Below are 55,209 nucleotides of genomic sequence, written 5' to 3'. Positions count from 1 at the left end.
TTCAGCCGGATCTTTGAATACCTGGACCTGGTGCCGGCCATCCAGGCGCCGGAACATCCCGTCCGGTTGGACCCGGCCACAGTGCGCGGCGACGTGCGGTTCGAGGGTGTGCGGTTTGCGTACGACGGCGGTACCGGCACCGGCGGCGGGCACGACGTCACCGGCGGCACTGAGGTGCTGCGCGGCATCGACCTGGAGCTGCGCCCGGGCACAACCACCGCCGTCGTCGGGCCCACCGGCTCCGGCAAGAGCACACTGGCGTCCCTGCTGCCGCGGCTGAACGAGGCCAGCGCCGGCAAGGTCACCATCGACGGCGTGGACGTGCGGGACATTGCCCCGGAGGACCTGGCCCGGATTGTCGGCGTGGTTTCCCAGGAGACCTACCTGATCCACGCCTCGGTGCGGGAAAACCTGCTGCTCGCAGCTCCGGATGCCACCGATGAGCAGCTCTGGCAGGCGCTGGCCGCCGCGCAGATTGCGGACTCCATCGGGGCCCTGCCGGAGGGGTTGGACACCTTGGTCGGCGCCCGTGGGCACCGCTTCTCCGGCGGTGAGCAGCAGCGCCTGGCCATCGCCCGGACCATTCTGCGCAACCCGCCGGTGCTGGTCCTGGATGAGGCCACCAGCGCCCTGGACAACACCACCGAGGCGCAGGTGCAGCAGGCACTGGAGCGGCTGGCCGCAGGACGGACCACGCTGACCATTGCCCACCGGCTCTCCACCGTGGAGAACGCCGAGCAGGTCGCCGTTCTGGCGGCGGGCCGGATTGTGGAACGTGGCACCGCGGCAGAACTGCGGGCCGGCGACGGACCGTTTGCGCGGCTCGCCGCGCGGATGGGAACCGCGGGAGCCGGCCGGCTCTGAGAGGATGGAGGGCATGAAGACAAACCGTGCCGACACCGCGACCGAAGACGGCTTCTTCCCCTGGCCCCGGGAAGTGCCGGAGGAGTGGCTGCTGAAGGCCCATCCGGTCATCCTGGCGGTCTCCGCGCTGGTGCTTTATCACCAGTTCGCTCCCCTGCCCGACAGCCCCCTGGGCTATGTCAGTGAGATCTTTGTACTCACTACCGCCTATTCGATGCTGGCCGGCAAGGGCCGCAAGAAGCCGAAGGACAACAGTCCGCAGACCGACCCGCAGAACAGCGCGGAGTAGACCAACGGCAAAAAACAAGCCGGACCCAAAGAAGGGTCCGGCTTGTTTGCTGTGTGGTGCTATTCAGGTTTGTCCGCAGGCGGACCGCTACGCGATCCGGTACGCGATCCGGTACGCGGACCGAGCCGGGAGAGATACCCGGCGAACTGCCGGAGTTCCCGGGCCGTCCAGGCATGCAGGACGTCATGGTCGAGCATGATTCCGGTCTGGACCGCCCGCACCCGCTCGGCCGCATCCGGAGTCAGAGCCAGCACCCTGGCCCGGCCGTCCGACGGATCGGGCTTCACCTCGATGAGCCCCAGCTCCTCCAACTGCCGGGACACCCGGCTGACAACACTCTTGTCCACCATGAGGAGCTCGGCCACGGCACCGGACTGGGTGGGGCCCACCCGTTTGAGCAACTGCAGGACCTTCAGCCCGAACAGCGACAGTGCCGGGTCGATGCCCTTGGCCGCATCGCGCATGCTCGCCCGGACTGCTTCGGTGAGCAGCCTCAGCGATTCCTCAACCTCGCTGATCGCCTCGGCCCTGCCGTCTTCAGCTTCGGCCGGGCCACGGTCCGCAGGGGTCAAATCCGGAAGTTCCACAGCCACTACGGGCGCCCGGGATCCGAATCCGCGGTCTGAACCGGAGACAGCGGATCCACCAGGCCGACTGCCCCGGTCGCCACATCGGCCAGGATCCGGAGCTCTGAATCGGAGATTTCCTCGTCACGGGTCTGCGCAGAGTCATCTCCCTCGCCGGGGGCCGGCGCTGCCGGCGCCACGGACACCGGAGCACCGGCAGCAGGTGCCGCGGCGCCTACGGAAGCCGCCGCCGTCGTGCCCGCTGCCGCGTTCTTGAGCTGCACGGCGTTCTGCCGCCCCAAGGATGCATTGGGCAGGAAGATCACGGCCAGCAGCGTGATGACGGCCAGCGGCACGCTGTAGAGGAAGACGGAGCCCACGCCCACGCCGTAGGCGCTCTCCACCAGGACGGCAATAGTGTCCGGCAGTTCGGAAATCTTCGGAATGGAGCCGCTGCCCAGGGCGACGGCGGCGGCGGCCTGGTCGGCCGGAGCCAGGGCAGTGATGCCCTCCTTGATTTCGGAGGCCACGATGGTGCCCAGCACGGAACCGAGCACCGACACGCCCACGGTTCCACCGAGGCTGCGGAAGAAGGTCACCGCGCTGGTGGCCACGCCGAGGTTCTTGACCTCAATGGAGTTCTGGACCACGAGAACCAGGTTCTGCATGAGCATGCCCAGGCCGGCGCCAAGGAGGGCCATGTAGATGCCCACCAGCACCAGGTTGGTGTCATAGGCCAGGGTGCCCAGCAGGACGGAGCCGACGACGGTCAGTGCGGCGCCTGAGATCATCACGGCCTTCCACTTGCCGGTGCGGCTGATGACCCGGCCGAAGTAGGTCGAGGAGATCAGCAGGCCGGCCATCATCGGGATGGTGAGCAGGCCGGACTCGGTGGGCGTGGCACCGCGGGCCAGCTGCATGTACTGGGCCAGGAAGACCGAGGTGCCGAACATGGAAACGCCCACGGAAATGCTCGCCACGACGGCGAGGGTGAAGGTGCGGTTCTTGAACATGGACAGCGGGATGATCGGCTCGGGAGACTTGAACTCGACCAGCACGGCGGCGATCAGCAGCACGGCAGCGCCTGCGACCATCAGGACCGAGGCCAGGGAGGCCCATCCGAACTGGTTGCCGGCCAGGGTGACCCAGACCATCAGCAGGGAGACGCCGCCGGCGATCAGTACGGCGCCCAGGTAATCGATATGGACCTTGCGCTTGGGGTGCCTGGGCAGGTGCAGGGTGCGCTGCAGCAGGATGATCGCGGCAATCGCGACGGGCAGGGCGATGAAGAAGTTCCAGCGCCAGCCGAAGGCATCGGTGACCACGCCGCCCAGCAGCGGGCCGCCGACGGTTCCGACCGCCATCACGGCGCCGAACAGGCCGGCATACTTGCCGCGGTCGCGCGGGCTGATGATGTCGGCCATGATGATCTGGCTCAGTGCGGCCAGGCCGCCGGCGCCCAGACCCTGCAGGACGCGGAAGATAATCAGCGTGCTGGTGTCCTGGGAGAAGCCGGCCAGGGCGGATCCCAGCACAAAGATGCCCAGGGCAAGCTGGATGAGGAGCTTGCGGTTGAACAGGTCTGCGAACTTACCCCAGAGCGGGGTGGAAACGGTGGTTGCCAGCAGCGTGCCGGTCACCACCCAGGTGTACGCGGACTGGTCGCCGTCGAGGTCCGAGACGATCAGCGGCAGGGAGGTTGACACCACGGTTCCGGCCAGGATCGAGACGAACATGCCCAGCAGCAGGCCGGAGAGGGACTCCAGCACCTGCTTGTGCGTCATGGTGCCATCAGGGGAAGCGGTCCGCTTTGGGGCTTTTCCCTTCTTGATGGTCTTCTTCGGATCGGGACGTGCTTCGGGGGACATCGGGCTCCTGCTAATAGTTGATTTGTATCAACTATATAAGTAGTTGCTGTCTATCAACTATTTCGTGAGTCGGAACACATCCCCGGGTCCGGCGCTGTACCGTGGCAATCAATGACACTTTCACAGCACCTCACCGCGTATGAGAACCAGCTCCGCACCGATGCGGAGATCACCGGAGCAAGCGCCCTCGTCCGCCTCGGGCCTTTGTGGCTCGCAACCTTCGACGGCGGCATGGGGTTCATTACCCACGGCGCGTTCGAGGACGCTGACGAGTCCGCGATCCGGGCATGGGTGGTGGAAGCGCTTGCCCACTACCGCCGGGACCCCGCCGTCACCCGGGTGGAATGGAAGACCCGGGGCCACGATCACGCACCGGGCCTGCACGACGCGTTGGTGCGCAACGGGTTCGAGCCGGGCGCGCCGGAAGCGATCATGATCGGCGAAGCGGCCGCCCTGGCCGTGGACGTTCAGCTTCCGCCCGGAGTGCACCTGCGCAAAGTCACGGAGGAAGCCGACATCCGCGCCATGAGCGCGATGCAGGACGAGGTATTCGGCGATCCGGCCTCCAACAACAACGCCGAATCCCTCCTCAGCCGGGTCGGGAAGAGCCCGGACATGGAGCTGTGGATCGCCGAGCACGGGGACACGATCGTCAGTGCCGGCCGGCTGGAACCGGTGGCGGGCACAGATTTTGCCGGGATCTGGGGCGGCTCGACCCTTCCGCAGTGGCGCGGGCAGGGGATCTACCGCGCCCTCACCGCTGCCCGCGCACGCTCCGCACTGAAGCTGGGAAAGACCCTGATCCACAGCGATTCCACCGAATACTCCCGGCCGATCCTGGAACGCTACGGACTGGTCCGGGTCTCCAGCACCACGCCGTACCACTGGCGGCGCTGACCCGCCCGGCGCGCCGCCGTCGGGCCAGGGGCGTACCAACCCGCCCAGCGCCGCCGTCGTACCCGCTGGTTAGACCGTTGCCGTGACGAAGTCGTAGTCCAGGCGCGGCAGGCGGGGGTGCCAGGCATTTTCGCCGGGCTTGCCGATGTTGACCACCATGAAGCTGCGCTGGTTCCGGCCGGTGAAGAACTCGGCGTCAATGCCGGCGGGGTCGAAGCCGCCCATGGGTCCGGCAGCCAGGCCGGCGGCACGGACGGCCATGATGAAGTAGGCGGCCTGCAGGTGCCCGTTGTTGTTGCCCATGACCGCACGCAGTTCATCGTTGCCGTCAAACATGGCCTTGCGCTCGGGAGCAATGGGGAAGAACACCGGGAACTGCTCGTGCCACTCGGTGTCGAAGCTGAGGATGGCAACCATCGGTGCCGACGCCGTCTTGGCCTTGTTGCCGTCGGCCATGTGCGCCACCAGCTTTTCGCGCGCCTCGGCGGAGCGGACCCAGGTGATGCGCAGTGGCTGGATGTTCATGGCGGTAGGCCCGAACTTGGTCAGTTCGTAAATGGTGCGCAGCTGTTCGTCGGTCACCGGCTCATCGGTAAAGGTGTTGGCCGTGCGTGCCTCGCGGAAAATCGCATCCAAGCTCTCGCCGTCCAGGATGTACTCGGTGGTGGTGTTTTCAGTGCTGATGTCTGTACTCATGGCCGGACCTTTGTGCTGGGAGACTGGGTGTCAATCCATACAAACGCATAAACCCTGCCGCTCCCCCATCGGTGTCCGCATGTTGCGGCCGCCGCGCGTGATGGAAATGACGACGACGGCGGCACATTCCTGCCGCCGTCGTCGCCCCTCCCCGGGCCGGCTACTGCTTGCGGAGGCTTTCGAGAGGCCCTGGCCCAGCGCCTCCAGCGCCAGCGACTGCGCGGCGAATCCCGGAGCTTCCGGCGGCAGGCTGTTCAGGGCAATCGGACTGCCGGCCTCAAAGATGCCGTTGATGGCTCCGGCCTGGTCTGCCGGGAAGGTGGCGGACTCTCGGACCGGTCCTGGTGGGCGCCGTCGCGCTGAGCGCCGCAGGCAGCAAACTCGGCGCATCGGTGCTGAGTTGACGGCGTGCCATGAAGCTTTACTTCACGTCAAGGCTTTGTTGAAGTGGTCAGTCGGGTCGCCGGGTGGCCAGCTCCACTGCCACTGAGTGCAGTTCCCTCAACAACTTATTGAGGCGGCCGTTTGCCTCGTAGGCAACCACTCCGTTATGCATTATTACCTGATCATTCAGGCTGCCCATTCCGCGGTAGGCGGACAGGATGTCCCTGGCAACATCCTTACAAACAGCGGGGCGGCCCTCGGCCTCGATGACCATGGCCAGCACGGATTTGAAGTATCGTGCCATGTCGTCATAGGAATACTCTTCATAAAGCGCGACCAGCTCCGCGGTGATTTGCCGGAGTCTTTCGGGGCTGGCCATGACGCTTTCAGGGGCGGCGATACCCTCTTCCAGGATGTCCACCGCGGCAGCGGGGATGGTTTCGGCCAGCCAGACTCCCGAAGCGGACCGGTGGAAGCCAACCCCCTGCGAGACGGCGAGGCTGGTATCAACGGCCAGGATCACCGGGTCCGTGTCCTTGCGCCTCCCCACCTGCCGTGCCTGGTCCACGGTTTCCGAGAGATGGACGTACTGCCGCTGCATGGGCAGGATTCCTGCTTCACGGATCGCGGCGACGGCGTCGCGTGCGGTCCCGTGGAAGAGCACCGCAGGGGGCTGGCTCGGTTGATTCGATGGCTGTACGGGGACGGAGTGTCCATGGACGGCCCGGATCCGGCCGTCCTTTATCTGGTGCCGCTTTTTCTCTGCCGCAGCCAGCACGTCCTGGAGCACTGCTTCGTCAACGGATTCCCACTCCGGGCCAAGCCGGTGGAAGGCGCCCAGCACCTCGCTGACCGGCACCCATCCTTCGGGGTCCAGCACCAGCCCGTACTCACCGGGCACATGGCGAAGTGCATGGGACAACAGCCTGCTGATATCTGTCCGGCTGGGGATGCTGCTCATGTATGTGCTGCCTTTACTATCTAGTGCCGGAGCTACTATCTGGTGCCGGAGCCTTGGACACGGGTCAGCTCCAGTCGAACTCGATGAAGTCCTGCGCGGCAGCAAGGAACCATTCCTCCATGGAGGCGTACTCGCGTGCCACATGGCGTTTTGGCGCCCCGTTCTCGTCCGCCCAAACATCCCAGTCGTCGATCACTACAACCTTGCTGCCGGTCCAGCACGCCACATCATCGTTATCAGTCCTCTGCGCAAAAGGAATGATTCCCCAGCCTGGGAGTACTTTCTCAATATGTTGTGCGCGGCGGCATTGCTTGTCTCCCCGTAACAGGGCCCAAGGATCCAGATCGACAATCCCGCACTCGATCATGTGGTCATAAAGTGCCGGCAGAGCCGGGTTGTCCGACATTGGGTATGGGTCTCCTTCAGGCTATGAACGCCGAACGGCGTGTCCGAATGCAGTGAGTCTATGGCAGCCTACGGCGAGTGTATTGCAGCCATGGAAGCCGGTAAGGCCGCCTTTCCCCAAGCATGCCCGTTCTTCACATTGCGGGGTGTACCCGGGCTGGGCGGCAACAATACTGTGGCCGTGGAGAAAGAGGCCCAGGCGCCACGGGCTCCACTGGAGGGACTGTATGACGACCGAGGGCAGCGCCGAGACGAGGAGCAACCATGGGCAAAGTAGTCATGTATGCATCGGTTTCAGTGGACGGCTTCATTGCGGACAGGGACGACCAGCCCGGACCGCTGTTTGACTGGCTGCTCAGCGGCGACGTGGCGTTGGATGAAAGCGGTGAGTTGAAGGTGTCACAAACGTCCTACGACTACATCCGGCCGTACTGGGACCAGATCGGGGCCACCGTCGCCGGCCGCCATGTCTTTGACCTGACGGACGGTTGGGATGGGAAGCCCCCCGGCGGAATCGATCACGTGGTCGTCGTGACGCACCGGCCCAAGCCCGAAGGCTGGGACCCCGAGGCGCCGTTTCACTTCGTCGACGGCGTCGAAGCTGGCGTGGCCAGGGCGCAGGAGCTTGCCGGTGACCGTCTGGTCGAGGTCGCAGCCGGCGACGTCGGCGGCCAGGCGCTTGCCGCGGGGCTGGTGGACGAGGTGCGCATGGACATCGCACCCGTCGTCTTCGGGTCCGGTAAGCGCTACTTCGGGTCGGTCGACGCGCAGCACCTGTTGGAGGAACCTGACGCGGTGATTCAGGGCAACCGGGTGCTTCACCTGCGCTACCAGGTACGCCGCTGAGCGATCCAAGCGGCCGGGCGGCTCACCTGCCCCAGAACCTTTTGCGTGCCGGCTTGGCGCTCTTGTCGGCTCCGGGTGCCGACGGGCGCAGGATCTCACCGCCGTCGCTGACCAAAGCGACGGCAACACCATGTTTTGAAGCCAAGGCAGTAAAAAGAGACCGCACCTGGGCCTCCTGACTCCACGCAAACGCCCCATAGACCAATCTCGTCCCGATCGTGTAGTCGGCGACCCGGCTTTCCACATCCGAATCCTCGTCGATTTCCGCACACGTCGGAGAATCAGGTCCGTTCATTGGAGGGAAAGTCTGAATGAGCTCGTTGTAAAACTCCCTCAACCGTGGACTCTGGCTGACATTCAGGCATCCGAGGGTGCGATCTCCCGAGCACCGGTCGTGGGGGTAGGCACGACGCGCAGAAAAGCTCCGGGCTTATCTCAGGACAAACCGTAGAACCTGACTCTCCAGACCCCCCCCGTCCCGGAATGACCCGGGGCGGGACCCTCTTAATGTGCCGAGCGGAGAGATCAGCTGCGCGGGCTCGCGTTCAGGTGCAGACGTGCCACATCGGGTCGTGCCGGTGACTGGGGACGTTCTTGCATGGCATCTCTGGACTTTTCTTAAACTTCTGCCTTCGGACACGCCAGCCGGCGGTCTCCCTCTCCCACTGATCCGCCGACATAATCGGACTAATCCGCATCAATGGGATTCCGGGTCCCAAAGAAAATTATCGCGCAACTCCATGCCCCTCAGAGCAGTTGCCCCCGTCAGCTGGCCTCCTCAGGCGTCGAAAAGGTCAGCGCTCTTGACACTATCCCCGACGCGGAGCTCATCGAAGAACTCTTTCCAAGGTTCCAAACCAACGTGCGCTCGGACAGCATCTTCAAAGATCGCAGCAGATAATGTAGTCCTGTTGGGCAGTATCTCCTTCTCCAATTCAGTGGCAGGGCGCATTCTCTCACCAGAAAAGTCCACCACCATGTACTCTCCTGGAACCTGCCACCCGACTTTGTATGCCGGGAGGTATTTTCGACTGTCTACTGTCCTGTTTTCGAGCACCTGCCATCGCCCTGGTCGGAACAGGGCATCCCTCGACAATCCAGCAAAGAGTGGCTCAGACTGGAGCGCCTCCGTGACCAGCGAAGGCACTTCTTCCTCCGATGCCACGAAATCGAAAATAACCACGTAATACGCGGACAAGTATGAAGAAACAACTTGGCCAACAGCCGCCCTGCCATCGCCTAGAGGAATCTTGAAGACGTCACCGTCTTTCAAAGAAGCCCATTTTTGAGCCCTTACCATAGATCTCCTCCAGCATCTGTATATCGCATATCATTCATCTGGTGTCGCTTGTTCGAAAGCAGACCATCCGGATTCCCCTTGTTTGTTGGCCCGCCATGCTGGCGGATGTAGAACTCTTCCAGCCTATCCAACTTGACTCCCGGATCGGCGAAGCCCAATTCTTCGAACCGGAACCGTGCTTCAGGGAAAGCGCGGTCGTGTTCAGTTTGCCGCAAATCGTACCTTTCCCAGCTCTTTGACTGCCCCACGTAAGGTTTCACGCCGCCGAGGTCGTCAATGCGCAGGTAGACCACCCCTTCTGGTCTAGTGGGGAGGTCTCCCAGCCTTGGCGTAGCCGAGGGGGTCAGATGGGCTTTACCCGCGCCAGGTAACGGCACCGCACTCGTGGCGCCGCCTGTCGCGGCGGCTTTTAGTGCGCCCGCGGCTGTATGGTCCTGGACCGTTGTAATAGCCGCCGGCTCCGCTTACTGCCCCCTCGACACCGTTCGTCACGGCCGCACGCGCGGCGGGGTTCGTGAGGAGCTTGCCAGCCATCGCGCCCGCACCGAAACCAAGCCGACCCTCGGGATCTGCGATGCAGGAATTGGACGGTCCGTCCTCATCAGAGATGTTCGTAAACTGTCAGGGCTCAGTCGACGTACCCAGCGAAAGGGGCGCAGACTTCAATAAATCCGCCGGTTTCAGCAAGCACGCCACACCGGGATCGCACCTCAAATTAGACGAGCTCCGCTTTTAGCCAAGGATCGATTGCGCCATAACCAACTGACCAGCAACACACCCCACAACTATTGCCGGCCCTAGGATATAAAGTACGATACGGCCACCTTTCCCCATATGGTGGGCATCGGGCTTCTTGCCGCCGCGCCAGAAGAGAAAAAGAACAACCAAAACAACAAGCATCGCCACGGGCACCGGAATCCCGTTCCTACCGAACTGTCCACTGTAAGACATCCGAGCACCAAGGGGGACACTCATAAATATGTAAACCGCAATTCCCGTGCAGGCAATCAAACCAACAAGGCAGAGGATATCGATGATTCGAGATGCCTTCTTCCCTAGCAGCAGATCTTGCTCAGTGAGTTCTCGTAACCGATGTTGATTCTGAGCACTTGGATTATCCTTCACCGCGATAGGATACCTGCTGCGTCCGGGCCTAGGACAAATTTTGCGCCACCCACGATAGCTGAAGCATGGGCGGCACCATTAGCAGCGAAGGAATGATCCATCCATCCAGGCTTGGAGTTCCCGGGGTTCAACGCAGAAGCACCAGGGAAATGGGAAAGAGCTCCGCCCCCGGCAGCATCGAATACCACCTCTTGCCACGCGTAGCTCTTACCAGCGATCGCTTTGTCCACGGCGCCACCAGCCACAGCTCCTCCTGCCCCGATGCCCAATTGGATTGCTTGTCCACCACGTCCGCCAACTAGCGGTGCCAGGTATCCACCCTGAGGACTTACGGCACCGGTAACGGCGCCACCTGCGAACGCGCCGGCAACGCCTCGGAAAGACCGGTCCTCAGCCGTTATGAGATACATTCCTGTATTGCTTACGCCACCACCTAGCGCGTTGGTGACTGCGGACTTGCCCATCTGTCCTACTGGGAGCCGGGCCAAAGTCGCGCGGCCGGCCCGTGCCACCGCCGGGGCTGCCCGTGCCACGGTGGGGGCAATCTTCGATATAACCGCCGCGGCTCCACCACCAGCCAATCCCGCAGCGCCACCGATCAGCGTATCGACACCAACCTGACCCCAATCTACATTGCCATTAGCAGCCTTCTGCGAAGCAATCGAGACGCCGCCACTGATCAGTGCGCCCGAGGCGGCACCAATCAAAGCCACACCGACAGGACCGCCAACACCAGTGCACATAAGAGCTACGCCCGCCACGACAGCAATACCGGCCACAAGGTAAGCGTGATCGTCCATCCAGTCACCGACGGCAGCAAAAGCACCACGGCTGGACGCGTCATAGGCTTTCAGCTCCTCGTCCGTCAGCGGACGCAGACCCGTAGGGTCACTGGCGTTCAGCGGGTTATTGCCCGCATACGCGTAGGGGTTACCGTCCCAGCCCGCCCCGAGCACCGGGGCCAGCGGATCGGTGGAAAGGAAACCACGGGCGGTAGGGTCATAGGCCCGGGCGCCGAGCCATTCCAGACCGGCAACATCCAGGCCGCCGTTGCCGGTGAGGCTGATTCCTGCCGGCAAACTACCGGAGGAAACCCCGGAACCGGATCCGGCACCCATGCCGGACACAACACCAGGTTCCGGAATGACCGAGGCGCCCAGCACCGCCCACGGATCGGTTTCATCCGTCGGCCGGGCAGCCCGCCAACCCGGGGCTATCCAGGCCTCGCCAATGCCGGTGACACAGCCGGGCAGGTTCAACACCTGCTCGTCGCCGATGCCGGTCAGGGAAGGGATTGCGCTGGCACTGTCCCACCACACCGGGCAACCGTCCACGGTCGCAAGTTCACCGAGGGCATCCACCCGTGGATAAATTAGGGCTTCCCGTAACGCGGGCTATAGTCAGGATCTACAGGCGTCTTGGAATCTGGGTGAATGACATGTATAAGGAAAAGTTCTTCAAGGTGGTCCAACACTCAAGGGCGGGCATCTTCGGCTTGAAACATCATTGGACCTTTGTCCATTGTGAGTTCATCCCCATTGGGGCTTCAATGTCAACAAGAGATTTTCCCTGCATTTCCGGACATGCCCGACACCATGTCCAGCCTTAATCTGGACATGGAGGGCTCTGATCCGTGATCTGTCGAGAATGACACACAGCTCGTCAGTATGCGGTTAGAGATTCGCCGGGCACCACGATGGCTGTTGAGTATTCGACCCAGTCCTCGTGCTTGCCCTCCCTAAAGAGACGCTGTGCGGTCCGCCGACATTCCTGCAAGTCATTCCTCGGTTCACGTGGAGCCAACCCCAATGCTTCACCCAACTGTTTGGCCGGCACGGTTTTGACCACGCCTGGACTGGTCATCACTTCGTACACGTTGTCCCCCCTGACGAATATGCCATGGCGCTCGGGAACACGAACCAGACGCAGATATGAATTGTTTTTAATGAACACTGCTTCTCCTATTGGTAGCCCGCCACGCCCAAGTCGTGACCCCTCCACAACCTGGTCTGCAAGCTGCGCCCAGTTTCTAAGCGTCATTCGCGAAATCAGTAAGCTTCTGAAGGAGACTTTCATATTCGGCGTTTAGCACCTCATCTACCGATCCGTCCTTCTTCTGTACGTATATGTCGGTGAGGCCGCCCATGCCTCCCCTAAAGGAATCCAAGATGAACTCACGTGCTTCACTTACAGTCTGAGGCGATGGGTCAGCTCGGAGTTCCACGGCCAAAGACTCGTAATTTTGAGCTAGACCGGACCTACTCATGAGTCTCAGTAACCCAGCGAACCGCAGCATCTCTATCGTTACAGTATTTATATCTGCACCCATGACTAACTTAATCCCCACTTGTTGGTTATCTCTGCACTGGTCCTCGCGTCTGGAATAAAGACTTGGGGTGTCCCGCCCGGATAGATTGTTCCATCCATGGCTGTCTGCGGCGCGGTCATTCCCTCATACACCGCAGTACCGGGGGGACCTGGCCTCGAACGCGCTATCGATTCGACTTTCAGCGCCAGTTTGCCACACGTCACATAACGCTTTGTCATTTCTAACCTGCGCAATACTGACGGGGGCATCCCAGACCACCTGCGACCCGGCTGCTCGCCGGACAATCCGGCCCGGTAGAAAGTAGTATCTTCCGTGAGGTATCTCGAAGTGTAGACGCCGTCTGTGAAGTTAGCTGCCGGGTTACCAGGCAATCCCTCCAGACTTGGTGGCAGGTCACCCAGATTTCGGGTCGTGGCTTTAGCAGGCAGCCCGCCCATGGGCACAGCGCTCGTGGCCCCACCGACAGCAGCAGCCTTCAGGACCCCGGAAGTAGTATGCGGACCGGCCCAGTGAAATAGCCGCCGGCGCCGCTTACTGCCCCATCGACACCGTTCGTCACGGCCGCACGGGCCGCTGGGTTCGTGAGGAGCTTGCCAGCCATCGCGCCAGCTCCGAAACCTAGCATGCCCAGACCGCCGGAGACCCCGGCCTGCGTCCAGTTCACCTCCCCGGTGGTTGCTTTCTGGATCACGACGTCGGCACCGAAACTTATCAATCCCGCGCCGACGAGCTGTCCGCCGGGAACGAACATCAACGCCGCTCCGCCAACTATCGCGACCCCGCCGACCACGTACTCCCAGTTGTCCTTGACCCAGTCCCCAGCGGCCGCCAACATGCCCCGCCTGGCGCCGTCGTACGCCTTCAGCTCCTCGTCCGTCAACGGACGCAGACCCGTAGGGTCACTGGCGTTCAACGGGTTATTGCCCGCATACGCGTAGGGGTTACCGTCCCAGCCCGCCCCGAGCACCGGGGCCAGCGGATCGGTGGAAAGGAAACCACGGGCGGTAGGGTCATAGGCCCGGGCGCCGAGCCATTCCAGACCGGCAACATCCAGGCCGCCGTTGCCGGTGAGGCTGATTCGTGCCGGCAAACTACCGGAGGAAACCCCGGAACCGGATCCGGCACCCATGCCGGACACAACACCAGGTTCCGGAATGACCGAGGCGCCCAGCGCCGGCCACGGATCGGTTTCATCCGTCGGCCGGGCAGCCCGCCAACCCGGGGCTATCCAGGCCTCGCCGATCCCGGTGACACAGCCGGGCAGGTTCAACACCTGCTCGTTCCCGATGCCGGTCAGGGAAGGGATTCCGCTGGCACTGTCCCACCACAACGGGCACCCGTCCACTGACGCCAGCTCGCCCAGGAAATCCACCCACAGCTCATGCCGGGCGGTCTCGGCCCCGTCCGGGGTGCGGTCCACAGTCCCCTGCAGATACCCGGTCTCACCCCAGGCGTATTCGGTCCAGGCCCCGTCCGCACCGATCAGCCGGGACCGCCGGCCCAGCCCGTCATAGACGTACTCCGTCCGGGACCCATCCGCATCGGCCGCCGACAGCAGCTGCCCCGCCGCGTCGTAGGCATACGTCCGCGGCCCGGCCGGAGTGTATTCGCGGACCAGACGGCCGCCGGCGTCGTACTCCCACTCCGAGACCTGCGCCCGGTCGGTGGCCGCAGCGCCGGTTTTCCCCAGGGGCGTGGTGGCACCGGCAACGAGCTGACCCGCGCCGTCGTACCCATACCGGGTCACCGCGCCGGCGCGGGTCAGGCCGATGATCCGGCCGTCCTCAGCCCGGCCAATCAGGGTGATATCCGCGGAGGCCTCCGGGTCTGCACGGTCGATGCGGGTGTGCTCGGACAGATACCCGTAGCGGTACGCCCACTCCTGCACCAGCTCCCCTGCCGTGACAGCGGTCAGCCGTCCGACCGCGTCATGGGTGAACCTTGCCTCCCCGAGCCGTGGATTGCGAACGGTCTTCACCCGGCCGACGGCGTCCCGGCTGTAGGTGGTGGTGGTTCCGGTGGCATCTGTGAAGCCGGTGCGGTGCCCGTCGGAGTCTTCTTACCGGGCCAAACGACTTCTTCGTAGCCTACTCAGGACCTCCATTGATCTTTTGGTACGCCCATACTGCCGGCGTCATGCCGATGGGATCAGTGAGCCAGCGCAAAGACTGAGTGGCCGCCCCAATCTCAAAGGAAAACTCTCCCCCCACGGCCAACTCAGCCGCAATAGCGTCCCGGTTCGATTGGTTGATCCCCGACGACAACACCAGCGTCCCACAGTCTGACGTGCTGATACTCACCTGTGACCAGGTCGCGGAGCCGCGAGCACTTGCAGAAGATAGTCCCCCTTCAGCGCCAGTCACGTTGCATTCAATCGATACATGGTGTTCCTTGTCGTAACTGGTAACCATCCAAGGCCCGGCCACCACGACCAAGCCCAAAACCAAAATTGCAAGAAAGAACGTCCAGGCAAATACCCGATTTTTCCGCGATTGCTGGGGAGACTTATGCGAAGAACGATCCAAGGCCTCTGCGCCCTCCATATCGTTCCTACCTTTTATCCTTCGTCCCAATTCAGTTCCCGTCCCTTTTGCATTGTGGCTCAGCGCGCGCGGCGCAAACCGACTGTGGGTCCGTCTGCACCGTTGAAGAACCCCAGACCAGCTGAAGCTCCGACATTTTGTATCGACAAGTCCCCACCGGGCCGAATCACCTGGTTAACCGCACCCTCAATGCATGCGCTGGTCGGCGTCGTACACCAGTTCCGTGACCGCGCCGAGGGCGTCGATGGTTTTCCAGGGCCGGCCGCAGAGGTCGTATTCATACCGGGTGACCGCTCCCGAGGGCGAGGTCACGGAGGTGACCTTCCCTGATCCGCCCTCCACTAGAATTGCATGGGCCATAGCCGATTGGGCTCCGACCAAGGCCAGGATCAATGCGGTTCCGAGGATATAAGAAGTTAGACGGGAACCTTTCCCCATCTCGTGCGCATCCGGCTTCTTAGTCGCCTTCCACAGACCCACGAGGGGCACAAAAGCGACAAGCATCGCTATCGGCATCGGTATCCCGTTCCTGCCGAACTGCCCGCTGTAGGGCAACCTCGTGGACGACGGAACACTTGAAAAGACGAATACCGCAAGACCCGCGCAGACCAACATTGCAGCCACACAGAGGATTTTCATAATCCTGACGGCTTTGACCCCCAGTAGGAGATCTTGCTCGGTCAGCTTTTTGGTTGGTCGTTCATTCCAGGGTTGCTCCTCGTTTTTCACTTTTGATTCTCAACTCGATTCATGACGACTCCCATGCCTTCAAGAATAATCAACTATTTCCGGTGCACAGTACTCTCCTCTCATGCGCCGCAGTCCCTCACCGTCCCAGAACGACTTTGCCGAAGACGAACTCCAAGCCGCCGTCAAAGATTGCGGCGTGCCCCCCTCCATAAGCGGCTAGGGAATGATCCACCCATCCCGGCAGAGCGCGGGGCTTTAAGGCAGATGCACCGGGTGCGTGAACACAGCCTCCCCAAACCGGGGATTGCGCACCGCCTTGACCCGCCCGACGGCGTCGCGGGCGTAAGTGGTGGTGGTTCCTTGGGCATCGGTGAAGCCGGTGCGGTTCCCATCGGCGTCATAGGACCAGGACAGTCCCTGGTTGCCCCGGGAGCGGGAGACCAGCTGGTCGCGCCGGTTGAAACCGAGTTCGTGCTCGACCGTCAGTCCGTCGTCCCCGGTGTGGCCGGTGATGACCATACGGCGGGTGGCCGGATCACGATCAACGGCGGACAGGTGATCAGTTCCGTGGAGCCACCGACGGCTTCGGCCCGAACGGGGCGGCCGTATTCGTCGATGCTGTAGGTCGCGGAAGTGAGCGCGTCCGCGACGGTGGCGGTGCCGGTCCTGCTGTGGTGGTGTCGGTGCGGACGCCCGTGGGGTCGACGACGGCGGACAGGTTGCCGATCTGTTGTTCGCGGGTCCAGTCGTGGCCGGCGGGGTCGGTGTTCTCGGCATGCCGGGAGAGTGGGTCGGGGAGAAACTCAACTGCTAGGAAACGAGTTTGCCGTGCGAGTCATAGCGCTGGTCGTGGGAATCCAACACACCGACGAGCCGACCCTCGGGATCTGCGATGCAGGAATTGGACGGTCCGTCCTCATCAGAGATGTTCGTAAACTGTCAGGGCTCAGTCGACGTACCCAGCGAAAGGGGCGCAGACTCAATAAATCCGCCGGTTTCAGCAAGCACGCCACACCGGGATCGCACCTCAAATTAGACGAGCTCCGCTTTTAGCCAAGGATCGATTGCGCCATAACCAACTGACCAACAACACAACCAACCGTAATTGCTGATCCGAGGGCATACAGTCCGACGCGTTCGACTTTCCCCATATGGTGAGCATCGGACTGCTTGCCTGTGCGCCAGAAAAGGAAAAGGGCAACCAGCGTGACGAGCATCGCAATGGGCATTGGGATCCCGTTCCTGCCGAACTGTCCGCTGTAATCCATGCGAGTTCCGAAGGGAACACTCAAAAACACAAATATCGCTATCCCGGCACAAGCCACGAAAGCAAGAACGCACAGGATATCGATGATTCGGGTCGCTCTTTTTCCCAGCAGTTTGTCCTGCTCAGTGAGCTCACCCAACCAGTGTTCCTTCTCAGCACCGCCTTCATCTTTCACCACCCTAGGATACCTGTTGCGTCCGGGCCAAGAACACATTTTTCGCGCCCCCTAGGATAGCTGAAGCATGGGCCGCGCCATTAGCAGCAATGGAATGACCCATCCAACCGGGGTTGGGGGTCCATGGGCTCAACTTGGTAGCACCAGGGAAATATGAAAGCGCTCCCCCACAGACGGCGTCGAATACCATCTCTTGCCATCCATAACTGTCACCAATGATCGCGTTGTCCACGGCGCCACCGGCCACGGCTCCTCCTGCCCCGACTCCAAATTGAACCGCTGGCCCAAATCGTCCGCGAAATAGGGGTGCCAGGTATCCGCACTGAGGACTTATGGCACGCCGGTAACCGCACCACCTGCGAATGCTCCGCAGGGAGTTTACTCGTACCACTCAGTCGGAGCGGCGAGTATCTAGATCGAGTGCCAGCGAACCGTAAGTCCTTTAACAGCCGATCAAGATGTCCACTAGCCTCATTGAGTTTCGATCAGGGCTTCATTGAAATCTCTTACTTGCGTGTACGAATTCCAAGATCCGCGCACCAGTACTCGACTTAAACGACCAAGTATCCGACACCTGGCGGCCGACGACATTGAGTGTTACCTTCGCCCTTTCGGTACCCCTTTACCTTTTTCGTAGCCCCTTCCTGATGCAGGATATGGGTGTGTTGGCCGGTCGGTTCCGGCATGGTTTTTGCCCCCAGTCACCCATGATCCGGGGGGGGTGTTGCCACCGGAACCGACTTGGCGGCCGGTGGATCGCTAATAGAGGCACGACCAACGAAGCCATTCGTAACGTGGATGCGACTCCTGCCGCCCCAGACCAGCCAACGCGTCAGTCTCGACACGAGCTACCGGGGGGGTAATCATGATCTTGGAGCAAGAGAGCATCGACGTTTTCCTTGGCCTGGACGTCGGTAAGACCGGTCACCACGCCGTGGCCCTGAACCGGGCCGGGAAGAAGCTCTACGACAAGGCCCTGCCGCAAGACGAAACCAAAATCCGGGACGTCCTCACCAACCTCGGTGGCCACGGGAAAGTCCTGGTCGTCGTGGACCAGCCCGCGACCATCGGCGCGTTGCCCGTCGCGGTCGCCCAGGCCGCCGGAGCAGCCGTAGGCTACCTGCCCGGGCTGGCGATGCGCAGGATCGCGGACCTTCACCCAGGGCAGGCGAAAACCGATGCCCGGGACGCTGCGATCATCGCCGAAGCCGCCCGGTCCATGCCGCATACGCTGCGGTCGGTGGAACTGGACGATGAAACCCTGGCCGAGCTTGGAGTGCTCTGCGGTTTCGATGATGACCTCGCCGGGCAGATCACCGCGACCTCCAACCGGATCCGCGGGCTGCTCACTCAAATCCATCCCGCCCTGGAACGGGCGGTGGGCCCGCATCTGGGCCATCCGGCCGCGGCTGACCTGCTCACCCGCTATCCAACCCCCGTTGCGTTGAAGACCGCCGGCCGCGGACACGTGAAAGCACGGCTGAAGAAGCATGCACCAAGGGCTGCCGAACGCCTCACCGAAGCCATCTTCACCGCCCTCAGTGAGCAGACGGTCGTGGTCGTAGGCACCGGCGCAGCCGCGGTCGTGCTGCCCAAGCTGGCCGAGCAACTCCTGGCCCTGCGCCGGCAGCGCGATGAGATCGCCTCCCAGGTCCAAGCCCTCGTGGAGGCCCACCCTCTTTACGAGGTCCTGACCTCGATGCCCGGCATCGGAGTCAGGACCTGCGCACGGATCCTCACCGAAGTCACCGGCAAGCACTTCGCGTCCGCCGCCCATCTGGCGTCCTACGCTGGAATCGCCCCGGTTACCCGCCGCTCGGGAACCTCGATCCGGGGTGAGCATCCGAGCCGGCGGGGCAACAAGAAACTCAAACGAGCCCTGTTCCTCTCAGCCTTCGCCGCACTGCATCATCCACCGTCCAGGGCGTACTACGACCGCAAACGCGCCGAAGGCAAACGCCACAACCAAGCAATCATTGCCCTCGCCCGGCGCCGCTCCGATGTCCTCTTCGCCATGCTCCGCGACGGCACACTCTATGAAGACCCGGCACCGAAGAACCTGCCTTCAGCTGCTTGACGAAAACCATAGAGGCACCCCCCAGTTCCAGAGCCCTCGAAGCGTCCTGAAGAGACTGAATGACCATCCGCAGAGACGTATCTGATGCGCCTGTTTCCCGCTTCCCTTCCTGTAAATCCAGCTCGGATAATAACAGGCTTACAAGACCTTCAATTTGCATTTCTACTCAATTCTGTTCAACACACTGGGGTCGGGTACCTAGTACTGAAATCCGCCGCCAGGATATCCAAAGTTGGGACCGACGCGTCCGGAAAGGTACTGGGTACCCTCAGGAATCTGGAATTGTGCCAGGTTTTCCATGGTGTTCGCTGAAGGCAAGGCCAACTCACTTCTGGTCGACTGTTGATGTGCGTCAATCTTTACCATTTAAGGCGTAACCCACTGGGAATGGCCGGGGCTTTCATCCAAGGATCCCGATACCTGGCATCGGCTGCGCTGCCTACCACCGCAGTATTTTCTTCACTTATGAATCCACAACAACTAGCCAAGCACTCCACGAAGAACGGGACGACTGGTGGTGACCGAACTGACCAAACTAGTCTTCCGCGCTTATGCGTATTTCTCCAGAAAACGGTCTGCGTATGCCACGTAGTCCCGAGAGGCAGGATCCGGTCTATTTGCCGCTTCACGCTGGTGTTCCCTCACAAAGTCCACCGCTTCCGCCTGCCGGCCGGTCAGCACCAGGGCAATCGGATAGGTCTCCAATGGAAGACCTGGGTTGGGGTTGAAATGTGAGGGCGGCCGCAGCTTCTCGACAACTCCTTCTGGGTCACACAGGGACTCCATAAACGGGATACCCCAACGGACCACATCGTCCAAGACCTCTTCCAGGTGAAAAGGTTCACCCGTGGCATCCCTTACACGCCATTGGGCGCCGTTATGAGGCCCCTTGACCAGCTCGTAACTCAACGGCTGGGACAGCGTCGGCGACACGCTTTTAGGGAGTTGAGGATTCAGCTCCCTAAATACCTGTTCGAGAGGCTTCCAGCGCACCCCCACCACAGGCAGCACGTCGACCGGCCCGGCACCCTGATAGCTCGCAGAGTTCAATCCCAGCCATCCCTGCCAGTCTTTTCCCAGAGGCAGCGTATGAATGGAACGCGACTTACGGAATCCGTGTTGCGTGACGAGTCCATCCCACGCAATGAACAATTCATCCTTCGCTGACATGCAACTCTCCTGTTTGACTATATAGCGGGGTCGTATTTATCGATTTGAACCCGAATTGGCCCAATCCGCCTCCCTGGAATTAGGCCCGCGTCCTCGGCATTTTTCCCCACCGGGATACCGCCTTGTTCCTCAAGTATCGGATACCCAATCCTTTGATTGCCTGTCAGCCTTGCCTCAGGCCCATTCTTGGAATCAATAATGTACATAGTACCGTCGGGCGTCTCCGCCAAGATGTCCGGTCGTACAGGCATGAGTCTGTCGCCCACTTCAACCTTTATCGTTATCTCAGTACCAAGCAGTTTGTCACCGCGCTCAAGCAGGGCAGCGATTGATGCGTTCACTCCCCTTTGCCCTTTGGCTACCAGCTCCGCGCCCCCTCTTTTCGGCGTGGACGTCAGTTGGTCCAAGCGATTCACACCCCCGGACGGACCCGGGACCGGCACCAACCCAGAAACACCACCAGTTCCCGCTGCACGCGCGAGGCCGGCGAGGCTCGGATCTTTCGTTTGAGCCAAATACTCTCCACCCCCGCTGATGGTCCCGTCCACGCCGGCTTCTACAGCACCACGCACCACGGGGTTGTTGAACGCCCTGCCCACCGCTGCGCCCGCACCGAAACCGACCATGCCCAGACCGCCGGAGACCCCGGCCTGGGCCCAGTTCACCTCACCCGTGGTCGCTTTCTGGATCACGACGTCGTCACCGAAACTGATTAGGCCCGCACCGACGAGCTGGCCGCCGGGGACAAACAGCAACGCCGCCCCGCCCACAATCGCGGCCCCGCCGACAACGTACTCCCAGTTGTCCGACATCCAGTCACCGACGGCAGCGAAAGCACCACGGCTGGACGCGTCATAGGCTTTCAGATCCTCATCCGTGAGCGGACGCAGACCGGTAGGATCAGTCGCGTTCAGCGGGTTATTCCCCGCATACGCGTAGGGGTTGCCGTCCCAGCCCGCACCCAGGACCGGGGGAAGCGGGTCCGTGGAGAGGAATCCCCGGGCGGCAGGGTCATACGCCCGCGCACCGAGCCATTCCAGACCGGCAACATCAAGGCCACCGCTACCGGTCAGGCTGATCCCGGCCGGCAAACCGGTGGAAACCCCGGAACCGGATCCGGCACCCATGCCGGACACGGTTCCGGGTTCAGGGATAACCGACGCCCCGAGCACCGCCCACGGATCGGTTTCATCCGTCGGCCGGGCAGCACGCCACCCGGGGGCGATCCAGGCATCCGCAACCCCGGTGACACCACCGGGTAGGTTCAACACCTGCTCGTCGCCGACGCCGGCCGGGGAAGGGATTCCGCTGGCACTGTCCCACCACACCTCGCATCCATCCACAGACGCCAGCTCACCCAGGGCATCCACCCACAACTCGTGCCGGGCGGTCTCGGCCCCGTCCGGGGTGCGGTCCACAGTCCCCTGCAGATACCCGGTCTCACCCCAGGCGTATTCGGTCCAGGCCCCGTCCGGGCCGATCAGTCGTGACCGCCGGCCCAGTCCGTCATAGACGTACTCCGTCCGGGACCCATCCGCATCGGTCACCGACAGCAACTGCCCCGCCGTGTCGCAGGTATAGGTGCGGGGCCCGGCCGGGGTGTATTCGCGGACCAGCCGGCCGCCGTCGTCGTACTCCCACTCCGAGACCTGCGCGGGCGGTGGCCGCAGCGCCGGTTTTCCCCAGGGGCGTGGTGGCTGCAGCAACGAGCTGACCCGCCCCGTCATACCCGTACCGGGTCACCGTGCCAGCCCGGGTCAGCCCGGTGATCCGGCCGTCCTCATCCCGGCCAATCAAGGTCATATCGGCGGAGGCATCCGGGGCTGAACGGTCGGTGCGGCTGTGCTCGGACAGATACCCGTAGCGGTACACCCATTCCTGCACCAGCTCCCCTGCCGTTGCCGACGTCAAACGCCCGGCCGCGTCATGCGTGAACACAGCCTCCCCGAGCCGCGGATTGCGAACGGCCTTCACCCGGCCGACGGCGTCGCGAACGTAGATCGTGGTGGTTCCGGTGGCGTCGGTGAACCCGGTGCGGTGCCCGTCAGCGTCATAGGACCACGACATACCCTGCCCGCCGCGGACAGTTCTGCGCGCAGGAGAAGTACCGGCGAGGGCGCCAATGTGACGCCGACAGGACTACCCGGAAAGGCGCCGCCTACCGAACACTCATTCGCTAATTCCTCCCTTAGCGATCTCGACGATAGGACCGGATTCGGTAGCGAAAAGTCCATCGCCGGCATTCTGCAAGTCATTACTCGGTTCACTTGGGATTCAATCCTAAGGCTTCACATAACTGTTCGGCAGGCAGGGTTCTGAATACGCCGGGACTGGTCATCTACATTAGCGGTCCGCGACAAAAGCACCGAGAGCATGCATTAATTCGTGATATTCGGTGGTCAGGGGAAGGTCCGCTGAACCATCCTTTTTTGCGACATATCGATCCGGAATGCTGCCACTGCCTTGGTACGTGAAGGTTTCTCTAATCCAATCTCGGGTTGCGGCAACGGCTGGCTCCGACTTGTCGCAATCCAGCTTTTTCGCTTCTTCCTTATAGCCTTGACCCAACTCGGGGAGGCCTACTAGCGAAAGTAATTCAGCGAATCTGGACATGTTACGCACCACACTGTCCAAGTTGTCTGCCATGTTTACTCCAATCTCCATGTATCGATGACTTCACCCTTTTTCCACGACTCCTTGATATGAACCTGAGGAGTACCGCCTGGATAGATCCTTCCATCAGCCGCTGTCTGCGGGGCAACGGCTCCTTCATAAACAGCGGTTCCCGCGGGGAAACGGACCTTAAAAGCACTGTCGATGGGACCGTTGCCCCCAGCGCCGGGCTGGGTCTGCCGGGGGCCGGAGGCAGCTGTAGCTTGGGGAAAGCTCGGTGCCGGTTCGCGCTGGTCGGTCGGCCGTGGTTCCTCTCCCCCGAACCAATCACCGATCTCCTCCAGCCAAGTGCGGTTGTTATGCCGCCAGACCCATTCATTGTTCTGCCGACGGCGCTCGTCTTCCTTACGTCCGGCCTCGATCATTGTTCCTACAAAACCGGCGACGTCCCGCAACGCGTCTGCCAGCGCCTTGGCGTCGTAGGCCGCAGTCGTAGCGTTGTCTTGGAATATCTCCGAGAAACGTCCCGTGAAGTCCTCTTTGGCTGCGGATACGATTGACGTCCGGGAACCGCCCTGCTCGTCCAGCTGTGCCGCCGCCGACTCAAACCCGGCTTTCATTGCCCCCGCAACGCCGTATTCAAACCGGCCCCTGGAATCATGCGACAACAACGGCACTTCAACGTAATCGGTCACAACAAATGCCCCCCACTGGACAAGAAAAGAACTAAGACAAGATAGTGCAACAGCCGGGCAGCCGTCCGCTCAGGAGCGGAGCGGCTACCCGGCTGTCACACGAGAAATCAGTCAGGAATGAACCCGACTACGCGCCGCCGCCGGCGGAGAAAATGTTCTGCGAGATCTTGTCCAACTGCGTGCGCAGCTGTTCCAGTTCTTCCCGGGCCTTGTCCAGGGCAGCCTTCGTTTCAGGCCATGTTGAACCACGGAACTGAGCTGCCAGCGGGCCATCCCAGACGTTCGGATCCGACAAGAGCTTGCCCTGCGCATCAAGCGCCGAGATCTGATCGGTGAAACCACCATTAACGATGGACTGGACCTGCTGGATGGCTGACTTGGCCTGCTCAGTAGACAACACGCGTGACATATAGATTCCCCCATTTGTGAAAGCTGTTTCTTCGCCGAAGTAATAGTCGGCAACCGGACGAGGGTGACGCTATCAACACCACTGCCATAAATCCACAGTAAAACCAAGACAATGTGCCGCTGTTAGCCTCCGTGGGACGGTGCTATTAGCCAACAGCCACAGCGTGCTTATGCGCCGGGTATTACTGGCTGAAGGCGGAAATGCCAGTAATGGCCCGTCCAATCAGCAACGTTTGCACGGAATCGGTGCCCTCATAGGTGGACGTCCTCACGGACCGCGAAGTCCTCCAGCGCAGCCCGGATTTCCCGCAGTACGGTTTTGCTCAGCGCGTTGCGGGCTTCCGGCCGGTTGATGTTGATGGTGCCGAGAAGACCCCGACCTCGGCCGGGATGGTTTCGCATCCCATGCCCGCCCCCTACCGGAACGCCGGTGAGCCTGTGATGTGCTGGCCCAGGATCAGGGTGTGCACCTCATCGGTGCCTTCGTAGGTGCGCACCGATTCCAGGTTGTTCGCGTGCCGCAGCGGCGAGTAGTCCAGTGTGATGCCGTTGCCGCCCAGGATGGTGCGGGCCTCCCGGCAGATGGTTATCGCCTCGCGGCAGTTGTTCAGCTTGCCCACGGAGATCTGCACCGGCTGCAGGGTGCCGGCGTCCTTCATCCGCCCGGTGTGGATGGCCAGCAGGGTGCCCTTCTGGATTTCCAGCAGCATGTTGACCAGTTTTTCCTGGGTCAGCTGGTAGGCCGCCAGCGGCTTGTCGAACTGCATCCGCTGCAGCGAGTACTTCAGGGCTTCCTCATAGCTGTCGCGGGCCGCGCCCATGGAACCCCAGATGATGCCGTACCGGGCTTCATTCAGGCAGGAGAACGGTCCACGCAGGCCCTTGGCCCCGGGCAGCCGGGCGGTATCGGGCAGCCGGATGTCCTCGAAGGTGAGGTCGCACTGGATAGAGGCGCGCATCGAGAGCTTCGGCTCGATCGGGACCGCAGTGAAGCCGGGGCTGTCGGTCGGAACCAGGAAGCCGCGCACCCCCTCGTCGGTGGCCGCCCAGATCACCGCGATCTGCGCGATGGACGCCAGCCCGATCCAGCGCTTGACACCGTTGAGGACCCAGCCGTCGCCGTCGCGCACTGCCGTGGTCTGCATACTGGACGGATCCGAACCGGCCGTGGGCTCGGTCAACCCGAAGCAGCCGATGATTTCGCCCTTCGCCATGCCCGGCAGGTACGTGTTTTTCTGCTCCTCCGAGCCCCATTTGTGAACGGCGCTCATCGCCAGGGAACCCTGGACGGACACGAAGGTGCGCAGCCCCGAGTCACCGGCTTCCAGTTCCATCGCGGCGATGCCGTACTCCACCGCGGAGCGGCCGGGGCAGCCGTAGCCCTGCAGGTGCATGCCCAGCAGGCCCAGCTCCCCCAATTCGCGGGCGATCTCCACCGGGAAGTGCGCGTCCTCGTACCAGGCCTTGATGTTGGGCTTGATCCTGTCGCGGACAAAACCGCGGACGACGTCGCGCAGCTCAAGTTCCTGGGCGCTCAGCAGCCCGTCCAGATTCAACACGTCCGAGGTGGCCAGCGGATCAGTGTCGGGCTCGACGGTTGCGGCCGCAAGGTTTTCGGCATTCACGGGGGTGGTGCTGTTCACAGGGTTCCTCCTCGGGCGGCGCCGGACTCAACGCTCTGGATCCTATCCCTGGCCTGCGTCACTTCCGCATTCCGTGGCAGCAGCTCCACCAACAGCCGGCCGACTTCCAGGGGCCGGGCATACGTGCCCACCAGAATCCGGTCCACCCCCTCTGCCGTGGTACCCCAGGTGCGGATGCCGCGGCGCATCGATTCCACCAGGCGGTTGCCGTCGACATCGATGCACACCTGGTTCGGCTCAATGATGAAGTCCGGCGGCCGGTCCGGGTCCGAGGCGACGGAATAGGCGCCGGGACCGCGCACTACGACGACGTCGCCCGCCGAGGCATGCGCCGCGGCCCATTCCGTGGTGACGGTGCAGCTGCCGGCTTGGACCGGCATCACCGTCAGCAGGGATTCATCGGCCACCCGGATGGACCAGTCACTGTCCAGTTCCAGGCGCAGCACAAACGCGCCCCGGGCCCGCGGGCCCTCAACCAGCGCCTCCAAAGCATCCATGCTCATCGCTCCTGCCGAAATCCCTGCGGTGGTGATGCTGGCGCCGCCACCCGCCGCTACCAGCGCTGATCCGCCGCCGATCCGCCGCCGATCCGCCGCCGATCCGCCAGCGAGAGTACAGGTACGGCGAGTATCCGCACATTTACCACCCGACCAGCCAGCGAGAGTTCAGGTACGGCGGCCTCGAGCACTTTTATGTCGCCAGATCTGCACTGTGGATAGGCCGAAACCGCCAGATCTGCTCTCTCAACGTTCGAACCCGCTTCGCCGGAATAAACCTCGACTCCGAAGATGCTGGACGAAACATCGGCCCCGCCCCAGGTTAGGCCGCCGGACAGGGTGCCTCGCGGTGACCTGCATGCCAGGCGCAGTCAGCGCCCTGTGGCCGGCGGATCTGCTGACCGCTGCCACTGGCACCGGGGCCCTGCTCACGGGCGCGTAGGCTCGCGACGGCGTCGATGGTCAAAGTCACAGCGAGCTCCCCTGGTTCCCCATTCACTTTGCGGCTGGAAGGACTAAAATTAAATGATCCGGTTGTGTGAGTGTCCGGCCATCCGGTCCCTATCCGCTCCGTCTCTGTTCCACTCTGGTGATGTAAGTGACTGCCGTGCGTACTGATTCCGCTTTCTCAAGGTCCGTAGCAACCGTTCGCCAACCTTCGCCCGTGCCCTCCCGTGGCCTGCTCATTGACTGGGATCCCGCGACCTACCGGCAGACGCTGGAGCGGTTTGCTAGCGACCGAGCGGTGGCACTCCCCCATCCAGAATCCGAAACGGGCTCTCCGTTTCCCTTCCGCCTCAGAGTCTTGGACGCCGATGTTCCGCCGCCCATCATGCTGCACCCGCACTGGGAGCAGGCGCTGGCGGGTTTCATACGGGAACAGGCCCGGGGCCTGCCGCTGGGCGCCGAAAACCGTAACTACAAGGACCGCCACCCGAAGTGCGAGGTCGCCATAGCCCTCACACCCCTGCGCGTGCTGGCCGGAGAACGGACCACGGAAGAACTTCAGGCCGTCGCTGCCGGGCTGGAACTGCCGTGGCTGCGTTCCTACCTTTCCTTCCGCCATGAGACCGCCATCCACTCCGTACTGCGCATGACGGCTGACGAAACCGCAGCTGCACTGCGGGAGACAGCCGAGGCCGTGGACCGGATCGGGCACGTTGAAGGGCCGGCCGCCGAGGTGGTCGCCGTCGTACGCCAGCTGCAGCAGCAGTTTCCACATGACCGGGGCATCTTGCTGGCAGTCTGCATGAAGCTGATCCAGCTTGACCCTGGGCATGCGGCAGTTATTCCTCCCGGCTGCCTGCATACCTACCTGTCCGGCCAGGCAGTGCTCATTATGGGCATCTCCGATAATGCGCTGCAGGCCGGCTTGACCAAGGAGTACGTCGATCTCTGCGAACTGCAGGATCTGACGGGCCACGGACAGCCGCAGCCTTCTCCCCTGCCCCTGCTCGACGTCGGCGACGGCGAGCAGCGCATTCCGCTCTGGAGCGACGATCTGGACCTGCGGCGGGTGGTCGTAGGCGATGGCCCAAAGGCCGTCCGCGTGGGACCGTTGAGCGTAGCGCTGGCCGCGATAGAACCCGCTTGCATCACCGTGGATGAGTTCACGGTGGATATGAAGCCCGAAGCGAAGATCCTGTACGCCGGGGAGCCGGCAACGGCCACATTCACGGGACCGTCCCAGATCTTCGTGGCCTCAACGCTCTAGGTGCCCTTGAACCTTTGCCCGGCTGAACACGGCTGAAACACGGAAAGACGCCTTTGAGTCAAAGGCGTCTTTCCGTGTTTCGTGCCGTGCGTGGACTAGCCCCTAGGCCTGGCTGAGCTTCTTACCTTTGCGGTACTGCCGCATCGACTTGAAGTAGGCCCCAGACGGGGTCAGGAACAGCAGGACCGCCGCGGCCAAGGTCAAGAGGACAGACACCAGGGTCACCCAGGCCGTCTCGTAGACCGTGATGATGCTGGCGAAGAACTGCACCCGTGTATTCAACGCTGTAAAGACCGTGACAACAATGAGCACTATCCGGGGCCAGCCGTATCCCACTCGGGACAATAGGGCGATCGCCACGAGAATGACGGCGGTAATGATGCCCGGCCACACGTAGCCGGAGATTTGCTCCTCGACCCAGAAGGGTATGTTGGCCTCCCCCAGGGCCTCCCCGATGGTTTCCTTGTGCCCCGCGGAGTTCACCACCGCGATCCCCACCGCAATCCTGACCAGGACCAAAACCGCTGCGGCGACCAGCAGCCAGAAGGCGGTCTCCACGCTCTTGGGTCGGGCCGGAGCCGCCTTGGTGGCTGTCGGCTGGACACCTGTTGAACTATGACTGGCGTCCTGCGCCAATTTCTCGGACATGCTTCCCCCATAAAGCTGAAAGGTTCCGCGGCGGATTCGCCGCGACGGTAAGTAGCCTATCCCGGACGGCACATGCCCTAAGCGCCGGCTCCGGGGGCGGCATCGGGGGGGTCGGAGGCGGTTAGAGTCCGAACCCGCCGTCAGCGGTGAGTACTTGCCCAACAACCTGTGGGCGTGCCCCGCGAGTTAGCTGGCACTCAAGCGTTCCCCGCGTTTGCGTCCGGCCCGGGCAGCTAGGAACAGTAAGGATCCGACCACAATGTAGGCAGCGGCACCGAGCCAGACGGTCGCGCTTTGTTGTGTGAGGAGCGCGATGCTCGCAATGATCGCGAGGACCGGCAGGATTCTGGGGGCGCTGAAGTGGTCGTGGTCGACTTTGTCCTTCTTGAGGACGAGGACGCTGACGTTGGCCGAAAGGAACACCAGGAGCAGGAGCAGCACGGTGGTTTCGGCCAGTGTGGCGACATTTCCGGTGAGGGTAAGGACGATCGTCAATCCGGCAACAACAACAATGGAGACCCAGGGAGTGCGTCGGCCTGGCAGCACGCGCGCGAAGGCCCGAGGGAGCAGTTCTGCTTCCGCCAACCCGTAGCCGACACGGCTGGCCATCACCATGAACAGCAGTGCTCCGTTCGCGATGGCGATCAGGGCAATGATGCTGAATAGTCCGGGCGGGATTCCCACACCGCTGGCGGCGACGACGTCGAGCAGGGGTCCGGTGGAGTCAGCCAGTTCGGCCGGGGGCATGACGATGACCGCACCGAGAGCGATGAGGAGATAGACCAGCCCGGCACTGCAGATAGCGCCGAAGAGTGCGCGGGGGTAGGCCTTGGATGGGTTACGTACTTCCTCGGCCATGTTTGCTGCGGCCTCGAAGCCCAGGAAAGAGAAGAACGCGACGATCGATGCCGCGAAGGCGCCTTGGAACGGCGGTACATCCGGTGCGAACTCAAGGAGCCGGGACGGTTCCCCGTTGCCGGAGGCGAAGACGATGGCGGCGACGACGATGACGATGACGAGACCGGTGACCTCGATTACAGAAGCTACGAGGTTCGCGGCGAGGGACTCCTTGACGCCGCGAAGGTTGATCAGGGTCAGCAGGATGATGAACGCGACCGCCGCGGGGGCGGCTGGCACATCAATGAGCGCGGTGAGGTAATCGCCCGCGAAGGCGTTGGCGAGAGCGGCGGCTGTGGTGATTCCTGAGGCCATCATCAGGAAGCCGACGAGGAATGACACGTAGGGGATGCCAAAAGCCCGGTCCGCATAACGCGCTGCTCCCCCGGCGTGCGGGTATTTGGTGATCAGTTCCGCGTAGGTTGCCGCAGTGAGCAGCGCGACCACCAGTGCGATCAGCAGGGGTATCCAGATGGCGCCACCGACATCGGCTGCCATGGTCCCCACGAGGGTGTAGATGCCGGCGCCGAGGGTGTCGCCCACGATAAACCCGAACAGCAGCGGCGCACCGATTGCCCGCTTGAGCCCGGTTTGTGGTTTTGATGTAGTCGGGCCGGAATCTTTTGTCATTGGGCTATTGGAATTCGTTTGCCGTCCCTGCGCAACCACTTGGGCGAAATACAGTGCACAAAAAGCGTTCAGGCCCGGAGGCGGGCACAAATTACCGTGTCGCGATGTGCGTACAGGGAGCCCGAGCGTGTATATAGGGTGAGGCTGTGAGTGCGGGTACGCCAGCCGACGGCCGTGCGCGGCAAGCCGCCTCGAATCCCCACGACGAAGGACGCCAGTGCCAGACCCCCAGCCGCCCGCCCGCGGACCGTATTCCGCCGTCGCACCGGATCCGCTGGGCCTGGTGCAGCGGCGCACCATGCACGTGCTTGTGTTTATGCAGATCATCGGCACCGTCGGCGTCGGCGTTGCCCCCTCGATCGGTGTGCTGCTGGCCGGCGAAGTCACCGACAGCGAAGCCTGGGCGGGGTTGGCGCGGACGGCCAGCACGCTCGGGGCGGCGCTGCTCGGCCTGCCGCTGGGGAACCTTGCCGCCCGCCGCGGCCGCCGGATCGCCCTGGCCACCGGGTGGTGGACCGCCGCCGCCGGCGCGGCGATCCTGGTCGCGGCGGCCCAATGGAGCCTCGTGGTGCCACTGTTCATCGGTCTGCTGCTGATCGGCGCCGGGTCCGCCGTCAGCCTCCAGGCCCGATTCGCCGCGACCGACCTCGCCGAACCACACCACAAGGGCCGTTCCCTGGCCCTTGTGGTGTGGGTGGGCACCATCGGTTCCGTGCTCGGCCCGAACCTGGGGGTGCCGGGCGAGATCATCCACCGGACCACCGGGCTCTCCGTGTTCGCCGGGGCGTTCCTGGTCGCCGCCGCTTGCCTGGGCCTGGCGGGCGTCATCGTGTTCCTCTGGCTTAAGCCCGACCCGCTGCTGATCCTGCAAGCCAGTGCACCCTCCCCCACGGCACCGGCCGGTAAGAAACGTGCCCCGGTCCGCCGCATCCTGGCCGAACTGCGCATCAACCGGCCGGCGCGCTTCGCCGTGATCGCGATCCTCTCCGCCCAGGTGGTGATGGTTTCGATCATGACGATGACCCCGGTGCACCTTGCGCACCAGGGCGGATCGATTACGGTCATCGGCATCACGATCAGCCTGCACATCGCCGGTATGTACGCGCTGGCGCCCCTGGTCGGATTTATTGTGGACCGCTATGGGCACAGACCCAGCATCGTGGGAGGGATCCTGGTGTTCGCGGCCTCCGCGGCCGTCGGCGCCCTCCGGCCCTCGGACACGGGCTGGATCATGGTGTCGCTGTTCCTGTTGGGTGTCGGCTGGTCCTTCGTTAATGTTGCCGGATCCGCACTGTTCAGCAAGGTCGTCTCGGCGGAGACCCGTGCGTCATCGCAGGGCGGCGTCGACGCCCTCGCGAACCTGTGCGGCGCCGTAGCGGCCTTTGCCGCCGGCCCGCTGCTGGCCGCCAGCAGCTTCCCGGCACTTTCGGTCCTCGCCACTGCGGTCCTGCTTCCGCTCGCCGTGCTCACCGTACGGCGGCGGCACACGGGTACGGTCTGAACCGGGCTGGACCACGGCTCAGCCCCCACATCGACACCTCCGGCGCCTACGGTCCACACATGACCAATCAAATAAACCTGATGTGAGATGCTCATGCCCATGACCGCCCCAACACGCCTTCGCCTCGCAGAAGTCAGTGATCTGCCCTTTATCTTCCGTCAAGAGCGGGAGTACATGGAGACGATCGAGCCGGATGCGCACCAGGGGTGGATGGCGGCTCTGGACCTGAACCTCGCGTTCTGGATCGACTGCCTTCCCCACACGCTGTTCTGCATCGATACAGACGGGCACCCACTCGGGTACGCCATGTGGAGTCTGGACGGTGACGCTGCAACGCTGGTCTCGATCAATGTTCTCGGCAGCCGTCGTCGCCAGGAACTCGGGCGGCTCCTCCTTGATGCGTTCGAAGAGCGGGCCCGCCCAAGCGGAGCCCGGATTGCGGAGCTTGGCGTTCACCGAACCAACCAGGCACGCCTGCTCTACCAGGGTGCTGGCTATGAGACCACGGGGCAGGACGGCGATTATGTGCTGTTCGCCAAGGCCCTCAGGTAATCCTGACGCCGGCAGAATACGCGGATTGCTCGGATGTTAATGGCGGCGACTGTTCTACGTTGCGAACAGATCTCGACGCGGCGCCGCCCGGTCGCGGACGTAGAACCAGATCCGGCCTCCGTTGTTCAATTCGTGCGGCCGCTTCCGGCGTATCTTTCCGGCGCGGGCGCGTCGTCCGGGCTGCAAAGAAACATATGGGGCAGACTGTTTCCGAACAACTGGATGCGGTGCAGGGATGCCTAAGTCCAGGCAAAACTCATCGGATGGGGCCGGTTATGACAGCAGAGGGCAAGACACCGTTTAACGGGCAGGAGCCTGGACCGCACCGGAATCCAGATGTGCAGGACGTGCGGCCAGCAGATCCGGGCCAAGTACCTCCTGTAACCGACCCCAAACAGACACGATTCAGTGCCGCAGCCATAACGGGAATGGTGCTCGCGTCGATCGGCTGGGCAATCGCCTTCCGCCCCCTGACTGACCATCTCTCCTCCTACCTGCTCTGGCGCAACGACTTTTCTTTCTATGACTTCTTCGCGTTTGCGGGCCTGACCGCCCTGCTTGGAGGAGTAACGGGATTCATCGTGGCGCTCGCCACGGGGAACAAAAGACTCGCCGCCCGCCTCTACATCATTCCGTCCCTGATCTGGCAGGGAGTGGTCTCGGCTTTCTTTATCCTGCTGATCATCGCTCTATCCAGTTATGACGGCACCTAGGGACAATTCCTCCTACCCGCCCCGAAACCGGCCCACGCCGGCAGGTGGGCGCCCGCTGACCCTCTCCCGCTAATTTCTTATAGCGTCAACGCCTGCAGGCTGCCCTGGCCCGGGCCTTGATCGCCAGGATGACTTCGGTCTTGGCATCGGCATAGTCATTCATGTCGCCCCATTGCTTATCGAGCAAAGTTCTCTTGGTCCTTTCGTAGAGGACACGGTCGTCTACGTTGCGACGCAAATGATTGCGAAGAAGCAGATACTCGCCGATTGCAGGATCATCTCGTTCGTAGAGATGAACGTGAACATCGCGTTCCGGGGTACGTACCAGCCGGTGCCGTGGTTCCCGGACCCGGCTGGTACGCACCTGGAGCATCCCATATACGGAGGACCCGTCAGCGGGCAAACTCGTCAGTCGCCTGCGCTCGGCGGCAGATCATCTCGTTCAGCTCTCACCGACACAGTGTCGAGTCGGGGATCGTTAATCAGCTGCCGAAAGACGGGTTGCTCGGCGGCCACGATCAACGAGTCCGGGTATAGCCGACCACCCCATGCGAGACGACGTTCGGCATCCCACGCGAACTCCGGGATTGTTCGTCCGGCCTTCACATCTTCACGACGGAGGCGTGCCTGAAGGTATTCCTCCCCGAACACGCGCCTGGGCGAGCTGGTGTGGGGTGCTTCGCCGTAGCCCATCCAACGGAGACACTGGAGCTCGGCAGCGCCAATCGCATCACGAAGGGCGTTCGCGGTTTCTTCATCCAACACGCCCATGCAGGAGACGAGACCGCGAACGGAAGGCAGTTCCTCGGCGATGCCTGCGGTCGCTTCAAACCAGTCCAGCGAGGCAGAATGATCCTCTACCGAGACGTACCGGGACCATCGCACAATGTTGTTGCCGTCATCGAGAGTGGGGTCTCGAAAGGGAAGGTAAAGGCGCAGCATCGATAGGCCACGATGCGTTGAGGGGATGAACTCGCGCGCGTGAGTGGCCCATCCTGACTCTTCCAAACCCGTGCCTTCCTCGGCCATCCTGAAATCCTAGCTGGGCGGGTGTGTCCTGATCGACGTCCATGCACAGTCATCCCAATGCCACGAAATAGAGCTGTATATTTCTGTTCCGCCCCGTGTTGGGAGGTGAACAATTGAGACGGTGCTCCTGGGTCTAAGTATTGAGGCAGTACGGTTTGCAGTCCTAATGGTGCTGTCCCGGGCGGTCCTTGTTTAGGAAGCGGGCAACTCGTTGGCGGCGAGTTCTCCGGTCAGTTCCATGCAACGCAGGCGGGCCGGGGAGTAATCGTAGGGCATCATTCCAATAGCCTCGATGAGGCTCACGCACTTTTCCCCGCTGCCAGCGTCCTGGCCGCCGGCCCCGTCCGCAATTTCAGCGCCGGCGGGGTGCAGAGCATCCCAGGAATCAAAAAGCGCATTGTCGCTCTGCGCCTGGCCGGAATTGTTGATGGCGGCGTCCAGCTTCAGCTCGAAGGCGTGCCGTTCGGCAGCGGCTTGCGCCACGCGGGGGTCGTCGGCGGCGACCGTGTCATCGAGTGCGTCCTCGGCGGCCTCGACGCGGTCGGACTCCTCCCGCAGACCCGGGTGAGTGGCCAGGACGATATAACGGCCGGCATTGACGGCCGCACCGAGTGGCCCGAAGAACCGCTCCATGACCAGCAGGTTGTCCAGGTCCGTCTGGCGCAGTGAGCCCTCGGGCAGGCCCTTGAGGCGGCCGGCTACGAGGTCGGAGAGTAGACCCATCCGGCCCTCCAAGGTGCGCATGCGCTGTACGACGGCGGTTTCGCGGCCGCTGTCGACACCAGCAGGAGCCGCGTCAGCAAGGACTTCACGAATGTCGTCCATGGCGATCCCGGCGTCGACCATCTTGTGGATCCACAGCAGCCGGATCATGTCCTCGTAGCCGTATCGGCGGTGGCCGTCGCTGCCCCGTTCGGGCTCGGGAAGCAGACCATTCTCGTGGTAGCCACCGATCGCTTCCGGTGTGGTGCCAACGAATTGTGCCGCGTCACCGATTTCGATCTGACGCGGCGGCAGCGGGATAAGGGATGATTCCATGTGCGGGGCCTTCCATCGCGGGGCGGGACGTCGCGCCCAAGTCGGGCTCCTTGACGCTGCGGACGGTGCAATTTTGCATCACCCTACCGCGTTCGAATCGAGCCGCCCAAAAGGCATCGTCGAACGGCACACTGTGACCCGACGCCGAGAAGTACAGCTCGTTGAGAGGGACGCTTCCACTCCCCACTTTCCATGGCCCGGCGCCATGCTCGCAATCGTCGCTCCACCATACGTAGAGAAGCCACACCGCCATGCCCCAAAGGAGTACCGCCAAGATGATCCGGCAGCGAACGCCGGGCGGCGACGCCCGGTTGCACTTGTCTCAACCTTCAGAGGGGGCTACGGCGAGAGCTGCTGCTCCAACGTGCCGGCTGCCGCGCGGCCGCGTCGGTACTCCAGAACGGAGCACGTTAGGAAAGCAGAAGCAGCCAGGACCATGACGAGGATCGACACCGGCCTCCACCATTCCGGCAGCTTCTCAGCGAGCATCATCGTGCCCACCCCGATAACAATCGAGACCCCAAACAGGTAGCGACTCCATGCAGTCATATCCACAGCCTAACCGCCGCAGTGATTCTGAGATGAGGCACCCGAAAGCCGATCCTTCACTGCTATACCCTCCTCAGACGGCGGTTTTGCGCGTAAGGACCACTGACCGGTCATGGACGTAGAACCAGATCCGGGCTCCGTTGCTCCATTCGTACTGTCGCCACGCGAGTTCGCCCGCATCATGGGTCGTTCCTAAAGGGATCCATCAGAGCGGCGCGCCTGCCCACGGGCGGGGCGGCTACTCGGCAGAGTCCACCTCCTCAGCAAGGCCGGCGGCCCCCGACCCGCCTGAAGAAAACGACGTCCTTCGAAGAGCGGCAATGACCTGCAGGACAGCGGTCCGGTGCAGGGCTTCCGGCCGGCAGAGGATGTCAACGCGCCTTGCCAGCGGTAGATCATGGATTGGTTTGAGCACGATTCCGCTGCCAGACGGTGGAGCCGCGGTGTGGCGGGGCATCAGTGCGATGGCGGGGCCGGCGGAGACGATCGCCGCCGCGATGAAGAATTCGTTGATCCGGTGCGTGACGTTGAGGGGTTGACCGGAGTGAACGGCAATTGCTTGCAGAGCATGCATGAGCGGAAATCCATCGTGGACGGACACCCATTCTTCATCGATGAGGTCGGCGATGCTGACGCTCGGCGCGTTGGCGAGGCGGTGCCGGTCTGACATGGCGACGTCCAGCGGTTCGCGCACCAGTGGCAGGACGGTGGTTGTTTCGGGCCAGGGCGTACTGTGCTCAAGGCGGTGCGCGATGACCAGATCGTAGTCGGCAGTCAGGGCAGGGAAGTCTTCCTGTCCCACATCCTGGTCGTAGCAGATCAGCCGCGGACTCCCATCACCGGATAGGTCTTGAAGCAGGGGGCCGAAGTACGTCAGGCCCGCGCTGTTGAACGCGCAGAGACTCACTGCTGCCCGGGGATCTTGGAGGTATTGGCTGACAGCCTGCTCGGCCGAGCGCATCGCGACGCTGACATCGACGGCAGCTCGGGCCAAGGCCTGGCCGGCACCGGTCAGGACAAGGGTCCGTCCCCGTCGCTCAGTTAGAGGAACCTCGACCCGACGCTGCAGCGCCGTGAGCTGCTGCGACACAGCTGACGCAGAGACATGGAGCGCGCGGGCGACGGCGGCAAGGCTGCCTCGTTCGCCCAACTCCCGAAGTAGCCGCAACTGATGGAGATCCATAAGGCAAATCTAAACTAATAGTTCACCAAGTGCCCTCTCGTCTTATCGGTCAAGTGCCATAAGACTTGTCGAATGCCCACTCCATCCCTGAGTCCTACGCCGCAGATCCGGACTCAACGACGAAACCCGTTCACCTCCCTTCTTGCTGCGCGCAGGGTGGACATATTGCTGCTCATGGTCGCCGTAGTATGGGGCAGCAGTTATCTTGCAGCCAAAACCCTGACCGAGACGGTTGGGGTTACCGTCCTCCTCTCCCTGCGTTTCCTGATCACCACGCTGGCACTGGCCCTGATGTGGTTGGTCTGGAAGCGCCGCAGGGCCGGGCGCCGCGAAACCATAGTCGGCGTCGTCCTGGGCTTCACGCAGGCGGCGGTACTCATCCTCGAGACCCAGGGGATCGCCGGCACCAGCGCCACGAACGCCGGGCTGATCATCAGTCTCGTCATTGTGTTCACCCCCTTCACCGAAAGCGTTGCGTTCCACGTACCGCTGCCGCGCATGGTGTTCATCGCGGGGGTAGTCGCGGTGGTGGGCGTGTGCCTTCTGGTTTCCGGCGACGGATTCGCCACGCCGACTCTTGGGGACCTGCTCGTCCTGGCCGCAGCGGCCGTACGATCCATCCACGTCACCGCCGTCTCCGCGCTCACGCGGGGCCGCGGTTACAGCGCGTTGACTTTGACCCTGACCCAGAGCGCTGTCTGCGCCGTCGCCTATACCCTCGCCGATTACCAGGGTGTACTCCAGGCCGTGCACAGCTTCGATGCTGGCGAATGGATCGGCGTGCTCTACCTTGGGCTGGCGTGCAGCGTGTTCGCTTTCCTCGTCCAGACCTGGGCCATTCAACAGACCTCAGCATCCCGGGCCAGCCTCCTCATGGGAACCGAGCCCATCTGGGCCGTCCTCATCGGAATCAGCATCGGCCGGGAAACGCTCATGCCCCTGGGCATCGTAGGTGCCGCGCTCATCATCACCGGCACCTATCTGGGACTACGGTCCGAAACACGCCACCGGGCAACGACGACGCCGGGGCGCCGCGACGCAGTCAGGAAGCCAAGCACTTCAACGGGCCGAGGGTAGCCAGCTCCCGCCGGCCCTGACCCCACCTGCCGGGCTGCTATCGGCATCGCGGCCAGGGGTATCGTCGCACCTCCACCGTAGGCGTTAATCTCACGTTTCCTACGGGATCCTCTCCCGCGAGTTTCACAAAGCGTCAACGCCGGCAGGCTGCCCTTGCCCGCGCCTTGATCGCCAGGATGACTTTGGTCTTGGCATCGGCATAGTCATTCATGTCGTCCCATTGCGTATCGAGCAGAGTTCTCTTGGTTCTTTCGCAGAGGACACGGTCCTCGACGAAAGCGACGCAAATGATTGCGAAGAAGTGGATACTCCCCGATTGCAGGATCGTCTCGTTCGTACAGATGAATGTGAACATCGCGTTCCGGCGTGCGTACTAGCCGGTGGCGGGGTTCTCGGACTCGCAGTTCGTACCGGGATTGGCTGCCAAGCCACTAGCCTGCGAATTGCGTCTAGGCCGATGACGGCATAACTTCCCCGTTCGGCTGCGCTAAGCGCATCAGCGAGGGTCGACTTTCCAGCGTCGTCCGGCCATAAGCGCCGGACTATGTGGATCATTTTGAGGGATCTCTGCTTCGGGTGGTGCCTGGTGTTCTACAGCAGCAGGTAGACGCCGCTGTGTGCGATGGCACAGGCATCGGTTCGACGCTCAACATGCTGTTTAAAGAGCGCCACCTCGGCGGAGCGATCCTGATCGGCGAGCCGGGAACCGGCTGCGATGAAAGCCGTGCCAAGGCGGGTCAGGGCACGGGAGGTGAAACCTGCTTGGATGCTGGTGGGGGCGGGCTGGTAGTACCCGCGGGCGGAAGAACTCATGTCGGCTCCTGTGTATCGATGAGTGGGAAGGCGTTGAAATGCAGCTGAACGGGGCGGGCCCCGGGTGTCTTTGGATCGCTTCGGTAGCTCTCGAGCTTCTCGCGCAGGACCGCTTCCATGTCCCGGGTAAACGCCTCCAACTGATCCGCGGTGAAGTGGGCGTTGAACGTGCTGATCACCGGGGCCTCAGCCCACTCCGGCGGCATTGCAGACAGGTCGTTCGCCATGAACGCAGCCAGCAATTCTGCGCGTCCGCGTTCGAAGGTCCGGCTGACCTGCCGGACCGCTTCCCGGACGGCGGGATCCTGTTTCGTGGGTGCATTGATGGTCAGGGCGCCGCGCGTGCGCTCCCACCACCGCTCGCGTCCCGAACCTCGATCCGTGATTTCACGGACAAGGCCGTGCCGGGCCAGCTGCCGGAGGTGGTAGCTCGTAGCACCGCTCGACTCCCCCACCCGCTTGCCAATGCTGCTGGCTGTTTGGGGCCCGTACTGAGAGAGAACCTGGAGCAGCTGCACACGGAGGGGGTGTGCGAGGGCCTTGAGGACGGGGCCTTCGAGAATGCGGTCGCCGTCCTGGGTTGGACTCGGCTCAGGAGATGAATCTGCGGTCATGGCCCCAGCATGCCACTGCAAAGATATATTTGCAAACTTTTCTTTGCATTGGTGTTCTGCACTTCCAAGCCCCATCTGGTGGCGTGTCATCTCGGGCCAGTTGATCGACGGCGACCACCACACCTGCACCCGCCCCCCGAGGCCTGGTGCTGGCGTCCGCTCTTGCGACCATCGGGGAATGAACTGGTCTAGCGGCTTACTTTCATCCCGTCTCACCAAGACTTGTCCTGTCTTATCAGGGTTGGTGAAGCAAACATCGGACTGGCCGCCGGGAACCGCTACATCAGTGCTGGCCATAAGCACCGGATCCCGCACCCCGTGCTTTTGGCGCTACGCGAGGCCGCCGTTCGTTATATCTCCACCCGAAGCATTGGATACGACCACATCGACGTGGACTACGCCGAGCCAAACCCACCATCCAGCGCAGCGATCTTCACGATTACCGATTGAGCAACGTACGCGGGAAAGAACTTCGGGACCTGACCGTCGGAGTAGTGGGAACAGGGCGAATCGGCACAGCCGTCATAGAAAGACTCCGTGGGTTTGGATGCAAAACACTGGCCTATGACAGGCGCCCGAAAACGTCCGCAACCTTTGCTCCCCTGGATGATCTGCTGCAGCAGAGCGACATAGTGACGCTGCACACGCCATTGAGCGCGGATACCCATGAACTAGCATGCGCCGGCTGAAGATAGCAGGCCAACGAGGGGGAATCTAGCTGCAAGATACACACCCCAAGATTGATGCCCGTAAGCCGGTCCCTCACCGTGCACTTATGCACTCCGGAAAAGCTTCATATGTGAGGCGCAGTCGTAAATGGCACGTTTTCGCAGTGCTTTGTGGCCTACTGCCCGCAACCGACGGGCTTACGCGCATGCGGTTGGTTTTATATGTGAAAGTGATGCCATGACTTTGAACGATGAGCTCGACCACATATTCCAGCGTCGAGACCGCGACAACATGCAGCCAACCATCGATGCTTTATTGCCGTACTACGCTGCCCATCCCGAGAACGCTCGAGTGCTCTACGAAATCGGCGGTGCGTACGACACGGCAGGACAGGAAGACATCGCCCTGGGTTTTTACGAGAAGGCTCTTGCTGCCGGGCTTGAAGGTGATCTGCTGCGCCGGTGCTATGTCCAGTACGGATCAACGCTGAGGAACGTGGGAGCATACGAGAGGTCGCTAGAAGTCTTCAAAGCAGCTCGTGCTTCATTTCCAGACTCCCCGGCACTGGGGGCATTCGAGGCCATCACCTTGCATGCGGCGGGCCGCCCAAATGGATCTATCGCGTTATTGCTTGAACTGCTGGCGAAGTTCGTTTGCTCTTCCGACATCGAGCGGTACAAGCCGTCAATCAACGGTAATGCCGCCTACATTCGTGCTCTCGAAGGCGAGCACTAGCGAGCTGTTGTGCTGGAGATCCCTGAGGCGACGCCTCATTTGCTTGAAAACGCCGGTAGTCGGGGCATGTGTGGGAGACGGTGGATCAACCAGCGGGAAGAACCCAAGGTCACTGACCTCGGACTCTTCTGCTGACAGGCTTCCCTCCCAGTTAGCGAGCACAAAACATATAGCGAAGGCTTGAACCTGATCGCCGTTGGGGTAGGTCAGAGGGTGAATTGAAGGATCAGACAGGCTCGCGAACGGTTCGAGGTCCTCTGCTTTGGCGACGATGCCCGTTTCCTCAAACAACTCAGCTACGGCCGCTGTCCTGAAGCTCTGGCCGGGTTCGCAACCGCGCCCCCGCTTTCCAAGGCCTTCATGCTCGCCGGTCGTTCCTCCACCATACGTAGAGAAGCCACACCGCCAGGCCCCAAAGGAGTACCGCCAAGATGATGGTGGACGGCGACGGCTCAAGACTGCATTCACCCGCCACGGCAACAAAGTCAGTACAGGTTCCCGACCGCGAAACCATCGCCACAACGCCTGCAATCGACGCCGCAATGGCAGCAAGTAACGACATGAAACGACGTTTCCCCCGCTTGATCACAATTTCCTCCCGACGAGGCCCTCAGCTCTGACCTTGCTGTCCGCACACTACGTTGTGCCCGCTGGGGAGAAACCTACCTCGGATCAGGCTTTACGCAGCCGACCTTGCAGGTTTCCTCAATCACTCGAAACTAGTCGTTTCCAGATAACGACAGAGGATCCTTCAGCGTCCGCTTCCGTTGATGTTGGTTCGTCGGCTGGTGATTCTAAAGCGGGTGATGCGCTGGATCATGACGGGATACAAGTGAAGGATCATCCCGAGAAGCAGAATCAGTGCAGCACCTCACGGGTGTGATGTAGCCGCGGCCATGATGGCCAGTACTGCGGTAGCGGAGAAGCCGCGAAGGTGACCGGTTTCGGACTGCTCGGTCGCTCTAAGGAAGCGGGCTGTCCCTGATGCTCCTTGCTCTGTTCGACGCATCTGTTTGATGGTCCTGTTCCAGCCGTCGAGGTCGAGTAAGCGTCGGGGTGCCTCCGCTCCCAGCAGGGTGTAAATCCGTGGCTCAAATAGTCTGACCCGGTAGCGGTAGCGGGCAACGTCCACCAGTGCTGGACCTGTCAGCCAGGTTGTCCACTAGGCGCTGCCATCACATCACCCGGATACCGCGCGCGGCGCGATTAGCGGCTGCGGTCGAACGGAAGAGGACAACCGTCTGCGCGATGAGTGCCGGGGCGGTGATGAGAGAGCAGCCGGTGCGTGCTGCTGCTCTCGTTCGTCGATCCCCCGTTGCCATGCCCCCGATTCTAGCCAGCCCCTTTCTCCGGGCTGTCCCTTAGTGCGATCCTGAAGCAGGACGTTTCAGCCACGTCTTTGGTCAATGAAGAGCGTCAACATGGCTGTCCCGCTCAACATGCCGGCGAATAGACAGGCAAGCGGAAGGGCCCCAAAAGAGTATTGGTTGAGGAGCTGCAGGTTCCCTCAGGGCAGGCCATCCAGCACCCGTCCCCGTCTAGCTGAGGAGAATCCGCATGTACCGCAATTTCCGTATCACCGCACCTGTGCTCACCGCCTTCGCGGGCCTGGCCCTCATCACCGGATGCACCGCCAGCCCGGCGCCGGCACCCCCGGAAACCGGAACCCCATCAACAGCCAGTGCCGGAACACCGGAGAGCATGGCGGCCTCCCCGACAGACTCAAGCGCATCAGCGGCACCAGGTGGTTCCGGCGCGGCGATCACCCTCAACCGCGGTGACGAACACAGAATTACGGAAGCGAACACCAGCATCACCATTACGTGCGCGGGCGGTGGGGATATCAACGTCCAGGCCAATGGCACCAGCGTGAAGACGAGCGGTCAGTGTGAAGACATCGATATCCGCGGCAATGACAACTCAGTCAGCGGTGAGGACGCGGAAAGCCTCGACATTGACGGCAACAACAACGAGGCCAACCTCATGAATGTGCCCGAAATTGATGTCGACGGAGCCGAGAACACGGTCGGTGCCGAGGAGACCCGTGACATCGACGTCGAAGGGGAGAACAACAGTGTCACCTATGCCTCGGGGGATCCCCTAGTCGAAACCACGGGTGCAAACTCCGTTTCGGCCCGATGAACCCGGGTGTGACGTTTACCTTGGGACTGAACCGGGCTGTTCCATTCAAGGCTCCGTGAGGATGTCGGCAACGGCCTTTGCCGCTCCTGCATGTTACTGTCAAGCTGATCAAATGACTGTTCAGCTCATTCCACTCAGCGCCCAACAATTCCCTGCCTGGATGGAACGAAGCCGCAATGAATACGCATCCGACCTCATTACGACAGGCGAATCCCCGCAAGAGGCACATCGGCGCGCTTATGAGAGCCTCGATGCCGCGTTTCCTGAGAACATTCCAACCATAGATAATGCCGTGTTCGATGTTCTTGACGGTACTGGCACAACCATTGGCTACCTCTGGGTTGGCACCGACAGTTCTGAAGATAATCGCTCTTGGTGGGTGTGGGACATAGTCGTTGATGAGGAGCATCGCGGCAAAGGGCTAGGCCGGAAGGCAATGAATCTAGCGGAAGACTACGCGCGTTCCCAAGGCGCCCACACTCTTGGACTCAGCGTTTTCGGATTCAACCACGGCGCCCGAGGACTCTACGAATCGATGGGTTACGAAATAGTGACCACGAAAATGAAGAAGCACCTCTAGACCTTGAATCTGTGACCCACCGAAGGATCCTCCTGCGCGGCACTCCTGAGCCACTCCCCTGTCCAGAGAATCTCGACCATGTGAGTCACAACGATAAATGGCTCGATTGTGGCAGCGACATATGGCACTGTGACCATGGAGCACAGACGATGGCACTTTTAGCCAGAGGTGCGTGGAGCGGTTTGCGGAGGTGGGATCCTTTGCAAAGCGAAGCAATGGTATGACGAGACGTCTCGGAGTCCCAATGGAAGGAACTTTAGAACATGCACAAGGTTGAGACCCTGAGATTTCGGGGGCCTCTCAAGGCCTTGATCATTGGCGCGGGGATCGTCATCGGAAGTGCGATCTTCGTCATGGGTCTCTCAGAGGGGGAGGTTCTGGTGACATCTATAACCGGAATTTTAGTCATCGGACTGAGCTGTGCCATCGTTGCTCTTCCCAAACTCGAGACCTCAACTGACAAACAGCAGCTGGTCTTGAATCTGTATCCCTTGAAGCGCTACGTTTTCAATCTTTCTGAGCTGGAAAGCATTCAGCCGATTACCATCAACGCGGCATCCTATGGTGGCATAGGTCTTCGATTCGCACCTGGAACAATCGGTCTGATCATGAAATCCGGTAAAGGGATCGAGTTGGTGCATCAAGGTAAGAGATACGTGTTTTCCTCCGACGATCCGGAGAAGGTACTGCAGGAACTCTCTGTTCCATAGGGTGTCATCCGCCGACGATGGTAGGGGAAGCAACTCCCAGCATCAGCCCCCGAGGGCCCTTGACGTTCACTAGGCTCTGGGAGCGTCCGTCCCGCGGTCGGCAGCATAAACACTCAGGGCGGTGCATGTGTCTCCTATCCGAGAGCTCTGTGCTGCTATCTGCTGGTGGGGAAGGCGGGGAAGCCAGGCGCCAGGGTTGGGCAGTATGCCGTCCACCGGCCAGCGCTCCGTGGCGATCGCGAAGGCTTCCGCGGCCGTGTCCTCGGCAGTGTCCAGATTCCCGAACCGCCTGGCGGTTGTCGCCACGACCCCATGCCCACTCGTCTCGGTGGGCGCGGGTCAAGGCGTCCTGCGCGTCGATCAGGGATCCGACAGGAGGGGCCGCACTTCGAGCCGACGGTTGCAGGCTTTCGAGCCCTCGCACATCAGCTTGAGGGCGACGTCCAGGTCAGGCGCGTCGATGATCCAGAATCCGGCGGCCCACTCCGTGGCTTCGACGAACGGTCCGTCGGTGAAGACCGGCTCGTCGCCGCGCCCGTCGATCACGGTCGAGACCGTCGGGTCGGCGAGGCCGGCGGCGAACACCCAGTGGCCGCCGGTGACCAGCTTCTCGTTGAAGGCGTCGATCGCGACAGCCTCTTGGACGGTGCCCGATTCGCTGCGGTAGTCGATGACATTGACCAGGTATTGCATGGCTTGGTCCTCTCAGGCGTAGTTGGGGCGGCCGGTGAGCCGGTAGGTGTGAGCGAGGACACCGGTCGGGAACGCCCGCGTCTCGACCAGTTCGAGACCGAAGTCTTTGCCTTGCTGCGGGAACAGCCGAAGGCCGTCTCCCACGATGACCGGGCACACGATGAGGTTGATCTCGTCGACGAGTTCGTTCTCGAGCAGCCAGCGCGCCAGCACGCCGCTGCCCACGACCACCAGCTCGCCTCCCGGCTGTGCCTTCAGTTCCCTGATGCCCGCGGCGATATCCCCCGAGATCACCGTCGTGTTCTTCCACGCTGGGTCGGTCAGGGTGTTGGACACGACGTACTTCGGCCGAGGATTCATCGCGCCCGAAAACGGGTTCGAGTCGTCGGCCTGACCACCCCAGTAGCTCGCGAACAGTCCGTACGTCTTGCGGCCGAGCAGGAACGCGTCCGCGCGCTGCCACGTCGAAGCGATGTACGCGGCCGACTCCTTGTCGCCGGTCGGGATGGCCCAGCCGCCGCGCGCAAAACCGGGGTCGAGCTCGTCATTGTTGCCGCCATTTGCCTGCATGACGCCGTCGACGCTGACCTGGATCGAGATCGTGAGATTCATGGTCTTGCTCCCTTGTTCCGAGTCACCTCTGGGGGCGGCTTCACTACTTCAACGAACGCGATCACCCGATTCGACAATTGTTCCTCAAGACCGTCACAGTGTTTACACCTGCAGCGTTAGCCAGGGGAGTCGAGAACCCGATGCAAGAGCTCAGCATCGGATGGGATGGGCGACGACACCCGAGCTATCTCTATGTTCAGGTCTCGCAAGACGTTCGGCTACCTCGACGAAGAGATATCAACGAGATGCTGGCGAGCGAGGGTCAGTCGATCGCTGCGGTTTCACCGGGGTCAGAGTGCCCGCGCCCGCCGGTCCCAATCGGCCCTCTTGGCCTCTTCCTCTTCCTCTTCCTCTTCCTCTTCCTCTTCCTCTTCCTCTTGCCAGAAATGGCCGTCATGATGACGAACGTACAAAAGGAAACCAAGGAACGCTGCACCCAGGATCAAACCCCGCGAGAGACAGGTAATTCCCCAGCTCCCAAACAGTTCCCACGACCAGATTCCCGACTATCATCACCAACTGCAGTTTCGCGTCAGCCGCGACGAGTGGAGTACGAGCAGGTTGGAGCGCTGAAGGATGGGTCAGCGTGCGCCTAGCTATATGTTTGGTGAGACCAGGAGGGCCAAGAATCGGCGTCCGTGTCTAAATCGATCCCTTGCAGGCGGATAAGGCAAACTTCGCCCAGAGATCGTGTGCTTGCCCAGAGGCTGTGCGATCGGCCTCTGGCGCGGGTGGGTATCCAAGTGAGCACCTCGTGAAGGTCTGCTCCTGACAGTTCCCACTCTTCCTTGTTCCCGCCGTCGTCCGCCCAGAAGTACACCCTGTAGGTCGGATCATCGACCTGCGTGGTCTGATCCCGTGGATCAATGAGTTCTGCTCGCATCTACCGACCGTACTCCGAGACGCAGCACCTTGGCGTAGCGAAAGCCCATCGGCTACCGCACAGAATTTCTCAGTCGGTGATGGCTCGTGCCATTCGTTCTGCGGAGCTCCGTTCCGCGAGGACGAACTGATAGCTGCGGCCACTGTTCTCCGAGAAGGTAACGACCGCAGAGCCGCCCATGTTCATCCGCACGAGGGAACCCCGTTTGTGTGAGGTTACAGGCCAGTTCACCAAGCCAGTATTCATCCCGCTGTCCGTATCAACAGAAACATCGTGCAAGTCACCTCGTCGCACTGTGTGCTTCCAAAGTGGTCCAGAGAGCTTGACCTGCTCCTCATCGACTACCGCTGCGATCCGGGCCAGGAAGCACCACCACAAACCCACACCAAGGAAAAAGACCGCTCCGAGGTAGAGCTCCCAAGATGACTCGAGTCCGCCTGTCACCGCGAGAAGTACAGCTATCAAAAGCAGAAAGACACCGCCACCCCATCGAAGCCAATCAGGTGCACGTTCTACGAAGACTGGTCTATCTGTCATTTCCTGAGAGGACAATGCGTTGCTCCCTCCGTACCTCATTTGGCAGGACCCCGCCCTGCTAGCGAGATCTGCGGCCCGACTATCAAAGTTACTCGCTTCTCACCAGCTGCAATCATTTCCTCGATGCCGGCCTCGCCTCTGTTGTGATCGGTGTGTGAAAGCGTATTCGACATGCGCCCGTAAGCCGGTCGGTGAACGAGTTTTTTCGGGACTACCTGCGACATGTTTACAAGCGAAGGGTTGGCCACAGTCGCTGCTGGAATCCGGAGTGGTGGCGTGTGGACGAGGCTGTCGTGCGGTTGGAATCGCTCTGGCGCGCCTGGGAGTTTCTTCGCCAGGATGCGTCCACCGGAACCAGTATCTGGTTCCGGGATCATGCCGATCACCATATGAACGCGTTGATGGACGCCGACGGTCCGTTCGGAGACTCTCTCGCCGAAACTGGTTGGGGCGACCCTCTGCCTCACACCGAACCGCCCGAAGGACTGTTCCCGGATATTCGTGAATGAAGAAGAGCCGCATCCGGTTGGATGCGGCTCTTCTTCATTCCGGGGACTCCGCCGCTCAGCGAGGGCCGGGCGTGCTTCCTTGGGCGCGGCCCAGCAGGTGGGCTACTCGACGGTTCCCGTCCTGGAATCCAACCGAAGTAGGGCTTCCGGTAGCGGCTGGGCAGTTCGGCGGCGGCCTCGGGCAGGTCCTCCGGTCCGCGTGACTGACCGGACTTCCAGAAGTCGAACACTGCCTCGGTGATGGCTTCGTGGCAAACGGCCTGTGAGCGGAACCAGTGGGTTTCGGTGGCGCCTTCGTTGTAAAGGCCATAGCCGAAGAGCGGACCCTCCGCATCGGTCTGCTTGGCGGCGGTGACGATGATGTGGGGCAATGCTCCGGCCTCCCAGCCTTCGCTACCCCAGTTGGCGAGGGCAGACCACGGGGTGCCCGTGAGGGTTTCCATCCAGTCGTTTCCGTCGCCGGTGCGGTCATCGGCGGGCAGTTGAGGGGCCTGTACAGCCTCACCGGTGTCCTTTGTGATGATGGGAGGCGCTCTCCGAGATCGGGGGGAGGGCCGGGGACGGTGCGGTGTCCCCGGGAGTTCAGAGCGTCGTGGGTCATGGCTGCTCCTGTTGGTGGGTGAGGGGGCGCTTCGCCCCGGGCACGGGGTGGTGGGAGGCGATGGAGAGACGGTTGTAGCCCTGCGCCTGTCGCTCTGGCTCGGGGAACTAACGCTGTATCAAGGTGCCGGGGTGAGCGCAGGCCCGGTATGCCGCGTGCGGTACCAGATCACCCCGGTGATTACCGCCAACAGGACCACGGGGATAAGGAAAGCCATGGAACCCACCCCGGAAGAGCGATCTGTCGTCGCATTGAGGTCGGCGTGAAGCGCAAGTGCCAACATCAGGCCAAGAGAATTATTGGCCGCGTGCAGCACGACTGACGTCTCAAGACCACCCGTACGCCACGTGATCAGCGCGAAGGTGATGCCCACGGCCAAGAACTGAAGATTGAGCCAAAGGTCGGTGGACAGGTGGATCGTCGCGAACAGCACCGAAGAGACGACCACCCCCAAGGCCAGGGCTGAGCGAGGGCTTCTCCCCCAGCTAGCAGCCACGCGAAAGATCAGCCCCCTGAACCCATACTCTTCGCCCGCGGTCTGCAGCGGCACGATCAAGACCGTGACCACGAACATGAAGAGGAGGTCGCCTACGGCCCAGTCGGTCATTACGGAAGGCTGAAGAATAGCCAGGACGGTCATATAAACGGCCCAGACGGGCACAAGAACGAGTACTGCCCGACCCAGCACTGCCGCTCGGAACACTCCGGTAACGGAATGCATCGTGCGCCCCTTGACACCGTAGAGCCAGCGCTGGATGAGCATGCTCCACGGAATGAGTAGCGCGCTCGAGGCGAAGGTACCAGCCAGCGTAACGGTCGTGAATTCCGTGCCGCCAGTGACAATGCTGTCTCGGCCAAGCAAGAGATCAATCTGTCCACTGATCTGCGCGGCGACGGCACCAAATCCCAGCAATCCTCCAAAAAGAAGCACGATGGCAAGAATGCCACGCGGTATTCCGCGTCCTTTGGTTTTCCGGTCGAGCACCCGGTGGTACGGGGTGCCAGCCGGGATGTCTCCCCCGGCGCGGCTGGTGTCGTGATCGGTATCGCGGAGTGTGGATACCTGGTTGATGACATTCTCATTAGGACCCATGGCTGGCCTCTACTTTCGTCTTGTGTGTGGCGAGATGGCCCGGTTCAGCGGTGGCGGAGCCGTCGCCGGGCGAACCTAGGAAGGTGCGCAGGGCGTCATTGACGTCGTCGGCATGCGTCCAGAGCAACCCGTGGGGGGCGCCCTCCACCTCGACGTAGTGAGCAGCGGGCAGTGACCGGGAGAACCGGCGGGCCGTGTTGTCGATGGGTAGGATACGGTCGGCAGTGCCGTGCAGGATCAACACCGGCTTCCCGCTCCGGCGCACTGCTTCGACATCACGCCGAAAATCCTCGATCCACGAAGAGACGACGGCGTAGGCCGCCACCGGGGCGCTGGAGATTGCGGTGTTCCAGCTGCCGCTCACCGCTTCCTGGCTGACCCGGGTACCGAGGTTCTCGTTGAGGTTGTAGAAGTCCGAGAAGAACTGCGTGTACCAGGCGTACCGGTCGCTCCTAGCCGCAGCTTCAATTCCATCGAACACCGCCCGCGGCACGCCCTCGGGGTTGTCTTCACGCGCAACAAGGAAGGGCTCCAGCGAGGCGAGGAATGCAAGCTTGGCCACCCGCTCGTGGCCATACGTGGCGACATAGCGAGCGAGCTCGCCGGTCCCCATCGAGAAGCCCACCAGGACGACGTCCTGCAGATCCAGGGCCTCCAGCAGGATGCTCAGGTCGGCGGCAAAGGTGTCGTAGTCATAGCCGACACTGACCTTCGATGACTGGCCGAAGCCGCGCCGGTCGTAGGTGATGACCCGGTACCCGCTGGCCAGGAGCTCCCGTGTCTGATGCTCCCAGCTGTGTCCGTTCAATGGATACCCGTGAATCAGGACGACAGGCTGCCCCGCACCCTGGTCCTCGTAATACAACTCGATTGGCGTGCTGTTCTCTGATCCGACGCTGATAAACGCCATGGTCTTCCCTGTCGGTAGTGTGCCCAATGACATGAACGCCCCAGCCTGTGGAGCTCCGCCCCTGGGCCGCGGCTGTGCCGCAATCGGATGCCCGTTCACGGCGACGTTGCCAGACTCCCACCGGCGTCGGCGCTCTCGCGTCGGTGGCGAGCACCTAGAATCGGCCACCAGGCATTACCTAGAACGGCGACAGCAACCAAGAAGGAGCAGAGCTATGCCGCGTTGCTCCCAGGCCCCGTCCGCCGCGCCGTCGGACCCCGCGGCTAGGCTGGAGGAATGGCAACAGTAATCCTCGTGCGGCACGGCCGCACCACAGCGAACGCCTCCGGGCTGCTGGCCGGCCGGAAGCCCGCACACCCCGGTCGATGAGGACCTGACCGAGTGCGACTACGGCTCCTGGCAGGGCCGCACGCTCGGGGAGCTCGCGAAGGAGAAGCTGTGGGCCACGGTGCAGTCGGACGGAAGCCTGTCTACCCGCAGGGCAAGGGTCGGAACATTTCCGAAGGGAATAAGCGACGAAGGAGCGCCGTAGGTAGATTTCCGGTACGCAGGCCCCGACGGAGGAGGGGCTAGCCGGGCTGGAGCGGGCACGTATGATCCGAAGGACAGCAGCAAAAAGCGTCGTAGACAGATCGGCCCGGGTGTCCGGAGCTCTGCGACGGCGCCCCGGGGCAAAGAGCCGGCCGCGCAGACGACGTGCCGGATGGGGCGTCCTCCGTTGCCAGCCAAGCCCTCACCAATTCCGAGGTATCCCCGTCTGAGCTCGAGGAATGGAAAGCCACCATCCTGGAGTCCCAGTCAAGTAACAAAGAAATTCCTACCCACCGGTTAGAAAGCTACGCCTATGTCGAAGCAGTCAGGGCGGACGTGCGGTCTGAGCTGGACGCTGCCGGCTATCCGGATGCTCCGACCCGCCTTATCGAGGTCTACTCCGACTCGGACTGTAGCTGACCGGGGTTATTAGCTTCAGGTAGGCCTCATCAACACACGTAGCGCGATCCCTCACCGCTGCAACGTCGAGCCGGGAGAACCTGATCCAAGACTCTGGGAACAACATTCAGACTGCGACGTGGAACTACGACGCCGGCGCCTGACTGAGGTGTCCGATTCAGCTGATTCAGTCGATCTTCTGGTATGACAAAACTTCCGGAGTCATACCGATGGCATCGAATACTCCCTGCAATGCCCGGGTCGCCTGCCCCATCTCAAACGAGAACCGCCCTCCCTCTGCCAGCTCTGCCGCTATGGCATCATTGGCCGCCTCGCCAGATCCAGGCACATACAATAAAGTCCCGCAGTCAGACGTGCTGATCGTTACGTCTGGCGTGGACCAGGAACGACGACCCATGGGATTATTGTCGTCCCCTTTGGCATCGGTTACATTGCATTCGATTCTATCCCGGTGGTTGTCGTCGTACGCACCGAGGGTCAACGGAACGACCGACATCAATAAGATGATTACCCCGAATATGGACACTGTTCCCCAGAAAACCAAATTACTCAAAAATGATCGTTGTCGTTTCTTTGGCCGATCCGCTGACGCCATACTCTCGGCTGGAATGCTCATTCAATTCTCCTGTTGTTCACTCAATCACCTTGGCGTCCATCGCGGACTCACAACGCTCGCCAATAACGAGGTTGGCTAGCTTCATCTCCGAATGTCACAGTACAAACCTAATGGCCCCGAGCCGACGTTCAACCGCGGTCCCTGGCTGTCTGGGTTGACGCCCAGCTTGGCACTCCATGTCCGTTAGCCGGTCGGTTTACGAGCCAAATGCCGTCAGTCGGGGGTGTAGGGGCTGATGTCCAACTGGTCAGCTCCGTGATCGTGCAATGCCTCGACGACACGCCGTGTGGCGATGAAAGCGTAGTTCTGACCCGTCTGGTCGTAGAGGTTCTGAATGTCAGAGCCTGGGGACGGATCGGTCGCGAAGCCGATGTATCCCTCGACAGGCGAGCCGGCGTGGTCTCGAACCTCGACGTCGAAGGTTCGGTAACCGGTGACCTCAGCGGCGCAAAGCGCCTCGATGAAACGAGTGGAGGCTATCTTCAACGTGATCCCACCGGTCCACAGCATGTCACCGTATGTCTTGCCTCCGTTGTAGGGAGCAAGCCATACCGGGAATGGAAGTTCTTCAGGACGCCAGTCCTCGATGAACGGGTAGACACTCGTGACCCCGTCGGGCATGTACCAGGGCGCCCCGGTGATCTTCGGCTTACCTTGTCCGTAGACGTCGAGCCACACATAGTTGCGTTTGGATCTGGCCTGTATGCGAACCCACTCAGACAAGTGCTCCCCTTTCAGCAACGGCACATCCGAAGCCTAACTTCGACCAGTTCCCAAAACCACGGGCAACCCTGTCCAGCGGTGGTTCCTCGGACGCTCTGGCGTCCGTTCTGGGATCCGTCATCGATCGCGTCGGCGCCCGGTCGTACATGTGGCGCCCCTAAGAGTGGAGCTGATGATCCAAACTGCCGGCTGCGGCGCGGCCGCGTCGGTACTCAAGAACGGAGCAGATGACGAACGCAGATGCGGCCAGGACCATGAAGAGGACCGACGCCGGCCGCCACCAATCCGGCAGCTGTTCAGCAAGTAGCATCGCACCCACCCCGAAAACGATCGAGACTCCAAACAGATAGCGGCTCCATGCAGTCATACGCACAGCCTAACCGCGGCATTCTCGTACGTGTCACAAGCGATCCGCAAATGGGAATCGGCGTGCACTCACCGGCATCACCTCGCCAGGGCGACTATCCCTCTGGTTCGAAGAGGAAAAGCAGCGCATCTGCATCAGCTGAGCAGCGCACTGCATATGTGCCCTCACCCTCCACCGACGACGACCCAAAGGCGAACATGGTTTGTGGCGTTCCCGGCGCGCCCAAATGTTCAGGCTCCGGAAGGTTCAATTCCTCCGATGGGGAATCCATCACAGCCTGATCAAAGGAGCAGTCGCTGGGCGAAACAGTGCCGACATCATCGCGTCGAACCATTGCCCACAGCCTGCCAGGGGACTCAGCCTCGATTGTTGTCGTCCCCTGCGAATCCCCAACAACTTGCACCATATTATCGAATCGCTGAGTGACTTCTGCGACCGATGGGTCTTCCTGCGCGCAAGCGCTTAATCCAAGAACAGCCAGGGCGAGGGCTGCGAGGGCCAGAATCCTATGGTGGGGAGGTTTTCGGGCACGAAGGGGCTCCGTCTGTGCGACTCCGTTAGCAATCATAAAGCGAGTTTATCTCGACACGGCGCAGTCGATTTCTGGCCATGCAAACGAGCAATAGTTCTGTTATTGGCTACGAGGCCGTCCCTCATCGTGCGATCTGCCAGCAATGAGAAAAGCCACCGTTTGTCGCTGCGATCCACATGTATGGAGATTTTCGAATTGAGGACCGGACCAGAAGCGTCGCGGTAGTGGGTGCGTCCGCAGCACCGACCCAAGCCACACCGCAGGCCGGCACAGAGACTGAAGCCGTCGCGCCGCTTTCGGACGACGTTTTGTCGGTAAACGTCACCTGCCATGAAGATAAGCATTACCAATGGAATGTGAATTACAATGCCGGAGCCCCTGAGACCACATATGCGGTCTACGCTGACTACCGGTATGAAACAGGCGGCGGATTCGACGGGGGCGGCGGCTCCTTCTCAGACCCCTTGCCAGCACCACTGCTGCCCACTATGCGGGAGTCCTGACTACGGGAATTTATGGCATCGGTTCCAGCGGTACTTCGACCGGGCACGCTGGCCCCAATGGGACCCGCGTGTACGTGACCGTCACCGTCAACGGCTACACCCAGGAAGGTTGGGACGATTGCTAGGATTAGGCATGGATAATCTTCCTGAAGGCATTCAAGTATCCTCCAACCATCGCCCAGGCGAGCCTCTGCGCCCATGGGAGGACACCCAGCTCGCCGGCGCCGACCTGACCCTGGCAATCAAAACTGCGCAAGCCGAAGACGCCGTTGTTCGCCTCATTAACGGCGAGGACCTCTCCAAGGATGACATCATCTCCTTCGGACGGCTCAACGCGGTCTGCGTCATGAGATGGTACGAGCCGGTGGTGAACCTGCTCGGCCCGCGCAGCCCTGAGCTGCACCCGAATCATATTGCTCTGATCCGCAAGCACAGCAAGCTCTTCCGCCAGCGGTAGCGATACCAGATTCTCCAGGGGCCCGTTCCGGCAGTTGTCCGGGCTGGGCCCCTTCTCTGTGCAGGAGAACTGCTTCTCGGAGCCAACCCCCCCAATAATCCCCCGCGCTCTTTGGGGGATTCCCCCCTGTAATCCGCGGTTGGAGTGGGCTTGGCGGCCCGTTGGACGGGCGTCTCAGAAAACGCGGCTTACGGGCACTTGGGTCGCCTTGTGAGTGTGGCTGGTTTCTCAAAGATCCCAGCAGCCGAACCTAGCCGTCGTTAAGAGGAATCCCGAGATAGTCTGCGGAACGTACGTGTCCTCTCACGTCTAGGTTCCAGACGGGCCGTATAAACCTTTCCGAACTTAGGCGCAGGTACTGAACCTCTGTTAATTCCGAAGGTTTCCACGATTCCCTGAAAATCCCGTTGGGCTGGTAACCCAAAGATTTTGACACACCCAGAGAAGACGAGTTCCAGACTGCTGCCTCGGAAACAGCGGTGTCCGCCTTCAACCAATCGAACGCGTAGAGGATGACTGCCGTTCGCATTTCCTTGCCCAGGCCTTGGCCCTGAGCATCTTGGCGGAGCCAGGAGCCCGTTGACACGGTCTTGAGAGTGCCAAACCCTTCGGCACTCAAGTCCTGACACCCGACAAAGTCGTTGCCTCTCCAGACTCCGAAGTGGAGTGCCCACTTCTCAGGTGTCGATTCTGCGCGTGCACGCCAAATTCGTCGTGCAGTGTTTGCGGGAAGATCTTCAGGGCGTGCCTCGGTCCACGGATGGGAAAAAGGCATCTGCCCTGGGGGATGTATGCCGGTCTCCGCGGCTTCCACGGCAGCGGGCAAGTCCGCGTCTTGAAGCGGTCGCAGAACCAAACGTGGAGTGGAGAGGATCAATCCAAAGGGTGGCCACAAGGTGGCTAGGCTGGTCACCCCTAATCCTAACTAGACGTTGTGACTTTGAACCGGATCGAAATCCGTAACCTCCTATGTGCACGGCCCGCTAAGGGATCCCTCACCGCTACCCCTTTGGGTATACAACTCGGGAATTCGACTTCTTATACGCGACACGATCCCCGCCCAAACCTCATTTCACGGATCGTCCGCAACGAGGTGTGATCAGTTCACAACAACGGACCA

63 protein-coding genes and 2 pseudogenes (1 of these 65 only partly in view) are annotated in these 55,209 nt (G+C 61.8%); 18 read left to right on the top strand and 47 right to left on the bottom strand.

Annotated elements, in window-relative coordinates; genetic code table 11:
* On the top strand, positions 1–864 hold the final stretch of the coding sequence (locus tag KKR91_RS08060; protein ID WP_210229691.1) for an ABC transporter ATP-binding protein. Its footprint begins 1,017 nt before the window's first position; only the last 864 of its 1,881 coding nucleotides appear in the window; its start codon lies off the left edge, out of view; its stop codon occupies positions 862–864.
* Positions 865–877: 13 nt separating this feature from the next.
* Complete coding sequence (locus KKR91_RS08055; RefSeq protein WP_210228496.1) at positions 878–1,153, top strand: hypothetical protein; 276 nt, start codon at positions 878–880, stop codon at positions 1,151–1,153.
* Between the two features lie 59 nt (positions 1,154–1,212).
* Here the strand turns inward: KKR91_RS08055 and KKR91_RS08050 are convergent, their stop codons facing one another.
* The gene (locus tag KKR91_RS08050; RefSeq protein WP_210228494.1) at positions 1,213–1,746 is read right to left on the bottom strand and encodes a MarR family winged helix-turn-helix transcriptional regulator; all 534 of its coding nucleotides are present in this window, start codon (positions 1,744–1,746) and stop codon (positions 1,213–1,215) included.
* Positions 1,746–3,503: an MDR family MFS transporter gene (locus KKR91_RS08045; RefSeq protein WP_210229689.1), complete on the bottom strand. Its 1,758-nt coding sequence runs from the start codon at positions 3,501–3,503 to the stop codon at positions 1,746–1,748. The genes KKR91_RS08050 and KKR91_RS08045 overlap by 1 nt, the downstream gene beginning before the upstream one ends.
* A 195-nt stretch (positions 3,504–3,698) precedes the next feature.
* Here KKR91_RS08045 and KKR91_RS08040 point away from each other — a divergent pair, with 195 nt between their 5' ends.
* Complete coding sequence (locus KKR91_RS08040) at positions 3,699–4,484, top strand: GNAT family N-acetyltransferase (protein WP_210228492.1); 786 nt, start codon at positions 3,699–3,701, stop codon at positions 4,482–4,484.
* Between the two features lie 69 nt (positions 4,485–4,553).
* Here KKR91_RS08040 and KKR91_RS08035 read toward each other — a convergent pair whose 3' ends face one another.
* The 4 genes from KKR91_RS08035 to KKR91_RS08020 form a co-directional block, all read right to left on the bottom strand.
* Entirely contained in the window at positions 4,554–5,180 is a 627-nt protein-coding gene (locus tag KKR91_RS08035) for a malonic semialdehyde reductase (protein WP_210228490.1), read from the bottom strand.
* 30 nt (positions 5,181–5,210) lie between these two features.
* Positions 5,211–5,570, bottom strand: a complete 360-nt coding sequence (locus KKR91_RS08030) for a hypothetical protein (protein ID WP_210228488.1) — start codon at positions 5,568–5,570, stop codon at positions 5,211–5,213.
* Between the two features lie 61 nt (positions 5,571–5,631).
* The gene (locus tag KKR91_RS08025; protein ID WP_210228486.1) at positions 5,632–6,525 is read right to left on the bottom strand and encodes an RNA 2'-phosphotransferase; all 894 of its coding nucleotides are present in this window, start codon (positions 6,523–6,525) and stop codon (positions 5,632–5,634) included.
* 64 nt (positions 6,526–6,589) lie between these two features.
* Positions 6,590–6,931, bottom strand: a complete 342-nt coding sequence (locus KKR91_RS08020) for a hypothetical protein (protein WP_210228484.1) — start codon at positions 6,929–6,931, stop codon at positions 6,590–6,592.
* Positions 6,932–7,194: 263 nt separating this feature from the next.
* Between KKR91_RS08020 and KKR91_RS08015 the strand changes: the two genes are divergently transcribed.
* Positions 7,195–7,776: a dihydrofolate reductase family protein gene (locus KKR91_RS08015; protein ID WP_210228482.1), complete on the top strand. Its 582-nt coding sequence runs from the start codon at positions 7,195–7,197 to the stop codon at positions 7,774–7,776.
* A gap of 22 nt (positions 7,777–7,798) precedes the next feature.
* On the opposite strand, the gene KKR91_RS08010 is transcribed toward KKR91_RS08015, so the two are convergent.
* The 11 genes from KKR91_RS08010 to KKR91_RS07960 form a co-directional block, all read right to left on the bottom strand.
* Entirely contained in the window at positions 7,799–8,071 is a 273-nt protein-coding gene (locus tag KKR91_RS08010; RefSeq protein WP_210228480.1) for a hypothetical protein, read from the bottom strand.
* A 483-nt stretch (positions 8,072–8,554) separates the two neighbouring features.
* Positions 8,555–9,049: an Imm26 family immunity protein gene (locus KKR91_RS08005; protein ID WP_210228478.1), complete on the bottom strand. Its 495-nt coding sequence runs from the start codon at positions 9,047–9,049 to the stop codon at positions 8,555–8,557.
* 20 nt (positions 9,050–9,069) lie between these two features.
* A complete protein-coding gene (locus tag KKR91_RS08000) occupies positions 9,070–9,369 on the bottom strand; it encodes a hypothetical protein (RefSeq protein ID WP_210228477.1) in 300 nt (99 codons plus the stop codon).
* Between the two features lie 439 nt (positions 9,370–9,808).
* Positions 9,809–10,201: a hypothetical protein gene (locus KKR91_RS07995; protein ID WP_210228475.1), complete on the bottom strand. Its 393-nt coding sequence runs from the start codon at positions 10,199–10,201 to the stop codon at positions 9,809–9,811.
* Positions 10,198–11,562: an RHS repeat-associated core domain-containing protein gene (locus tag KKR91_RS07990; RefSeq protein ID WP_210228473.1), complete on the bottom strand. Its 1,365-nt coding sequence runs from the start codon at positions 11,560–11,562 to the stop codon at positions 10,198–10,200. The genes KKR91_RS07995 and KKR91_RS07990 overlap by 4 nt, the downstream gene beginning before the upstream one ends.
* Positions 11,563–11,863: 301 nt before the next feature.
* Positions 11,864–12,154, bottom strand: a complete 291-nt coding sequence (locus tag KKR91_RS07985) for a hypothetical protein (protein ID WP_210228471.1) — start codon at positions 12,152–12,154, stop codon at positions 11,864–11,866.
* An 851-nt stretch (positions 12,155–13,005) separates the two neighbouring features.
* Positions 13,006–14,508: an RHS repeat-associated core domain-containing protein gene (locus KKR91_RS17165; RefSeq protein ID WP_210228469.1), complete on the bottom strand. Its 1,503-nt coding sequence runs from the start codon at positions 14,506–14,508 to the stop codon at positions 13,006–13,008.
* A 109-nt stretch (positions 14,509–14,617) separates the two neighbouring features.
* The gene (locus KKR91_RS07975) at positions 14,618–15,073 is read right to left on the bottom strand and encodes a hypothetical protein (RefSeq protein ID WP_210228467.1); all 456 of its coding nucleotides are present in this window, start codon (positions 15,071–15,073) and stop codon (positions 14,618–14,620) included.
* 186 nt (positions 15,074–15,259) lie between these two features.
* Entirely contained in the window at positions 15,260–15,433 is a 174-nt protein-coding gene (locus tag KKR91_RS07970; protein WP_210228465.1) for an RHS repeat domain-containing protein, read from the bottom strand.
* Between the two features lie 585 nt (positions 15,434–16,018).
* The gene (locus tag KKR91_RS07965) at positions 16,019–16,282 is read right to left on the bottom strand and encodes an RHS repeat domain-containing protein (RefSeq protein ID WP_210228463.1); all 264 of its coding nucleotides are present in this window, start codon (positions 16,280–16,282) and stop codon (positions 16,019–16,021) included.
* Positions 16,283–16,812: 530 nt separating this feature from the next.
* A complete protein-coding gene (locus KKR91_RS07960) occupies positions 16,813–17,205 on the bottom strand; it encodes a hypothetical protein (protein ID WP_210228460.1) in 393 nt (130 codons plus the stop codon).
* An 865-nt stretch (positions 17,206–18,070) separates the two neighbouring features.
* On the opposite strand from KKR91_RS07960, the gene KKR91_RS07955 reads away from it, so the two are divergent.
* Entirely contained in the window at positions 18,071–19,282 is a 1,212-nt protein-coding gene (locus KKR91_RS07955; RefSeq protein WP_210228458.1) for an IS110 family RNA-guided transposase, read from the top strand.
* Positions 19,283–19,831: 549 nt separating this feature from the next.
* Here the strand turns inward: KKR91_RS07955 and KKR91_RS07945 are convergent.
* The 9 genes from KKR91_RS07945 to KKR91_RS07900 all read right to left on the bottom strand — a co-directional run bounded on the left by KKR91_RS07945 (position 19,832) and on the right by KKR91_RS07900 (position 26,314).
* On the bottom strand, positions 19,832–20,452 hold the full coding sequence (locus KKR91_RS07945) for an SET domain-containing protein (RefSeq protein WP_210228455.1): 621 nt from the start codon (positions 20,450–20,452) through the stop codon (positions 19,832–19,834).
* 17 nt (positions 20,453–20,469) lie between these two features.
* On the bottom strand, positions 20,470–21,999 hold the full coding sequence (locus tag KKR91_RS07940; RefSeq protein WP_237687542.1) for an RHS repeat-associated core domain-containing protein: 1,530 nt from the start codon (positions 21,997–21,999) through the stop codon (positions 20,470–20,472).
* A complete protein-coding gene (locus KKR91_RS17005) occupies positions 21,959–22,519 on the bottom strand; it encodes an RHS repeat domain-containing protein (protein ID WP_237687541.1) in 561 nt (186 codons plus the stop codon). The genes KKR91_RS07940 and KKR91_RS17005 overlap by 41 nt, the downstream gene beginning before the upstream one ends.
* Before the next feature lie 276 nt (positions 22,520–22,795).
* Complete coding sequence (locus KKR91_RS07925; protein ID WP_210228451.1) at positions 22,796–23,098, bottom strand: hypothetical protein; 303 nt, start codon at positions 23,096–23,098, stop codon at positions 22,796–22,798.
* 2 nt (positions 23,099–23,100) lie between these two features.
* Positions 23,101–23,760 (bottom strand): hypothetical protein, encoded by a 660-nt coding sequence (locus tag KKR91_RS07920; RefSeq protein ID WP_210228449.1) that lies wholly within the window; start codon positions 23,758–23,760, stop codon positions 23,101–23,103.
* Between the two features lie 127 nt (positions 23,761–23,887).
* Positions 23,888–24,169: a pyrophosphorylase gene (locus KKR91_RS07915; protein WP_210228447.1), complete on the bottom strand. Its 282-nt coding sequence runs from the start codon at positions 24,167–24,169 to the stop codon at positions 23,888–23,890.
* 251 nt (positions 24,170–24,420) lie between these two features.
* Complete coding sequence (locus KKR91_RS07910; RefSeq protein WP_210228446.1) at positions 24,421–24,570, bottom strand: hypothetical protein; 150 nt, start codon at positions 24,568–24,570, stop codon at positions 24,421–24,423.
* Positions 24,571–24,584: 14 nt separating this feature from the next.
* A complete protein-coding gene (locus tag KKR91_RS07905) occupies positions 24,585–25,742 on the bottom strand; it encodes an acyl-CoA dehydrogenase family protein (RefSeq protein ID WP_210229688.1) in 1,158 nt (385 codons plus the stop codon).
* Positions 25,743–25,807: 65 nt separating this feature from the next.
* Positions 25,808–26,314 carry a cupin domain-containing protein gene (locus KKR91_RS07900; RefSeq protein ID WP_210228444.1) on the bottom strand — a complete coding sequence of 169 codons (507 nt, stop codon included), beginning with the start codon at positions 26,312–26,314 and terminating at the stop codon, positions 25,808–25,810.
* 592 nt (positions 26,315–26,906) lie between these two features.
* Between KKR91_RS07900 and KKR91_RS07895 the strand changes: the two genes are divergently transcribed.
* Positions 26,907–28,022, top strand: coding sequence for a type I phosphomannose isomerase catalytic subunit (locus tag KKR91_RS07895; RefSeq protein ID WP_337925357.1), 1,116 nt, complete (start codon positions 26,907–26,909; stop codon positions 28,020–28,022).
* A gap of 102 nt (positions 28,023–28,124) precedes the next feature.
* On the opposite strand, the gene KKR91_RS07890 is transcribed toward KKR91_RS07895, so the two are convergent.
* Together KKR91_RS07890 and KKR91_RS07885 are read right to left on the bottom strand one after the other, a co-directional pair.
* Entirely contained in the window at positions 28,125–28,670 is a 546-nt protein-coding gene (locus tag KKR91_RS07890; protein ID WP_210228440.1) for a hypothetical protein, read from the bottom strand.
* Between the two features lie 186 nt (positions 28,671–28,856).
* Positions 28,857–30,197: an APC family permease gene (locus KKR91_RS07885; RefSeq protein ID WP_210228438.1), complete on the bottom strand. Its 1,341-nt coding sequence runs from the start codon at positions 30,195–30,197 to the stop codon at positions 28,857–28,859.
* Between the two features lie 217 nt (positions 30,198–30,414).
* Between KKR91_RS07885 and KKR91_RS07880 the strand changes: the two genes are divergently transcribed.
* The 3 genes from KKR91_RS07880 to KKR91_RS07870 all read left to right on the top strand — a co-directional run bounded on the left by KKR91_RS07880 (position 30,415) and on the right by KKR91_RS07870 (position 32,963).
* A complete protein-coding gene (locus KKR91_RS07880) occupies positions 30,415–31,698 on the top strand; it encodes an MFS transporter (RefSeq protein WP_237687540.1) in 1,284 nt (427 codons plus the stop codon).
* A gap of 99 nt (positions 31,699–31,797) precedes the next feature.
* Positions 31,798–32,250, top strand: a complete 453-nt coding sequence (locus tag KKR91_RS07875) for a GNAT family N-acetyltransferase (RefSeq protein ID WP_210228435.1) — start codon at positions 31,798–31,800, stop codon at positions 32,248–32,250.
* A gap of 275 nt (positions 32,251–32,525) precedes the next feature.
* A complete protein-coding gene (locus tag KKR91_RS07870; protein ID WP_210228433.1) occupies positions 32,526–32,963 on the top strand; it encodes a secretory carrier-associated membrane protein in 438 nt (145 codons plus the stop codon).
* Between the two features lie 85 nt (positions 32,964–33,048).
* Here KKR91_RS07870 and KKR91_RS07865 read toward each other — a convergent pair whose 3' ends face one another.
* The 5 genes from KKR91_RS07865 to KKR91_RS07845 all read right to left on the bottom strand — a co-directional run bounded on the left by KKR91_RS07865 (position 33,049) and on the right by KKR91_RS07845 (position 36,762).
* Positions 33,049–33,336: a GrpB family protein gene (locus KKR91_RS07865; protein WP_210228431.1), complete on the bottom strand. Its 288-nt coding sequence runs from the start codon at positions 33,334–33,336 to the stop codon at positions 33,049–33,051.
* 35 nt (positions 33,337–33,371) lie between these two features.
* A complete protein-coding gene (locus tag KKR91_RS07860) occupies positions 33,372–33,992 on the bottom strand; it encodes a hypothetical protein (protein WP_210228429.1) in 621 nt (206 codons plus the stop codon).
* Positions 33,993–34,184: 192 nt separating this feature from the next.
* Positions 34,185–35,030, bottom strand: a complete 846-nt coding sequence (locus KKR91_RS07855; protein WP_210228427.1) for a MerR family transcriptional regulator — start codon at positions 35,028–35,030, stop codon at positions 34,185–34,187.
* 339 nt (positions 35,031–35,369) lie between these two features.
* Positions 35,370–35,579 carry a hypothetical protein gene (locus KKR91_RS07850; protein WP_210228425.1) on the bottom strand — a complete coding sequence of 70 codons (210 nt, stop codon included), beginning with the start codon at positions 35,577–35,579 and terminating at the stop codon, positions 35,370–35,372.
* A gap of 238 nt (positions 35,580–35,817) precedes the next feature.
* Positions 35,818–36,762, bottom strand: a complete 945-nt coding sequence (locus KKR91_RS07845) for a LysR family transcriptional regulator (RefSeq protein WP_210228423.1) — start codon at positions 36,760–36,762, stop codon at positions 35,818–35,820.
* Positions 36,763–36,834: 72 nt separating this feature from the next.
* Here KKR91_RS07845 and KKR91_RS07840 point away from each other — a divergent pair, with 72 nt between their 5' ends.
* Positions 36,835–37,839, top strand: coding sequence for a DMT family transporter (locus KKR91_RS07840; RefSeq protein ID WP_273544692.1), 1,005 nt, complete (start codon positions 36,835–36,837; stop codon positions 37,837–37,839).
* Between the two features lie 133 nt (positions 37,840–37,972).
* Here KKR91_RS07840 and KKR91_RS07835 read toward each other — a convergent pair whose 3' ends face one another.
* The 3 genes from KKR91_RS07835 to KKR91_RS07825 form a co-directional block, all read right to left on the bottom strand.
* A complete protein-coding gene (locus KKR91_RS07835; RefSeq protein WP_210228419.1) occupies positions 37,973–38,194 on the bottom strand; it encodes a GrpB family protein in 222 nt (73 codons plus the stop codon).
* 236 nt (positions 38,195–38,430) lie between these two features.
* A complete protein-coding gene (locus KKR91_RS07830; protein ID WP_210228417.1) occupies positions 38,431–38,652 on the bottom strand; it encodes a hypothetical protein in 222 nt (73 codons plus the stop codon).
* The gene (locus KKR91_RS07825) at positions 38,649–39,266 is read right to left on the bottom strand and encodes an ArsR/SmtB family transcription factor (RefSeq protein ID WP_210228416.1); all 618 of its coding nucleotides are present in this window, start codon (positions 39,264–39,266) and stop codon (positions 38,649–38,651) included. Before KKR91_RS07825 ends, KKR91_RS07830 begins: the two co-directional genes overlap by 4 nt.
* Positions 39,267–39,506: 240 nt before the next feature.
* On the opposite strand from KKR91_RS07825, the pseudogene KKR91_RS07820 reads away from it, so the two are divergent.
* Together KKR91_RS07820 and KKR91_RS07815 are read left to right on the top strand one after the other, a co-directional pair.
* Positions 39,507–39,940 (top strand): annotated as a pseudogene (locus KKR91_RS07820) (NAD(P)-dependent oxidoreductase); the annotation flags it as partial.
* Positions 39,941–40,172: 232 nt separating this feature from the next.
* Positions 40,173–40,670: a tetratricopeptide repeat protein gene (locus tag KKR91_RS07815; protein ID WP_210228414.1), complete on the top strand. Its 498-nt coding sequence runs from the start codon at positions 40,173–40,175 to the stop codon at positions 40,668–40,670.
* On the opposite strand, the gene KKR91_RS17190 is transcribed toward KKR91_RS07815, so the two are convergent.
* Positions 40,620–41,138 carry an NUDIX domain-containing protein gene (locus tag KKR91_RS17190; protein WP_420481428.1) on the bottom strand — a complete coding sequence of 173 codons (519 nt, stop codon included), beginning with the start codon at positions 41,136–41,138 and terminating at the stop codon, positions 40,620–40,622. The two genes, KKR91_RS07815 and KKR91_RS17190, sit on opposite strands and share 51 nt — an antisense overlap.
* Before the next feature lie 403 nt (positions 41,139–41,541).
* On the bottom strand, positions 41,542–41,802 hold the full coding sequence (locus tag KKR91_RS17240) for a glycosyl-4,4'-diaponeurosporenoate acyltransferase CrtO family protein (RefSeq protein WP_475558891.1): 261 nt from the start codon (positions 41,800–41,802) through the stop codon (positions 41,542–41,544).
* Between the two features lie 425 nt (positions 41,803–42,227).
* Here KKR91_RS17240 and KKR91_RS07805 point away from each other — a divergent pair, with 425 nt between their 5' ends.
* The 3 genes from KKR91_RS07805 to KKR91_RS07795 all read left to right on the top strand — a co-directional run bounded on the left by KKR91_RS07805 (position 42,228) and on the right by KKR91_RS07795 (position 44,102).
* The gene (locus tag KKR91_RS07805) at positions 42,228–42,812 is read left to right on the top strand and encodes a DUF3060 domain-containing protein (RefSeq protein WP_210228410.1); all 585 of its coding nucleotides are present in this window, start codon (positions 42,228–42,230) and stop codon (positions 42,810–42,812) included.
* A 112-nt stretch (positions 42,813–42,924) separates the two neighbouring features.
* A complete protein-coding gene (locus KKR91_RS07800) occupies positions 42,925–43,392 on the top strand; it encodes a GNAT family N-acetyltransferase (protein WP_210228408.1) in 468 nt (155 codons plus the stop codon).
* A 263-nt stretch (positions 43,393–43,655) separates the two neighbouring features.
* Positions 43,656–44,102: a hypothetical protein gene (locus KKR91_RS07795; RefSeq protein ID WP_210228406.1), complete on the top strand. Its 447-nt coding sequence runs from the start codon at positions 43,656–43,658 to the stop codon at positions 44,100–44,102.
* Positions 44,103–44,462: 360 nt separating this feature from the next.
* On the opposite strand, the gene KKR91_RS07790 is transcribed toward KKR91_RS07795, so the two are convergent.
* Positions 44,463–44,795 (bottom strand): YciI family protein, encoded by a 333-nt coding sequence (locus KKR91_RS07790; RefSeq protein WP_210228404.1) that lies wholly within the window; start codon positions 44,793–44,795, stop codon positions 44,463–44,465.
* Between the two features lie 12 nt (positions 44,796–44,807).
* Positions 44,808–45,407, bottom strand: a complete 600-nt coding sequence (locus tag KKR91_RS07785; protein ID WP_121659323.1) for a dihydrofolate reductase family protein — start codon at positions 45,405–45,407, stop codon at positions 44,808–44,810.
* A gap of 1,611 nt (positions 45,408–47,018) precedes the next feature.
* On the opposite strand from KKR91_RS07785, the gene KKR91_RS07780 reads away from it, so the two are divergent.
* Positions 47,019–47,336 carry a DUF4913 domain-containing protein gene (locus KKR91_RS07780; protein WP_237687539.1) on the top strand — a complete coding sequence of 106 codons (318 nt, stop codon included), beginning with the start codon at positions 47,019–47,021 and terminating at the stop codon, positions 47,334–47,336.
* On the opposite strand, the gene KKR91_RS07775 is transcribed toward KKR91_RS07780, so the two are convergent.
* The 3 genes from KKR91_RS07775 to KKR91_RS07765 form a co-directional block, all read right to left on the bottom strand.
* On the bottom strand, positions 47,291–47,779 hold the full coding sequence (locus tag KKR91_RS07775; RefSeq protein WP_210228402.1) for a hypothetical protein: 489 nt from the start codon (positions 47,777–47,779) through the stop codon (positions 47,291–47,293). The genes KKR91_RS07780 and KKR91_RS07775 overlap by 46 nt on opposite strands.
* 276 nt (positions 47,780–48,055) lie before the next feature.
* Positions 48,056–49,030 carry a CPBP family intramembrane glutamic endopeptidase gene (locus tag KKR91_RS07770; protein WP_210228400.1) on the bottom strand — a complete coding sequence of 325 codons (975 nt, stop codon included), beginning with the start codon at positions 49,028–49,030 and terminating at the stop codon, positions 48,056–48,058.
* A complete protein-coding gene (locus KKR91_RS07765; RefSeq protein WP_104054431.1) occupies positions 49,020–49,940 on the bottom strand; it encodes an alpha/beta fold hydrolase in 921 nt (306 codons plus the stop codon). Before KKR91_RS07765 ends, KKR91_RS07770 begins: the two co-directional genes overlap by 11 nt.
* 276 nt (positions 49,941–50,216) lie before the next feature.
* On the opposite strand from KKR91_RS07765, the pseudogene KKR91_RS07760 reads away from it, so the two are divergent.
* Positions 50,217–50,406, top strand: a pseudogene (locus tag KKR91_RS07760) (histidine phosphatase); the annotation flags it as partial.
* 651 nt (positions 50,407–51,057) lie between these two features.
* On the opposite strand, the gene KKR91_RS07755 reads toward KKR91_RS07760, so the two are convergent.
* From KKR91_RS07755 to KKR91_RS07745, 3 genes are all read right to left on the bottom strand, one after another.
* Positions 51,058–51,507: a hypothetical protein gene (locus KKR91_RS07755; RefSeq protein WP_210228398.1), complete on the bottom strand. Its 450-nt coding sequence runs from the start codon at positions 51,505–51,507 to the stop codon at positions 51,058–51,060.
* 213 nt (positions 51,508–51,720) lie between these two features.
* Complete coding sequence (locus KKR91_RS07750; protein WP_210228396.1) at positions 51,721–52,254, bottom strand: hypothetical protein; 534 nt, start codon at positions 52,252–52,254, stop codon at positions 51,721–51,723.
* 133 nt (positions 52,255–52,387) lie between these two features.
* Positions 52,388–52,597 (bottom strand): hypothetical protein, encoded by a 210-nt coding sequence (locus tag KKR91_RS07745; RefSeq protein ID WP_210228394.1) that lies wholly within the window; start codon positions 52,595–52,597, stop codon positions 52,388–52,390.
* A 1,168-nt stretch (positions 52,598–53,765) separates the two neighbouring features.
* Between KKR91_RS07745 and KKR91_RS07740 the strand changes: the two genes are divergently transcribed.
* Positions 53,766–54,089, top strand: coding sequence for a hypothetical protein (locus KKR91_RS07740; RefSeq protein ID WP_104053963.1), 324 nt, complete (start codon positions 53,766–53,768; stop codon positions 54,087–54,089).
* 250 nt (positions 54,090–54,339) lie between these two features.
* On the opposite strand, the gene KKR91_RS07735 is transcribed toward KKR91_RS07740, so the two are convergent.
* The gene (locus KKR91_RS07735) at positions 54,340–55,002 is read right to left on the bottom strand and encodes a GNAT family N-acetyltransferase (protein ID WP_210228392.1); all 663 of its coding nucleotides are present in this window, start codon (positions 55,000–55,002) and stop codon (positions 54,340–54,342) included.
* Positions 55,003–55,209: the final 207 nt, after the last annotated feature.

Source organism: Arthrobacter jiangjiafuii, assembly GCF_018622995.1.
GTDB lineage: Bacteria > Actinomycetota > Actinomycetes > Actinomycetales > Micrococcaceae > Arthrobacter_B > Arthrobacter_B jiangjiafuii.
This window is presented reverse-complemented; position numbering and strand designations above follow the sequence as displayed.

Coding starts and splice junctions, on each gene's coding strand:
- KKR91_RS08055 (WP_210228496.1), top strand. CDS start 878: ATGAAGACAAACCGTGCCGACACCGCGACCGAAGACGGCTTCTTCCCC.
- KKR91_RS08045 (WP_210229689.1), bottom strand. CDS start 3,503: ATGACGCACAAGCAGGTGCTGGAGTCCCTCTCCGGCCTGCTGCTGGGC.
- KKR91_RS08040 (WP_210228492.1), top strand. CDS start 3,699: ATGACACTTTCACAGCACCTCACCGCGTATGAGAACCAGCTCCGCACC.
- KKR91_RS08035 (WP_210228490.1), bottom strand. CDS start 5,180: ATGAGTACAGACATCAGCACTGAAAACACCACCACCGAGTACATCCTG.
- KKR91_RS08030 (WP_210228488.1), bottom strand. CDS start 5,570: ATGCGCCGAGTTTGCTGCCTGCGGCGCTCAGCGCGACGGCGCCCACCA.
- KKR91_RS08025 (WP_210228486.1), bottom strand. CDS start 6,525: ATGAGCAGCATCCCCAGCCGGACAGATATCAGCAGGCTGTTGTCCCAT.
- KKR91_RS08020 (WP_210228484.1), bottom strand. CDS start 6,931: ATGTCGGACAACCCGGCTCTGCCGGCACTTTATGACCACATGATCGAG.
- KKR91_RS08015 (WP_210228482.1), top strand. CDS start 7,195: ATGGGCAAAGTAGTCATGTATGCATCGGTTTCAGTGGACGGCTTCATT.
- KKR91_RS08010 (WP_210228480.1), bottom strand. CDS start 8,071: ATGAACGGACCTGATTCTCCGACGTGTGCGGAAATCGACGAGGATTCG.
- KKR91_RS07975 (WP_210228467.1), bottom strand. CDS start 15,073: ATGGAGGGCGCAGAGGCCTTGGATCGTTCTTCGCATAAGTCTCCCCAG.
- KKR91_RS07970 (WP_210228465.1), bottom strand. CDS start 15,433: ATGGCCCATGCAATTCTAGTGGAGGGCGGATCAGGGAAGGTCACCTCC.
- KKR91_RS07965 (WP_210228463.1), bottom strand. CDS start 16,282: ATGGTCATCACCGGCCACACCGGGGACGACGGACTGACGGTCGAGCAC.
- KKR91_RS07955 (WP_210228458.1), top strand. CDS start 18,071: ATGATCTTGGAGCAAGAGAGCATCGACGTTTTCCTTGGCCTGGACGTC.
- KKR91_RS07945 (WP_210228455.1), bottom strand. CDS start 20,452: ATGTCAGCGAAGGATGAATTGTTCATTGCGTGGGATGGACTCGTCACG.
- KKR91_RS17005 (WP_237687541.1), bottom strand. CDS start 22,519: ATGTCGTGGTCCTATGACGCTGACGGGCACCGCACCGGGTTCACCGAC.
- KKR91_RS07925 (WP_210228451.1), bottom strand. CDS start 23,098: ATGGCAGACAACTTGGACAGTGTGGTGCGTAACATGTCCAGATTCGCT.
- KKR91_RS07915 (WP_210228447.1), bottom strand. CDS start 24,169: ATGTCACGCGTGTTGTCTACTGAGCAGGCCAAGTCAGCCATCCAGCAG.
- KKR91_RS07910 (WP_210228446.1), bottom strand. CDS start 24,570: ATGCGAAACCATCCCGGCCGAGGTCGGGGTCTTCTCGGCACCATCAAC.
- KKR91_RS07900 (WP_210228444.1), bottom strand. CDS start 26,314: ATGAGCATGGATGCTTTGGAGGCGCTGGTTGAGGGCCCGCGGGCCCGG.
- KKR91_RS07890 (WP_210228440.1), bottom strand. CDS start 28,670: ATGTCCGAGAAATTGGCGCAGGACGCCAGTCATAGTTCAACAGGTGTC.
- KKR91_RS07885 (WP_210228438.1), bottom strand. CDS start 30,197: ATGACAAAAGATTCCGGCCCGACTACATCAAAACCACAAACCGGGCTC.
- KKR91_RS07875 (WP_210228435.1), top strand. CDS start 31,798: ATGACCGCCCCAACACGCCTTCGCCTCGCAGAAGTCAGTGATCTGCCC.
- KKR91_RS07870 (WP_210228433.1), top strand. CDS start 32,526: ATGACAGCAGAGGGCAAGACACCGTTTAACGGGCAGGAGCCTGGACCG.
- KKR91_RS07865 (WP_210228431.1), bottom strand. CDS start 33,336: ATGCTCCAGGTGCGTACCAGCCGGGTCCGGGAACCACGGCACCGGCTG.
- KKR91_RS07860 (WP_210228429.1), bottom strand. CDS start 33,992: ATGGCCGAGGAAGGCACGGGTTTGGAAGAGTCAGGATGGGCCACTCAC.
- KKR91_RS07855 (WP_210228427.1), bottom strand. CDS start 35,030: ATGGAATCATCCCTTATCCCGCTGCCGCCGCGTCAGATCGAAATCGGT.
- KKR91_RS07850 (WP_210228425.1), bottom strand. CDS start 35,579: ATGACTGCATGGAGTCGCTACCTGTTTGGGGTCTCGATTGTTATCGGG.
- KKR91_RS07845 (WP_210228423.1), bottom strand. CDS start 36,762: ATGGATCTCCATCAGTTGCGGCTACTTCGGGAGTTGGGCGAACGAGGC.
- KKR91_RS07840 (WP_273544692.1), top strand. CDS start 36,835: ATGCCCACTCCATCCCTGAGTCCTACGCCGCAGATCCGGACTCAACGA.
- KKR91_RS07835 (WP_210228419.1), bottom strand. CDS start 38,194: ATGTTCACATTCATCTGTACGAACGAGACGATCCTGCAATCGGGGAGT.
- KKR91_RS07830 (WP_210228417.1), bottom strand. CDS start 38,652: ATGAGTTCTTCCGCCCGCGGGTACTACCAGCCCGCCCCCACCAGCATC.
- KKR91_RS07825 (WP_210228416.1), bottom strand. CDS start 39,266: ATGACCGCAGATTCATCTCCTGAGCCGAGTCCAACCCAGGACGGCGAC.
- KKR91_RS07815 (WP_210228414.1), top strand. CDS start 40,173: ATGACTTTGAACGATGAGCTCGACCACATATTCCAGCGTCGAGACCGC.
- KKR91_RS07805 (WP_210228410.1), top strand. CDS start 42,228: ATGTACCGCAATTTCCGTATCACCGCACCTGTGCTCACCGCCTTCGCG.
- KKR91_RS07800 (WP_210228408.1), top strand. CDS start 42,925: ATGACTGTTCAGCTCATTCCACTCAGCGCCCAACAATTCCCTGCCTGG.
- KKR91_RS07795 (WP_210228406.1), top strand. CDS start 43,656: ATGCACAAGGTTGAGACCCTGAGATTTCGGGGGCCTCTCAAGGCCTTG.
- KKR91_RS07790 (WP_210228404.1), bottom strand. CDS start 44,795: ATGCAATACCTGGTCAATGTCATCGACTACCGCAGCGAATCGGGCACC.
- KKR91_RS07785 (WP_121659323.1), bottom strand. CDS start 45,407: ATGAATCTCACGATCTCGATCCAGGTCAGCGTCGACGGCGTCATGCAG.
- KKR91_RS07775 (WP_210228402.1), bottom strand. CDS start 47,779: ATGGAAACCCTCACGGGCACCCCGTGGTCTGCCCTCGCCAACTGGGGT.
- KKR91_RS07770 (WP_210228400.1), bottom strand. CDS start 49,030: ATGGGTCCTAATGAGAATGTCATCAACCAGGTATCCACACTCCGCGAT.
- KKR91_RS07765 (WP_104054431.1), bottom strand. CDS start 49,940: ATGGCGTTTATCAGCGTCGGATCAGAGAACAGCACGCCAATCGAGTTG.
- KKR91_RS07755 (WP_210228398.1), bottom strand. CDS start 51,507: ATGAGCATTCCAGCCGAGAGTATGGCGTCAGCGGATCGGCCAAAGAAA.
- KKR91_RS07745 (WP_210228394.1), bottom strand. CDS start 52,597: ATGACTGCATGGAGCCGCTATCTGTTTGGAGTCTCGATCGTTTTCGGG.
- KKR91_RS07740 (WP_104053963.1), top strand. CDS start 53,766: ATGGATAATCTTCCTGAAGGCATTCAAGTATCCTCCAACCATCGCCCA.